This window comes from Nakamurella flava, assembly GCF_005298075.1.
Lineage (GTDB): Bacteria > Actinomycetota > Actinomycetes > Mycobacteriales > Nakamurellaceae > Nakamurella > Nakamurella flava.
Map to the genome: position 1 here is coordinate 2300929 of NZ_SZZH01000001.1, position 56248 is coordinate 2357176.

At 73.1% G+C, this 56248-nt stretch carries 58 protein-coding genes and 1 riboswitch (2 of these 59 running past the window's edge); of the genes, 25 read left to right on the forward strand and 33 right to left on the reverse strand.

What is annotated here, in order from left to right; all coding sequences use genetic code 11:
* Positions 1 to 580, forward strand: partial view of an Ltp family lipoprotein gene (locus FDO65_RS10380; protein ID WP_137449222.1) — the 3' portion only. The gene continues 53 nt to the left of window position 1, outside the view; 580 of the gene's 633 nt are visible here — the last part of the coding sequence; the start codon falls outside the window, past its left edge; the stop codon is at positions 578 to 580.
* Between the two features lie 22 nt (positions 581 to 602).
* On the opposite strand, the gene FDO65_RS10385 is transcribed toward FDO65_RS10380, so the two are convergent.
* The 9 genes from FDO65_RS10385 to pdxH form a co-directional block, all read right to left on the reverse strand.
* Positions 603 to 1049, reverse strand: coding sequence for a hypothetical protein (locus FDO65_RS10385; protein WP_137449223.1), 447 nt, complete (start codon positions 1047 to 1049; stop codon positions 603 to 605).
* A complete protein-coding gene (locus FDO65_RS10390; protein ID WP_137449224.1) occupies positions 1046 to 2050 on the reverse strand; it encodes an SDR family oxidoreductase in 1005 nt (334 codons plus the stop codon). The genes FDO65_RS10385 and FDO65_RS10390 overlap by 4 nt, the downstream gene beginning before the upstream one ends.
* The gene (locus FDO65_RS10395; protein ID WP_205849886.1) at positions 2047 to 3927 is read right to left on the reverse strand and encodes a glycoside hydrolase family 15 protein; all 1881 of its coding nucleotides are present in this window, start codon (positions 3925 to 3927) and stop codon (positions 2047 to 2049) included. Before FDO65_RS10395 ends, FDO65_RS10390 begins: the two co-directional genes overlap by 4 nt.
* 778 nt (positions 3928 to 4705) lie before the next feature.
* A complete protein-coding gene (locus FDO65_RS10400; protein ID WP_137449225.1) occupies positions 4706 to 5314 on the reverse strand; it encodes a TetR/AcrR family transcriptional regulator in 609 nt (202 codons plus the stop codon).
* Positions 5315 to 5398: 84 nt separating this feature from the next.
* Positions 5399 to 6331 (reverse strand): aldose 1-epimerase family protein, encoded by a 933-nt coding sequence (locus FDO65_RS10405; RefSeq protein WP_137449226.1) that lies wholly within the window; start codon positions 6329 to 6331, stop codon positions 5399 to 5401.
* Positions 6328 to 6921, reverse strand: a complete 594-nt coding sequence (locus FDO65_RS10410; RefSeq protein ID WP_137449227.1) for a hypothetical protein — start codon at positions 6919 to 6921, stop codon at positions 6328 to 6330. The genes FDO65_RS10405 and FDO65_RS10410 overlap by 4 nt, the downstream gene beginning before the upstream one ends.
* Positions 6922 to 6964: 43 nt before the next feature.
* Positions 6965 to 7369: a hypothetical protein gene (locus FDO65_RS10415; protein ID WP_137449228.1), complete on the reverse strand. Its 405-nt coding sequence runs from the start codon at positions 7367 to 7369 to the stop codon at positions 6965 to 6967.
* A gap of 346 nt (positions 7370 to 7715) precedes the next feature.
* The gene (locus FDO65_RS10420) at positions 7716 to 9077 is read right to left on the reverse strand and encodes an MFS transporter (RefSeq protein WP_240757526.1); all 1362 of its coding nucleotides are present in this window, start codon (positions 9075 to 9077) and stop codon (positions 7716 to 7718) included.
* 18 nt (positions 9078 to 9095) lie between these two features.
* Positions 9096 to 9818: a pyridoxamine 5'-phosphate oxidase gene (gene pdxH / locus FDO65_RS10425; RefSeq protein WP_240757527.1), complete on the reverse strand. Its 723-nt coding sequence runs from the start codon at positions 9816 to 9818 to the stop codon at positions 9096 to 9098.
* Positions 9819 to 10183: 365 nt separating this feature from the next.
* Here pdxH and FDO65_RS10430 point away from each other — a divergent pair, with 365 nt between their 5' ends.
* Both FDO65_RS10430 and serC read left to right on the forward strand, forming a co-directional pair.
* Positions 10184 to 11320 (forward strand): citrate synthase 2, encoded by a 1137-nt coding sequence (locus FDO65_RS10430; RefSeq protein WP_137449229.1) that lies wholly within the window; start codon positions 10184 to 10186, stop codon positions 11318 to 11320.
* 105 nt (positions 11321 to 11425) lie between these two features.
* Complete coding sequence (gene serC, locus FDO65_RS10435; RefSeq protein WP_137449230.1) at positions 11426 to 12562, forward strand: phosphoserine transaminase; 1137 nt, start codon at positions 11426 to 11428, stop codon at positions 12560 to 12562.
* A 70-nt stretch (positions 12563 to 12632) separates the two neighbouring features.
* Here the strand turns inward: serC and FDO65_RS10440 are convergent, their stop codons facing one another.
* Positions 12633 to 13076, reverse strand: coding sequence for a winged helix-turn-helix transcriptional regulator (locus tag FDO65_RS10440; protein ID WP_205849887.1), 444 nt, complete (start codon positions 13074 to 13076; stop codon positions 12633 to 12635).
* Positions 13077 to 13177: 101 nt separating this feature from the next.
* Between FDO65_RS10440 and FDO65_RS10445 the strand changes: the two genes are divergently transcribed.
* Positions 13178 to 14044 carry an SDR family oxidoreductase gene (locus FDO65_RS10445; protein ID WP_137449231.1) on the forward strand — a complete coding sequence of 289 codons (867 nt, stop codon included), beginning with the start codon at positions 13178 to 13180 and terminating at the stop codon, positions 14042 to 14044.
* 125 nt (positions 14045 to 14169) lie between these two features.
* The gene (gene sepH, locus FDO65_RS10450; RefSeq protein WP_205849888.1) at positions 14170 to 15105 is read left to right on the forward strand and encodes a septation protein SepH; all 936 of its coding nucleotides are present in this window, start codon (positions 14170 to 14172) and stop codon (positions 15103 to 15105) included.
* A gap of 66 nt (positions 15106 to 15171) precedes the next feature.
* Here sepH and FDO65_RS10455 read toward each other — a convergent pair whose 3' ends face one another.
* Positions 15172 to 16629 (reverse strand): glycosyltransferase 87 family protein, encoded by a 1458-nt coding sequence (locus FDO65_RS10455; protein ID WP_137449233.1) that lies wholly within the window; start codon positions 16627 to 16629, stop codon positions 15172 to 15174.
* 78 nt (positions 16630 to 16707) lie between these two features.
* On the reverse strand, positions 16708 to 17391 hold the full coding sequence (thiE, locus tag FDO65_RS10460; RefSeq protein ID WP_137449732.1) for a thiamine phosphate synthase: 684 nt from the start codon (positions 17389 to 17391) through the stop codon (positions 16708 to 16710).
* Positions 17392 to 17460: 69 nt separating this feature from the next.
* A riboswitch (TPP riboswitch) is annotated at positions 17461 to 17568 on the forward strand.
* Between thiE and thiO the strand changes: the two genes are divergently transcribed.
* From thiO to thiG, 3 genes are all read left to right on the forward strand, one after another.
* Positions 17563 to 18687 carry a glycine oxidase ThiO gene (thiO, locus tag FDO65_RS10465; RefSeq protein ID WP_137449234.1) on the forward strand — a complete coding sequence of 375 codons (1125 nt, stop codon included), beginning with the start codon at positions 17563 to 17565 and terminating at the stop codon, positions 18685 to 18687. It overlaps the preceding riboswitch by 6 nt.
* Positions 18684 to 18905 (forward strand): sulfur carrier protein ThiS, encoded by a 222-nt coding sequence (thiS, locus tag FDO65_RS10470; RefSeq protein ID WP_137449235.1) that lies wholly within the window; start codon positions 18684 to 18686, stop codon positions 18903 to 18905. Before thiO ends, thiS begins: the two co-directional genes overlap by 4 nt.
* Positions 18906 to 18939: 34 nt before the next feature.
* Positions 18940 to 19707, forward strand: a complete 768-nt coding sequence (thiG, locus tag FDO65_RS10475; RefSeq protein ID WP_137449734.1) for a thiazole synthase — start codon at positions 18940 to 18942, stop codon at positions 19705 to 19707.
* Between the two features lie 114 nt (positions 19708 to 19821).
* Here the strand turns inward: thiG and FDO65_RS22785 are convergent, their stop codons facing one another.
* From FDO65_RS22785 to FDO65_RS10495, 4 genes are all read right to left on the reverse strand, one after another.
* A complete protein-coding gene (locus tag FDO65_RS22785; protein WP_240757529.1) occupies positions 19822 to 20316 on the reverse strand; it encodes a DUF2537 domain-containing protein in 495 nt (164 codons plus the stop codon).
* 65 nt (positions 20317 to 20381) lie between these two features.
* Complete coding sequence (locus tag FDO65_RS10485) at positions 20382 to 21251, reverse strand: TrmH family RNA methyltransferase (protein WP_240757530.1); 870 nt, start codon at positions 21249 to 21251, stop codon at positions 20382 to 20384.
* Positions 21248 to 21769, reverse strand: a complete 522-nt coding sequence (locus tag FDO65_RS10490; protein WP_137449236.1) for a MarR family winged helix-turn-helix transcriptional regulator — start codon at positions 21767 to 21769, stop codon at positions 21248 to 21250. Before FDO65_RS10490 ends, FDO65_RS10485 begins: the two co-directional genes overlap by 4 nt.
* Before the next feature lie 87 nt (positions 21770 to 21856).
* Positions 21857 to 22279, reverse strand: coding sequence for a MarR family winged helix-turn-helix transcriptional regulator (locus FDO65_RS10495; RefSeq protein ID WP_137449237.1), 423 nt, complete (start codon positions 22277 to 22279; stop codon positions 21857 to 21859).
* Positions 22280 to 22375: 96 nt separating this feature from the next.
* Between FDO65_RS10495 and FDO65_RS22140 the strand changes: the two genes are divergently transcribed.
* Positions 22376 to 22675, forward strand: a complete 300-nt coding sequence (locus FDO65_RS22140) for a DUF2530 domain-containing protein (protein ID WP_166442112.1) — start codon at positions 22376 to 22378, stop codon at positions 22673 to 22675.
* Between the two features lie 11 nt (positions 22676 to 22686).
* Here FDO65_RS22140 and FDO65_RS10505 read toward each other — a convergent pair whose 3' ends face one another.
* Both FDO65_RS10505 and FDO65_RS10510 read right to left on the reverse strand, forming a co-directional pair.
* Entirely contained in the window at positions 22687 to 25824 is a 3138-nt protein-coding gene (locus FDO65_RS10505) for a sacsin N-terminal ATP-binding-like domain-containing protein (RefSeq protein ID WP_137449239.1), read from the reverse strand.
* A complete protein-coding gene (locus FDO65_RS10510; RefSeq protein WP_240757531.1) occupies positions 25821 to 27119 on the reverse strand; it encodes a DUF3027 domain-containing protein in 1299 nt (432 codons plus the stop codon). The genes FDO65_RS10505 and FDO65_RS10510 overlap by 4 nt, the downstream gene beginning before the upstream one ends.
* A 488-nt stretch (positions 27120 to 27607) precedes the next feature.
* On the opposite strand from FDO65_RS10510, the gene FDO65_RS10515 reads away from it, so the two are divergent.
* A complete protein-coding gene (locus FDO65_RS10515) occupies positions 27608 to 29614 on the forward strand; it encodes an MFS transporter (protein WP_205849889.1) in 2007 nt (668 codons plus the stop codon).
* Positions 29611 to 30183: a DUF2771 family protein gene (locus FDO65_RS10520; RefSeq protein WP_137449240.1), complete on the forward strand. Its 573-nt coding sequence runs from the start codon at positions 29611 to 29613 to the stop codon at positions 30181 to 30183. The genes FDO65_RS10515 and FDO65_RS10520 overlap by 4 nt, the downstream gene beginning before the upstream one ends.
* A 42-nt stretch (positions 30184 to 30225) precedes the next feature.
* Here the strand turns inward: FDO65_RS10520 and FDO65_RS23310 are convergent, their stop codons facing one another.
* On the reverse strand, positions 30226 to 30615 hold the full coding sequence (locus FDO65_RS23310) for a cold-shock protein (protein WP_137449241.1): 390 nt from the start codon (positions 30613 to 30615) through the stop codon (positions 30226 to 30228).
* Between the two features lie 256 nt (positions 30616 to 30871).
* On the opposite strand from FDO65_RS23310, the gene FDO65_RS10530 reads away from it, so the two are divergent.
* Positions 30872 to 31183, forward strand: coding sequence for a hypothetical protein (locus FDO65_RS10530; protein ID WP_137449242.1), 312 nt, complete (start codon positions 30872 to 30874; stop codon positions 31181 to 31183).
* Positions 31184 to 31199: 16 nt separating this feature from the next.
* Here FDO65_RS10530 and FDO65_RS10535 read toward each other — a convergent pair whose 3' ends face one another.
* From FDO65_RS10535 to FDO65_RS10545, 3 genes are read right to left on the reverse strand one after another with little or no spacing between them, the layout of a single operon-like run.
* Complete coding sequence (locus FDO65_RS10535) at positions 31200 to 31862, reverse strand: MOSC domain-containing protein (protein ID WP_205849890.1); 663 nt, start codon at positions 31860 to 31862, stop codon at positions 31200 to 31202.
* 50 nt (positions 31863 to 31912) lie between these two features.
* Positions 31913 to 32764: an RCC1 domain-containing protein gene (locus tag FDO65_RS10540; protein WP_137449243.1), complete on the reverse strand. Its 852-nt coding sequence runs from the start codon at positions 32762 to 32764 to the stop codon at positions 31913 to 31915.
* Between the two features lie 19 nt (positions 32765 to 32783).
* Positions 32784 to 33404, reverse strand: coding sequence for an HAD family hydrolase (locus FDO65_RS10545; RefSeq protein ID WP_137449244.1), 621 nt, complete (start codon positions 33402 to 33404; stop codon positions 32784 to 32786).
* Between the two features lie 163 nt (positions 33405 to 33567).
* Between FDO65_RS10545 and FDO65_RS10550 the strand changes: the two genes are divergently transcribed.
* Positions 33568 to 34146: a VanZ family protein gene (locus FDO65_RS10550; RefSeq protein ID WP_137449245.1), complete on the forward strand. Its 579-nt coding sequence runs from the start codon at positions 33568 to 33570 to the stop codon at positions 34144 to 34146.
* A gap of 4 nt (positions 34147 to 34150) precedes the next feature.
* Here the strand turns inward: FDO65_RS10550 and FDO65_RS10555 are convergent, their stop codons facing one another.
* A complete protein-coding gene (locus FDO65_RS10555; protein WP_137449743.1) occupies positions 34151 to 34960 on the reverse strand; it encodes an HAD-IIA family hydrolase in 810 nt (269 codons plus the stop codon).
* Positions 34961 to 35191: 231 nt separating this feature from the next.
* On the opposite strand from FDO65_RS10555, the gene FDO65_RS10560 reads away from it, so the two are divergent.
* Positions 35192 to 36178 (forward strand): LLM class F420-dependent oxidoreductase, encoded by a 987-nt coding sequence (locus FDO65_RS10560; RefSeq protein WP_137449246.1) that lies wholly within the window; start codon positions 35192 to 35194, stop codon positions 36176 to 36178.
* A 177-nt stretch (positions 36179 to 36355) separates the two neighbouring features.
* Positions 36356 to 36877, forward strand: a complete 522-nt coding sequence (locus tag FDO65_RS10565) for a DUF1269 domain-containing protein (protein ID WP_137449247.1) — start codon at positions 36356 to 36358, stop codon at positions 36875 to 36877.
* A gap of 89 nt (positions 36878 to 36966) precedes the next feature.
* Here FDO65_RS10565 and FDO65_RS10570 read toward each other — a convergent pair whose 3' ends face one another.
* The gene (locus tag FDO65_RS10570; protein WP_137449248.1) at positions 36967 to 38109 is read right to left on the reverse strand and encodes an XdhC family protein; all 1143 of its coding nucleotides are present in this window, start codon (positions 38107 to 38109) and stop codon (positions 36967 to 36969) included.
* A 182-nt stretch (positions 38110 to 38291) separates the two neighbouring features.
* On the opposite strand from FDO65_RS10570, the gene moaA reads away from it, so the two are divergent.
* The 4 genes from moaA (at position 38292) to FDO65_RS10590 (ending at position 42182) form a co-directional block, all read left to right on the forward strand.
* Complete coding sequence (gene moaA, locus FDO65_RS10575) at positions 38292 to 39362, forward strand: GTP 3',8-cyclase MoaA (RefSeq protein ID WP_137449249.1); 1071 nt, start codon at positions 38292 to 38294, stop codon at positions 39360 to 39362.
* A gap of 4 nt (positions 39363 to 39366) precedes the next feature.
* Positions 39367 to 39663, forward strand: a complete 297-nt coding sequence (locus FDO65_RS10580; protein ID WP_137449250.1) for a MoaD/ThiS family protein — start codon at positions 39367 to 39369, stop codon at positions 39661 to 39663.
* Positions 39664 to 39848: 185 nt separating this feature from the next.
* The gene (locus FDO65_RS22510; RefSeq protein WP_137449251.1) at positions 39849 to 41384 is read left to right on the forward strand and encodes a hypothetical protein; all 1536 of its coding nucleotides are present in this window, start codon (positions 39849 to 39851) and stop codon (positions 41382 to 41384) included.
* A gap of 195 nt (positions 41385 to 41579) precedes the next feature.
* A complete protein-coding gene (locus FDO65_RS10590) occupies positions 41580 to 42182 on the forward strand; it encodes a hypothetical protein (protein ID WP_137449252.1) in 603 nt (200 codons plus the stop codon).
* 84 nt (positions 42183 to 42266) lie between these two features.
* On the opposite strand, the gene FDO65_RS10595 is transcribed toward FDO65_RS10590, so the two are convergent.
* The 9 genes from FDO65_RS10595 to FDO65_RS22150 form a co-directional block, all read right to left on the reverse strand.
* Positions 42267 to 44480, reverse strand: coding sequence for an ABC transporter transmembrane domain-containing protein (locus tag FDO65_RS10595; RefSeq protein WP_137449253.1), 2214 nt, complete (start codon positions 44478 to 44480; stop codon positions 42267 to 42269).
* 136 nt (positions 44481 to 44616) lie between these two features.
* Entirely contained in the window at positions 44617 to 45456 is an 840-nt protein-coding gene (locus tag FDO65_RS10600) for a tryptophan-rich sensory protein (protein ID WP_205849892.1), read from the reverse strand.
* 68 nt (positions 45457 to 45524) lie between these two features.
* The gene (locus FDO65_RS10605) at positions 45525 to 45848 is read right to left on the reverse strand and encodes a GNAT family N-acetyltransferase (protein ID WP_205849893.1); all 324 of its coding nucleotides are present in this window, start codon (positions 45846 to 45848) and stop codon (positions 45525 to 45527) included.
* Complete coding sequence (locus FDO65_RS10610; RefSeq protein ID WP_137449254.1) at positions 45845 to 46270, reverse strand: molybdenum cofactor biosynthesis protein MoaE; 426 nt, start codon at positions 46268 to 46270, stop codon at positions 45845 to 45847. Before FDO65_RS10610 ends, FDO65_RS10605 begins: the two co-directional genes overlap by 4 nt.
* The gene (locus tag FDO65_RS10615; RefSeq protein WP_137449255.1) at positions 46270 to 46794 is read right to left on the reverse strand and encodes a MogA/MoaB family molybdenum cofactor biosynthesis protein; all 525 of its coding nucleotides are present in this window, start codon (positions 46792 to 46794) and stop codon (positions 46270 to 46272) included. Before FDO65_RS10615 ends, FDO65_RS10610 begins: the two co-directional genes overlap by 1 nt.
* Positions 46791 to 47282 (reverse strand): cyclic pyranopterin monophosphate synthase MoaC, encoded by a 492-nt coding sequence (gene moaC, locus FDO65_RS10620; protein WP_137449256.1) that lies wholly within the window; start codon positions 47280 to 47282, stop codon positions 46791 to 46793. Before moaC ends, FDO65_RS10615 begins: the two co-directional genes overlap by 4 nt.
* On the reverse strand, positions 47279 to 48724 hold the full coding sequence (locus FDO65_RS10625) for an NAD-dependent malic enzyme (RefSeq protein ID WP_137449257.1): 1446 nt from the start codon (positions 48722 to 48724) through the stop codon (positions 47279 to 47281). Before FDO65_RS10625 ends, moaC begins: the two co-directional genes overlap by 4 nt.
* A 50-nt stretch (positions 48725 to 48774) precedes the next feature.
* A complete protein-coding gene (locus FDO65_RS10630) occupies positions 48775 to 49332 on the reverse strand; it encodes a nucleotidyltransferase family protein (RefSeq protein ID WP_137449258.1) in 558 nt (185 codons plus the stop codon).
* Positions 49333 to 49363: 31 nt separating this feature from the next.
* Positions 49364 to 49540 carry a hypothetical protein gene (locus FDO65_RS22150; protein WP_205849894.1) on the reverse strand — a complete coding sequence of 59 codons (177 nt, stop codon included), beginning with the start codon at positions 49538 to 49540 and terminating at the stop codon, positions 49364 to 49366.
* 168 nt (positions 49541 to 49708) lie between these two features.
* On the opposite strand from FDO65_RS22150, the gene FDO65_RS10635 reads away from it, so the two are divergent.
* From FDO65_RS10635 to FDO65_RS10660, 6 genes are all read left to right on the forward strand, one after another.
* A complete protein-coding gene (locus FDO65_RS10635; RefSeq protein WP_137449259.1) occupies positions 49709 to 51991 on the forward strand; it encodes a helicase-associated domain-containing protein in 2283 nt (760 codons plus the stop codon).
* Between the two features lie 100 nt (positions 51992 to 52091).
* Entirely contained in the window at positions 52092 to 53063 is a 972-nt protein-coding gene (galE, locus tag FDO65_RS10640; protein ID WP_137449260.1) for a UDP-glucose 4-epimerase GalE, read from the forward strand.
* 262 nt (positions 53064 to 53325) lie between these two features.
* Positions 53326 to 54084 carry a GntR family transcriptional regulator gene (locus FDO65_RS10645; protein ID WP_137449261.1) on the forward strand — a complete coding sequence of 253 codons (759 nt, stop codon included), beginning with the start codon at positions 53326 to 53328 and terminating at the stop codon, positions 54082 to 54084.
* Between the two features lies 1 nt (position 54085).
* Positions 54086 to 55033 (forward strand): ABC transporter permease, encoded by a 948-nt coding sequence (locus FDO65_RS10650; protein ID WP_137449262.1) that lies wholly within the window; start codon positions 54086 to 54088, stop codon positions 55031 to 55033.
* A gap of 109 nt (positions 55034 to 55142) precedes the next feature.
* Positions 55143 to 56039 (forward strand): ABC transporter permease, encoded by an 897-nt coding sequence (locus FDO65_RS10655; protein WP_205849895.1) that lies wholly within the window; start codon positions 55143 to 55145, stop codon positions 56037 to 56039.
* Positions 56036 to 56248, forward strand: the 5' portion of a protein-coding gene (locus tag FDO65_RS10660) for an ABC transporter ATP-binding protein (RefSeq protein ID WP_137449263.1). The gene runs 696 nt beyond the window's last position; 213 of the gene's 909 nt are visible here — the first part of the coding sequence; its start codon is at positions 56036 to 56038; its stop codon lies off the right edge, out of view. Before FDO65_RS10655 ends, FDO65_RS10660 begins: the two co-directional genes overlap by 4 nt.

Consider the following 56248-nt stretch of genomic DNA (forward strand, 5'->3'; position numbering starts at 1 on the left):
GGCCGTGCTGTTGACCGGCTGTTCCGCGCCGACCGGAACCGCCGCGCCGGCCGCGGTCACGGTGACCGCCGATCCGGTGACCGTCACCAAGACGGCCCCCTCGACCGTCAAGGTCACGACGACGACGACCGCCGACGCGTCGACCGTGACGGCCCCGCCGGTGACGGTGACCGAGCAGGCCGCAGCGGCAGCGGCGACCACCGAGCGTGCGTCGACGACCGCCGCTGCCCCGGCCACCCCGGCCGCGGACACCGCCGCCGGGTCGGGCATGTCGGCCTCCCAGCGGTCCGCCGTCCGGTCCGCCCAGAGTTACCTGGAGTACAGCGGCTTCTCGCGGCAGGGCCTGATCGACCAGCTGTCGTCCGAGTACGGCGAGAAGTTCTCGGTCGAGGACGCGACCGCCGCCGTGGACAGCCTGACGGTGGACTGGAACGCGGAGGCAGCGCAGTCGGCCAAGTCCTATTCGGAGTTCACCGCGATGTCCTGCCAGGGGATGATCGACCAGCTGTCCTCCGAACACGGCGAGCAGTTCACCCAGGAGCAGGCCCGGTTCGGCGCCTCGTCGGTGGGGCTGTGCTGAGGCCGAACCACCGCTGACCCGGTCAGCTGCCGGCGGCCAGCTGCAGTCGACGTCCGCCCGGGACGTACCGAAGGACCTTTCGGGCCAACGCGTCCCGACGACGATCGTGTCGTGGCGACTGAGCATCGGGACGTCGGAGGGCCCGGTACCCGGCCAGGGCCCAGGTCAAGGCGAGCCCGGCGTCCAGCAGGCCGCCCCGGACGCGGCTGTGGTCGACCGCGGCCAGCCCGACCGCGGAGGCCCCGTGCGCCGTGTCGACCCACACCCCCATGGCCAGCACCTCCGGACTGGGGTCGACGCCGGACAGCACCGCCTGCGTCAGATGCCGCGCCCCCAGCACCCGGGCGACGACCAGACTCCTGCGATCGACCCGCACGCCGTGGAAGTTCCGCAGCACCGGTCCCGGTGCGACCAACAGGGCCAGACCCCAACCGGCGCGGGCGATCTCGATCGGCCGCACGGTCCTCATCGCGGCCGCCGCTGCAGGGTCGTCGCAGCCAGGGCGACGGCCGCGGCCACCCCGACGCCGAGGCCCGCCCGTCGATGCCGGGCCGCGAACGACACCGGGTCCCGAGTGGCCGCCTTTTCCGAGAACGCCCCGTGCGCGCCGCGATCGGTCTGCTCGTCGCGCGGTTCGAAGACGTTCGACCCCCAGCGGGGCGTGTCCTGATCGGTCTGCTGGGACTTCACGCCGGTCCGGCCCAGGTACCAGTCGACGAACGCCGGAGCCACCCGGTTGCCGAGAACGGTGTAGGCGGTGGCGATCCCGACCCACATGTTGCGGCGCGGGTGTTCGGCCGAGAAGCGGATGGCCCGGGCACAGACCTCCGGTTGCACGATGGGCGGCACCGGCATGGGGTGGCGGGGCATCTTGTTGAGATTCCAGTCGAACTGCGTGGTGTTGACCCCGGGAAGCGTCACCAACCCGATGCTCACGTGGCTACCGGTGGCCCGGAGCTCGGTGATGATCGACTCGGTCAGTCCCTTGATGGCGTGCTTGGCCCCGCAGTAGGCCGACTGCAGGGGGATCGACCGGTAGGCCATCGCGCTGGACACGTTGACGATGGCGCCCCGGTCCCGCTCCCGCATGTACCGCAAAGCGGCCCGGGTCCCGTTGACCTGCCCGTAGTAGGTCACCTCGGTCATCCGCTCGAACTCCTGCGGCGTGGTGTCCCAGAAGTACGACAACGACCCGGCGAACGCGACATTGACCCAGACATCGATCGGCCCGAGGTCCCGCTCGACCCGATCGGCGGCCTCCTCCACCGCCTCCCGGTCGGCCACGTCGACGTACAGGGCCAGGCCTCGTCGGCCGGCCCGCTGCACCTCGGATACCGCCGCGTCGACGCCGGCATGACCCCGGGCGAGCACGGCGACGTCGTACCCGGCGGCGGCGAACTCGCGGACGGTGGCCCGGCCGATGCCGGCCGACCCGCCGGTGACGACGGCGATGCGACGCTGGTCCATCATGCGGATTCCTTCTGTTCGGCGTCGCGCAGGGTGGCGGCGGCGTTGATGAGAGCCAGGTGGCTCAGCGCCTGCGGCAGGTTGCCGGTCAGCGCGAAGGTGCCGGGGGTGCTCATCTCGGCGAGCAAGCCCAGCGGATTGGCGATCCGGTCGAGATCGTCCATCCGGCAACGGGCTTCGGTCAGACGGCCGACGATCGCCAGAGCGCCGACGAGCCAGTACGCACAGGCCACGAACGTCTGCTCCTCGGCGTGGACCCCGCTGTAGCGATAGACCAGCGGACCGACCCCCAGTTCGGCCACGATCGCGTCGATGGTCGAACTCATCCGGGCACCGGTGTCGAACCCGTACCCGGCGGCCAGCAGGACGGACGCGTCGAGCTCGTCGGTGCCGGCGTAGAAGGTGTACGCCTGTTTGCGCTCGGACCAGCAGTGCTCGTCGACCCAGGCGTGGATCCGATCAGCCGCCGCCCGCCACCGGTGCGCCGGGCCGGCCAGATGGCCGTCGGCGGCCAGCCGCGCGGCGGCGTCCAACGCCCGCCAGCAGTTCATCTTCGACGATGTGTAGGGCCGGTTCTGCTGCAACTCCCAGATACCGGCGTCGTCGTGCCGCCAGACGTCGGCGCACCGGTCGGCCAGGTCGGCCAGCTGGCGGGCCGAGGTCACGTCGAGCACGTGTCCGTCGGCCACCCACTTGGCGACGGTGCCGAAGAGTTCGCCGTAGATACCGAGCTGGACCTGCGAGATGGCGTCGTTGCCGATCATCACCGGTCGGCTGTCACGGTAACCGGGAACCGCTGCGTGACTGCTGGTCTCGAGCAGATCGCCGTCGAGCGTGTACATCACGTGGATGTCCGGACCGTGCCGGCGGATGGTGCGTAGCAGCCAGGAGACCGCCGCGTGCACCTCCTCCTCGAAGCCGCACACCGACAGGGCGTCGACCGTCAGGACGGTGTCACGGATCCAGCAGTACCGGTAATCCCAGTTCTTGGGGCCGCCGACCATCTCCGGCAGCGAGGTGGTGGCCGCCGCGGCGATGGCGCCGGTCTCGGACATCAGCAGCAGCTTGAGGGCCAGCGCGCTGCGCACGACCTGTTCCCGGCGGGGGGCGTCCCAGCAGACCTGGTCGCTCCACTGCCGCCACCGTGACACCGACAGATCGATGCGGGCGTCGATGGCATCGACACCGGTCAGGAACAGCGGGCGGTCGGCCGACGCGACCACGCCGATGACGCACCGCTCGCCCGCACCGACGACGAAGTGCGCCCGCACCGACAGCGACTGGACATCGAGCTCCACCCCGTCCGGCGCGCGCACCGCCAGAGTGGTGTCCCCCGCGTGCAGCAGCGCCCCGCGGGAGTCGTCCTCGGTCCAGGGTCCCCATCGGCCCAGTCCGGTCCCGGGCGCGACGTGCAGCGCGAAGCGCACGCTTCCGGTCACCCCCGTCACGCGGCGGGCCAGTTCACTCCAGGGCAGGGCGCCGGCGTTGCCGACGTTCAGCGAGTCGACGACCGTCGCCGTCCCGTCGACGGTGCGGTAGGTGGTCTCCAGGACGTTGGTCCCCGGGAGGTAGCGACGGACGACCTCGGCCCGGGGATCGACGGGACGCAGCGAGCAGCGGCCGCCGTCGACCGGGTCCAGGAGCGCCGAGAACACCGGCGGGGCGTCGAGACGGGGAACGGCCCACCAGTCGACACCGCCGTCGAGAGCGATGACCGCGACACCACAGCCGTTGCCGACGACACCGTAGTCGTCCAGATCGACGAACCCGTCGACGTCCCGAACTGCGATCGACTGCGGCGACGACCGCGTCCCATCTCGTTCCGAGGCGGCCGGTCCCGTGCCGAGAAGGTCGCGGGTCGATGCTGGGCTGGCGTTCACGGGGCTACGGTTCCCGGCGGTGCGCGCACCGACCACCATGATGCGTGGGAAAGTCGTGAGCAAAGCTCACGACCTCGCGATCGCCAGGAGCACATGCTTTCTCGGGTCGCGAAGTGGGTGGAGGTCACCACCGCCGCCGCTGCCGCTGGGGTGGTTCCGCCGACCGTTCGCCGCCGTCGGGGTGGAAGGCGAACGGCCGGCGGAGGTCGGTCAGGCCGGCGCCGCCGGCCAGCTCCGCGTCTCGCCCATGGCGCGGCAGCGGGCGGCTCGCCGGGGCGTCGAGGGCGCAGGGTGAACGAGCCCGGGTGGGGCCTGCCGGCGGCGACGGCTCCGGTCGACACCGCACTCGGCCGCCACCCCCGTGACACCAACCTATTGCGTCGCCACCGTCATGACCGCGCCCCCACTACCGCGGCCAGCCCCGCCAATACCGCTCGACGCATCCCCCGGCCCCACCCGGAACCAACCCCCCGGCCCCCGTCTGTTCGCCCCGCCACCGGCGTGAAGCCGGCAACCGGCACGGGCAGGGCGCGTCCCCCGGCCGCGAGCGACCCGGCCACCCCGCCTCCCGCGACTCGTGCCACCACGGCGTCCCCGTTTCCCGAACCGCACTCACCGCTCGACGGCGACGGAAGTCTCCGGCCGCCGCAACTGTGACACGGTGTCAAACTACCAGTCAAGAGCATTCCCCCACATCGAGCGGACACTGTGGAGCGGGGTGCGGTGAAGGCTTCGGAACTCGCCGACCACACTGCAGGCGGCCGATCGACGGCGGGGGTCAGCGGCCGTCGTAGAGGGTGCGCACCCACACGGTGGTCAGCGTGGCAGCGACCGCGTCGGGGTCCGGGAACGGGGCCCGGCCGAACGACCGGAGCAGGTGGTTCTCCATCATCGCCGTCAGCGCCCGCGACATCTCCGCGGGGTCGTCCACCCGCGTGTGCCCCTGGGCGACATCCCGTTCGATCGCGACGGTCGTCTCCTCGACGATCCCCGTCGACAGTCGCTCCCAGGCGGCGGCGACCTCCGGATCCGACACCGCGGCATCCCGGACCGCCTGTAGGAGGCGTCCATGCCGCTGGAAGACCCCCACCAGCTGCCGCAGACTCCGGCCGTGCTCGGCCGACGGGTCGGCCCCGCCCATCACCATCCAGTCGTCCGCCACGTGGGTCAGGTCGGCGGCGATGCCGCCGAACAGGGTCAGCAGCAACTCCTGGCGATCGGCGAAGTGCTGGTAGAAGACCGTCCGTGACACACCCGCCGACGCGGCGATCTGCTCGATGGTGACCTCTGGCCACGCTCCCTGTTCCAATAGGCCGTTCGCTCCGTCGAGGAGCCGCTGCCGCACCGCCTGCAGCCGCTGCGCCCGCAACTCCCGGTCCACTGCCATGACCCCATCATCACCGAAACCGATCGGCCGACCTCACCGCATCGAGCCGGGCACCTCGAACCGGGCGGACTCCGACGCCCGGGGTCAGAACCCGACCGGCCGCAGACCCCAACTCCCAGTCCAGCTCTCGCCCGGCTCGACGATCAGCAGGTCCACCTTGGAAGCCAGTGCGTTCGCCGGGCTGGTCATCGGCTCGAGCGCCACCGCGTGCCGCCGCTGCTCCGCCGGGCCGCTACCCGGGAAGTCGGCCGGCGTGTAGACCATCAGCCACCGGAAGACGTCGTCCGCCCACAACCGCAGGCCCGTGCCGTCGGGGGCGTCGAGCGCATGCTCGACCCGGCCGTCCCGCGCGGCGAAGTCGGTGAACGCGAGGTTGAAGTCCAGCTCGCCGACCCGCCGGCCGTCCCGCAGATCCCATCCGCCGTCGATGACCGGCTGCACCGGTTCGGGGAGCAACCGGTCGTTGGTCGGCGCGCACGCCTGCGCGGAGACCGTCAGCGTCAGGTCGGCTGCGGGGACGTCCCCGACCCGCAGGTAGGGGTGCGCCCCGACACCGAACGGCGCGGGCGCGTCGCCGACGTTGGCGATCTGGTGGGTCACGGTCAGCCCGTCCGGGCCGAGGGAGTAGGTGACGCTGGTGTCCAGGGTGAACGGGTATCCGTGCTGCGGGTAGACGCTGGCCGCCAGGGTGACCGCACTGTCGGTCTGCGTCACCAGCTCGTAGGGGGTGTTGCGCAGCAGACCGTGGGTGGCGTGCCCGTTGCCCGGGTCGGTCAGGTCGAGCTGCTGGGTCTTCCCGCCGTGCTTCCACCGGCCGCCGTCGACCCGGTTCGGCCACGGGACCAGCACCATCCCGCACCCCATCGGGGCGACGAGATCGTCCGGCCAGGTCTCGGTGAAGTGGACGCCGTCCACGCTGAACTCGCGGAGCACCGCGGCCACCGCCCCGACCCGCACCCGGGCCCCGCCGTGGCTGATCTCGAACTGCCGGCCGCTGACCGGTCGCGGGGACGTCATCGCATTCCTCGTTCCTTCGTCGGGGCGTCGGCGAATCGGGACAGCGCACGACCGAACTGCAGCAGCCGCTGCATCTGAGCCAGGCCCCCGTCGTTCACCGACTTGGAGAACCGGTAGGTCTCGACGTACTGGACGGTGCGGGTCTCGGTGGCCTCGGACAGCTCGGTGAGCGAACGCTCCGGAGTCTGGGTCGCCAGGTAGAGCATGACGCTGTACATCGTGCGGGTGCCGTCCGCCTCGACCCGGAACCGGTGCCGCAGCCCCTGGTCGACGATGGCCGACAACGGCACCGTCCGCAGCGACGAGGAGAAGGTGCGTTCCCCGGTGCCGGTCGGGTCGGTGTCCTCGCTCCACTCGTCCTCGCCGTGCCAGAGCACCAGTCGGCGACCGTCGGTGACGGCGACCTCCTGCCAGAGCGATTCGCCCCAGGGCTGGGTCGACTCGACCCGCTCGCAGGTGAACGCCCGCACGTCGTCGGGGTCGACCACCCCGGCGAGGGCGTCCAGGGCGGCGTCCGCGTCGCGCAGGTAGGCCCGCAACGCGTCCGCCAACCGCGGATAGGGCGCCCAGTCGTGCGATTCGCTGGTCATCGGTTCCTTTCGGGGCGGCGGCGGAACGGGGGTTGCGCCGAGATCAGAAGCGCGCCGACTGCACCCCGACCGCGTGATCCTGACACCAGAGGGTGGTGTCCCGGGACGAGGCCAGGGCCAGCGCGATGATCGGCAGGACGGAATGCACCAACGGCATGGACAGGAACTCGGGAGCGAACTGCGAGCGGATCAGCCAGTACAGCGAGATCGCCAGCGACAGCCCGTCACCCCACAGCAGGAGCGTGCGGCGACCGCCCAGCAGCTGGATGCCACCCGACAGGCACAAGGCCCCGACGACGATGGTGACGACGGCGACGACGAGGAACTCGGCGGCCCCGTCGAAACCCGGGTTGCCGAACGAGTCGGTCATGCCCGCCACCCAGCTGACCCCGGTCAGCAGCAGGATGCCCATGAACAACACCCAGGACCCGTGGACGATGCTGAGCACCCCAGCGGCGGTCGCCCCGCCGGGGCGTCGCGGCCCGGCCGGCCCCATCGGACCCCAGCCGGGATAGCCGACCGGGCCCGGATGACCTGGGGGCAAGTAAGGACCCTGGGCCGGGTAGCCGGCCGGAGGCGGCACCGCATATCCCGACGGACCAGTCCAGGGCCCCGGGACCTGACCGGTCGAGCCCCAGCCGCCGTCGGCCGGTCCCGGCCGAGCGCCGCCGGGCGCCCCCCACGGCGGTTCCGGCGGTTCGTACGGTCCCTGCGTCATGCCTGTCCCCCTCGGTCACCAGGTGCGCCCCACGGGGTGCCGAACAGCGCCGATTCTGCCACCGGCCGGACGGCCCTCAGGCGTCGCCCACCGGGCGCCGACCGGCGTCGTACCGCCACAGCGACCGCCCCAGGAACGCGGCGAGCACCGTCAGGACCACGGTCGCCATACCACCGCCGACGGTGGCGATCGTGGTCGAGGTGGCCTCGGCGACCACGCCGTGGACGAAGTCGGCCACCCGTGGGCCGCCGGCCACCACCACGGTGAACACGCCCTGCAGTCGGCCGCGCATCTCGTCGGTCGCCGCCACCTGCAGGATCGTCGACCGGTAGACCGCGCTGACCAGGTCGGACCAGCCGCCGATGGCCAGGGCGATGACGGCGAGCCACAGCGGCGAGCTCAAGCCGAAGACGATCATCGCGAAGCCCCACACGATGATGGCCGCGATGATGGCCACGCCCTGCCGGCGGACCCGGGAGATCCAGCCGCCGGTCAGCCCGCCGAGCAGCGACCCGATGGCCAGGGACGCGTTCAGCACACCCAGGGCCACACCCCCGCCGGGCGGCCCACCGAACGTCTCCTCGGCCATCTGCGGGAACAGCGCCCGGGGCATGCCGCAGACCATGGCGATGATGTCGACGACGAACGTCATCAGCAGCAGCGGCTGCCAGCGCAGGTACTTCAGTCCCTCGCTGACCTTGGCCCGGCCGCGCCGCTCGCCCAGCGGCGGCACCGGGGGCAGGCGGAACACCGCGTACAGGATGGCGACCATCGTGATCGCGTCGAGGAAATACAACCACGGCAGCCCGACGAGCGGAATCAGCAGGCCGCCGAGCAGCGGACCGACGATGACGCCGGTGGAGAACACCGTCATGTTCAGGGCGTTGGCCGACGGCACCATGGCCGCCGGCACGATGCGCGGCAGGATGGCGCTGCGGGTCGGCTGGTTGACCGCGAAGAACGCCTGCTGCAGGGCGAGCAGGGCCATCACGATCCACACCGACTCGCCGGACCCGCCGCCCAGCGCCGCCACCCACAGGCCGATGCTGGTCACCGCGATACCGACCGAGGTGATCATCAGCAGCTTGCGGCGGTCGTAGGTGTCGGCGATGGCCCCACCGAGCAGGCCGAACACCACGAGCGGCACCAGGGCGACCAGCGAGGCGATCCCGACCCAGGCCGAGCTGCCGGTGAGGTCGAAGATCTGCTGCTGCACCGCCACCGCGGTCAGCTGAGCCCCGACCACCGTGCACACCTGACCGAGGAACAGCCGCCGGTAGGCCGGGATGGCCAGCGGACGGACGTCGGGCGCGATGCGCCGCAGACCGGTAACCCGCTTCTCCGGCGGGTCGACGGATCGGGCCGGACCGGACTTTCCGGGTGGGGCGACCACCTCCGGTTCGGATGCCTCGCCCGCGGCGGGGTCGGGGGACGTCACGTCAGCGGATCGGGCATGTCAGGGCGCCAGCCGCTCCACGACCCACGAGCCGTCGTCGGTGCGGCGAAACCGCAGCCGGTCGTGCAACCGGCCGATGCGGCCCTGCCAGAACTCGACCGTCTCCGGCTCGACCCGCCAGCCGCCCCAGAACGGCGGCAACGGGACCTCGGGCAGCGGCCCGTCGGGGCGTTCGTCCCGGTCCAGGGGGAAGAAGCGTTCCTCGACCTGACGCTGCAGTTCCTCAAGCTCGGCCCGCCCCGACAGCACCCGGGACTGAGGGCTGGCCCAGGCGCCGACCTTGGAGCCCTGCGGGCGGCTGTTCCAGTAGGCCAGGGTCTCGTCGTCCGACACCCGGACCACCGGGCCGCGGACGTGCACCTGTCGCTGCAACCCGTGCCAGGGAAAGGTGATGGACGCCCGCGGGTTGGCCGCCAGATCGCGACTCTTGTCCGATTCGAGGTTGGTGTAGAAGACGACGCCCCGCTCGTCGATGCCCTTGCAGAGCACCGTCCGGGTGGCGACCACGCCGTCGGGGGACGCGGTGCCCACGATCATCGCGTTGGGCTCGGGCAGCTCGGCGGCGATCGTGTCGTCGAGCCAGCGGTGGAACTGGGTGACCCAGTCGGCGGCCAGGTCGGCCTCGTCCAGCCCGCCGCGGGCGTAGCTCTCCCGCATGGCGGCCAGGTCGTGGTCGGGCCGGTCGCGCTCGTCAGCCGGCTCGGACGCTCGGTGCTGGGCCACGTTCTCTCCTGATCTGCCCCCGGCGGCGACCTCACTGGACGAGGTCACGGACCGCCGGGCTGTCGACGGACCGGTTCCCCCCGGCGGGCGGTGTACCTCCGGCACCGTACGCCGAGCGTCCGACAGCCCACCGATCGACCGCCGACGGCCGCCCGGCACCGGGAACGCGCCGCCACCGGGGCCGGGTTGCGTCGGTGTGACCGAACCCACGACGCCCGTTCGGGCAGCACCTCTGGTCACCGCCGGACCGCCCAGCGCACAGTGGATCCGCTCCGCCTCCGCGCCCGTCCGGCCCGTTCCGGCGCCGGAGCGGACAGGTTCCGCTCGCATCCGCCTCGAATCACTGCCGCTTCCGTGGAGGAACGATGACCCAAGCCCCCGCCGCACCTGCCGCCCCCGCCGCCGCGCCGTTCGTCCCCGGCCTGGAGGGCGTCGTCGCGTTCCACACCGAGATCGCCGAACCGGACCGCAACGGCGGCGCGCTGCGCTATCGCGGCGTCGACGTCGGCGACCTGGCCGGCCGGGTGCCCTACGACGACGTGTGGGCCCTGCTGGTGGACGGCGAGTTCGGGGCGCAACTGCCGGTGGACACCGGGCTTCCGGTCGTCCGCACCGGGGACGTCCGGGTCGATCTGCAGTCCTCGCTGCCCGCCCTGGCCACCGAACGCCACTTCGGTCCGCTGCTGGACATCAGCGACGAGCAGGCCCGTGACCACCTGGCCCAGACCACGTCGGCGGCGCTGAGCTACGTGGCCCGTTCGGCGCGGGGCGACCAGCACGAAGTGCCCGAGTCGCTGGTCGCCGCCGGCCGGACCACCGTCGAGCGGTTCATGACGGCCTGGCTGGGTGAGCCCACCCCCGAGCAGATCCGGGCCATCGACGCCTACTGGGTGTCGGCCGCCGAACACGGGCTGAACGCCTCGACCTTCACCGCCCGGGTCATCGCCTCGACCGGCGCCGACGTGCCCGCCAGCATCGCCGGCGCCGTGGGCGCCATGTCCGGCCCGCTGCACGGCGGCGCCCCGGCCCGGGTGCTGCCGATGATCGAGCAGGTCGAACGGGACGGCGACCCGCACGGCCTGGTCAGCGGCATCCTCGACCGCAAGGAACGCCTGATGGGCTTCGGGCACCGGGTCTACCGGGCCGAGGATCCGCGGGCCCGCGTGCTGCGCCGTACGTGCCGGGAACTCGGCGCCACCCGTTACGAGGCCGCAGCGGCGCTGGAGCAGGCGGCGCTGGAGATCCTCCGCGAACGTCGCCCGGACCGGGCGATCGAGACGAACGTCGAGTTCTGGGCCGCGGTCATCCTCGATTTCGCCGGCGTTCCGGCGCCGATGATGCCGGCGATGTTCACCTGCGCCCGGATGGCCGGCTGGAGCGCCCACATCCTGGAGCAGAAGCGGCTCGGCCGGCTGGTGAGGCCGTCGGCCGTCTACGACGGACCGGCGCCCCGTCCGGTGAGCGCCGTCGCCGGGTACCGGACGCTGGCCTCCGCCAACTGAACCGCGCTCGGCGGCCGCTGCGCGGCGGCCGTCGAGCGCGGTCCGCGGTGCCCACCGGATACGGCAGGATGGGAACGCCTCGTTCCCGACAGGAAGATCGCTGTCATGACCGACACCGCCACCGCTCCGCTCACGCTGCCCGCCGACCTGCTCCCCCGGGACGGTCGTTTCGGCTGTGGGCCGTCCAAGGTCCGTCCGGAGGCACTGGCCGCGCTGGCCGCCTCCGGGTCGTCGGTGATGGGCACCTCGCACCGCCAGAAGCCGGTCAAGACGCTGGTCCACCGCGTGCGCGAGGGCCTGGGGCAGCTGTTCTCCCTTCCCGAGGGCTACGAGGTCATCCTGGGTAACGGCGGCACCACCGCGTTCTGGGACGCCGCCGCCCTGGGGCTGGTGCGGGAACGCTCGCAGCACCTCACCTTCGGCGAGTTCTCGTCCAAGTTCGCGACGGTCACCAAGGGCGCACCGTTCCTGGCCGACCCGCAGGTGATCAGCGCACCCGTCGGTGACGCCCCGGAGGCGGTGGCCGCGGCCGACGTCGACGTCTACGCCTGGGCGCACAACGAGACCTCCACCGGGGTGGCCGTTCCCGTGCGGCGACCGGCCGGCGCCACCGACGACCAGCTGGTGCTGATCGACGCGACTTCCGGCGCCGGCGGTCTGCCGGTCGACATCGCCCAGAGCGACGTCTACTACTTCGCCCCGCAGAAGGTGTTCGCGGCCGACGGCGGTCTGTGGATCGCGCTCGCCTCCCCCGCGGCGCTGGAACGCATCGGGGAGATCGCGGCGACCGACCGGTGGATCCCGGAGTTCCTGTCGCTGTCCGTCGCCCTGGACAACAGCGTCAAGGACCAGACGCTGAACACCCCCGCGGTGGCCACCCTGTTCCTGCTGGCCGATCAGATCGACTGGCTGAACGATCACGGCGGTCTCGACTGGGCGACCGGCCGGACGGCCGAGTCGTCGTCCCGGCTGTACTCCTGGGCCGAGGCCAGCAGTTTCGCGTCGCCCTTCGTGGCCCGTCCGGAGCTGCGCTCGCAGGTGGTCGGGACCATCGATTTCGCCGACACGGTCGACGCGTCCGCGGTCGCGAAGACGTTGCGCGCCAACGGCGTCGTCGACACCGAGCCGTACCGCAAGCTGGGCCGCAACCAGCTGCGGATCGGCATGTTCCCGGCGATCGACCCGGACGACGTGTCCGCCCTGACCGCCTGCATCGACCACGTCGTCGAGCGGCTGGGCTGAGCGGCCGCCGGTCGGGTTCCCGGGTCGCTCCGGCGATGCCGTGCGGGCCCGACCGGTGTCAGGCCCGCTTTCAGCTCGCGTCGGCCCGCCGGGCGGTCGCCACCGTGTCCTGCCCGACCCACCGCACGAGCGGCTCGACGACCGCGGCCGCTTGCCGGCCCCGGTCGGTCAGCGAGTAGTCCACCCGCGGGGGCACGGTCCCGGCCGATGCCCGGTGCACCAGACCCTCGGACTCGAGCGCCCGCAACGTCTGGGCCAGCATCTTCTCGCTGATGCCGTCGATGAACCGGTGCAACTCCCCCCAGCGCATCGACCGCTCGGACAACGCCAGCACCACCAGGACGCCCCATCGGCTGGTGATCGTGTCCAGCAGGCGACGGCTCGGGCAGCCGACGCCGAACAGGGCGTCCCGACCGTCGTCCGCGGAGCCGCCGGTGGCACCCTCGGGGCCGAGCACGTCGGCGGCCATCCGAGCCCACACGGTCGGTGCGGTGGTCGTGTCGGTGACGGGCATCACCCCAACTTACCAAAAGGTGGGTACTGCCGATCGGGAAGTAGTCGTCGCTCTGCTCGGTTGAGCAGCACAGTCCACCGCATCCGCGAGAAGGAGAACCCATGACGATCGTCCTCACCGGCGCCACCGGCCAGCTCGGCCGCCTCACCCTCGATGAACTGCTGACCCGCGGCGTCGCCGCCGCCGACATCCTGGCGACCGGCCGGTCGGCCGAGAAGCTCGCCGAGCTGAAGCCGCTGGGGGTGCGGACGGCGCAGCTGGACTACAGCGACCCGGCGAGCCTGGACGCCGCCTTCGCCGGCGCGGACGTCCTGCTGTTCGTCTCGGGCAGCGAGGTCGGCCAGCGGGTCCCCCAGCACACGGCCGTCATCGACGCCGCCGTCCGGGCGGGCGTCGGGCACGTCGTCTACACCAGCGCCCCGCACGCCGACTCGACCTCGCTGATCCTGGCCCCCGAACACGCGGTCACCGAGAAGGCGCTGGCCGATTCGGGTCTGTCGGTGACGGTACTGCGGAACAACTGGTACCACGAGAACTACGGCCAGGCCCTGGCCCAGGCGTCGCAGACCGGGGTGTACCTGGCCAGCACGGGCACCGGACGGGTGGCCAGCGCCGCCCGCGCCGACTACGCCGCCGCCCTCGCCGCGGTCGCCACCCAGCCGCAGGTCCGGGGTCGGGTGTACGAGCTGTCCGGGGACGTGGCCTGGGACGGCGACGATTTCGCGGCCGCGGCCACGCAGGCCCTGGGCCGCCCGGTCGTCTACCGGTCGGTCTCCAGCGACGAGCACGCCAAGATCCTGACCACCGCCGGTCTGCCGGAACAGTTGATCGGCTTCCTGGTGGCCCTGGACGCCAACATCGCCGCCGGCGACCTCGCCGACGCCACCGACGACCTGCGCACCCTGATCGGCCGGCCCACCACGCCGCTGGTCGACGGGCTGCGCGCGCTGGCCACGCAGATCGCCTGACCGTGACCCATGGTCGGACGGCCGGCACCGCGCCGGTCGTCCGACCGACCGGCGCGCCTGGATCGGGGCCCGCCACGATCGGGATAGCGTGGCGCGTCAAGGGTGTGACGATCGGGAGGTACGCCATGCGCACGCTGCGGGTCCTGGGCCTGGCCGAGGACGGCGAGAGCCTGGTGTTCGCGGACCAGGAGTCCGGCGAACTGTTCACCGCCGTCGCCGACGAACGTCTGCGGGCCGCCGCCCGCGGCGACGCCACCCGGTTGCAGCAGCTGGACCAGGTCGACGTCGAGCTCGAACCCACCCTCCGTCCCCGCGAGATCCAGTCGCGGCTGCGGGCCGGCGAGTCCCTGGCCGACGTGGCCCGTGCAGCCAACACCGGCGTGGGCCGGATCGAGCGGTACGCCTACCCGGTCCTGCTGGAGCGATCGACGACCGCCGACCGGGCCCGCCGTGCCCACCCGCTGATCGACGGGACCCCGACCAAGAAGTCGCTCGAGGAACTGGTCACCGCGACCCTGTCGGCCCGCGGCCAGCTCAGCGGACTGCGGTGGGACGCCTACCGCGACGTCTCCGGCTGGATCCTGCACCTGCGGTGGCAGGCCGGACGCAGCGAGAACCACGCCCGCTGGTCGATCCACTCCGGGCCGCGCACCGACACGCTGCGCCCGCGTGACGAGGCCGCCCGCGAACTGATCGACCCGACCCCGCGCCCGCTGCGCACCATCACCGACGGCGCCCCCACGGTCGTCGAGGTCCGGTCGACCACCGTGACCGTCGAGCAGGTCGAGCCGGTCACCGTGACCCCGGCGGTGCCGCCCGCCCCGCCGGTCCCGGCCGCGCCGGCCGCGGTCACCGCACCCGCGAACGAACCGACCACCCCGGCCGCCGACACCGCCGCCGGATCGGACGATTTCCCCGCAGCCGGCGCGGAGACCACGGACGGTTCCGCCGTGGCCCGTACGGGCACCGAACCGTCGCCGACCCGGGCCCGCCGGGGGCAGCGGCCGACGATGCCCGGCTGGGAAGATCTGCTGCTGGGCGGATCCTCACCCCGTCGCTGAGGTCTCCTCAGGGACGGCCGGTACCGTCCCGCCGCTCCTTGTCCCATCAGGTGCGCGAGCCGCACCTCACCGCCCCCACACAGGGGTGCCCGCGGAGCGTTCGGCGGCGCCCGTGTCGGCCCGGGTGTCCGCCGGAGCGTCGGGACGTGGGTCCGGCGTCGTCGACCGCCCGGACCGGCTCCGCACCGGCCGGACCCAACGGTCATTTCCCCGCAGGACGTCGACCGCGACCCAGGTCGTGACGAGGGCGGCCACGAGGTCCATCGCGGCCGCGACCCCCAACGGCACCGGCGTGGTCCGCCAGAGGAACGGGGCGTAGCTGGCCAGCGACGCAGCCGACACCAGCACCGCGACCGGCCAGGACCGACGGATGTAGAACGCCATCACGATGGTGGCCACGTCGGCGAGATACAGGTACCGCTCGTGCATCTCGGGCAGGACGAACGGGATGGCCAGGACGAGCAGCGTGGTCAGCACCACCAGCTCGGTGGCGCCCAGTCGACGCCGCCGGGACCAGGTGAAGACGGCGGCCGCGGTGCCGATGACGGCCCCCAGGGCCAGCCCCAGGAACTTCCAGACGACCGGGGCCCCGGAGCCGAGCCACTGGTAGAACGTCGGCGCGTTCTGCGTGTAGCTGCTGGCGGCGCCACCCCCGGACGGGCGGGCGCCGCCGCCGAAGCCGGCCCCCCCGCTGCGGGTGCCATTCCCGGCGGGACCGACCGGCGCCGTTCCGGAGACCCCCGTTCCCCCCGGCATCCGGTCACCGGTCGCCGGTCCGAAGCCGGCCGCCCCCGTTCGCCCCGCTCCACCGGTCGCCGTGCCCCCGGTGCTGACCTGGTTCGGGTAGACCGCGAGCAGACTGCTCCAGTCCCGTCCGGCGACGGCGGCGGGGACCAGACAGAGGGCGAACACCGCGGGTGACACCAGCAGCGCCGCCAGGCGGTGCCGGTTGGCCACGATCGCGATCACCAGCACGGGCAGGAAGAAGACCGCCTGCAACTTGAAGGCGAACGCCAGCCCGAAGAACACGCAGGCCCAGACCGGCCGGCGGCGGATGAGGAACCACAGGCTGCCGAGACAGAAGGCGGCGTAGATGGAGTCGCACTGCCCCCACCACGAGCTGTTCACGACCACGGTCGGCGCGAGCAGCACCACTGCGAACGCCGTCACCCACACGGCGGGACGGCGGAAACGCTCCCGCACGACGAGGGCGGCGAACCCGGCGAGCACCACGTCGAAGACGATGGAGATCAGCTTGACGCCAACGAGTTTCGGGATGGGCAGGTAGGTCATAGCCGCGAGCAGGTACAGGTAGGGCGGGTTGTAGTTGGCCACCTCGGTGCCCACCGCCGCGAAACCCCCGCCCTGGGCGAGGGTGTCGTACCACGGGCTGAGAAAGGCGGTGTAGTCCTGGCTGACCCGGTCGACGAACAACGCGCGGACACCGATCGCCACCCCCGCGACCACGAGCAGGCAACCGGCGATCAGCCACCGCCGGAGCAGCGGACGCGAGGAGAGCAGCATGACGGCCAGCCTCGGCCGCCCGGCTGTGTCCGCACTGAGAGCGGGCTGGCCAGGGGCTGTTCCGCCGGCCGACGGCCGTCAGGCCGGAGAGATCGCCGCCCGGATCCGCGCGGCGGCGGCCGCCGGGTCGTCGGTCCCGGTGATGGCGCGCACGACGACCACTCGATCGGCCCCGGCCTCCCGCACCTCGGACACCCGGGGCTCGTCGATGCCACCGATGGCGAACCACGGGACGTCGCCGGCAGTGCGGGCCGCGAAGCGGACCAGATCCAGGCCGGGCGCCGTCCGACCCGGTTTGGTCGGGGTCGGCCAGCAGGGGCCGGTGCAGAAGTAGTCGATGTCCCCGGCGGTCGCCGCCCGCACCGCCGCGGCGGCCTGCTCCTCGTCGTGGGTGGACAACCCGAGGAGGACGTCGTCACCGACGAGGGCCCGCGCCGTCGCCACCGGCAGGTCGTCCTGTCCGACGTGCAGCACGTCGGCCCCGGCGGCGACGGCGATGTCGGCCCGGTCGTTGACCGCGACCAGCGCCCCGTGCCGCCGGGCCGCCGCGGTGAGCACGGCCAGCGCGGCCAGCTCGTGGGCGGCCTCCAACGGCCCGAACTCCCGCTCTCCGGCCGAGCCCTTGTCGCGGAGCTGGACGATGTCGACACCCCCGCGGAGAGCGGCGTCGACGAACTCGGCGAGATCTCCGCGCTCCCGTCGCGCGTCGGTGCACAGGTAGAGGCGGGCGTCCCGCAGGCGCTCGCGCCGGGCGGCGCGCAGGCCGGGGTCGGCGGCGGTTCGGGAAGCGAAGGTCGAGTGGCGCACGCAGCGAGGCTACGGCTAGCGTGCAGTGGTCAGCACGGGAGTCCCGAATGCGGGTCTGAGAGTGGGCAGCCAGCCCTGACCGTCACACCTGATCCGGATCATGCCGGCGAAGGGAGCCTCGAGCTCATGCAGCACCCCCCTGGTCCTCCCGCCCCGGTCGGCGACGGCGCACCGCTGTCCGTCGTCGGCGGCGGGGTCATCGGTCTGTCGATCGCCCGTCGCGCCGCGCTGGACGGGTGGACGGTGACCGTGCACCGCGCCCCGGAGCGAGGCGCCTCGTGGGTGGCCGGCGGCATGCTCGCCCCCCACAGTGAGGCGTGGCCCGGCGAGGACGCCCAGCTCGACATCGGGCTGCGCTCGTTGCGGCTGTGGCAGGCCACCGGTCCCGGCAGCTACCTGGACGGGCTGCCCGCCGACGTCGTCACCACCCGGTCGTCGCTGGTCGTCGCCGTCGACCGGGCCGACGCGGCCGATCTGCGCACCGTGGCCGGACACCTGGCCGCGCAGGGACATCCGGTCGAACTCGTCACCGACGCCCGCCGGCTGGAACCCACGCTGGCGTCGGGGATCCGGCACGGCTTCGTCGCCGGTGACGAGTGGGCGGTCGACAACCGCGCGCTCGTACAGGCTCTGGAGTCCGAGTGCACCAGACTCGGTGTGCGGTGGGCGGACCCGCTGCCCGATGCCGACGCCTTCGCCGCCGTGCCGGGTCATCGCGTCCTGGCCGCCGGGATCGACAGCCCCCGGTTCTGGCCCGGTCTGCCCGTCCGTCCGGTCAAGGGCGAGATCCTCCGCCTGCGGCGTCGCCCCGGTGTCCTCCCGCCGCCCACCCGCACGGTGCGCGCCCGGGTCCACGGCCGATCCGTGTACCTGGTGCCCCGCGCCGACGGCGTCGTGGTCGGCGCCACCCAGTACGAGCACGGCCGGGACATCAGCCCGACCGTCACCGGGGTCCGCGAACTCCTCGACGACGCCTGCGCCGTCGTGCCGTCGCTCGGGGAGTACGAACTCGCCGAGATCGCGGCCGGGCTGCGACCGGGCACGCCCGACAACCTGCCGATCGTCGAGCGGCTGGACGATCGCACCGTCGTCGCCACCGGACACGGCCGCAACGGGTTCCTGCTGACGCCGTGGACGGTCGAGCGGGTGGCCGGTCTGTTGGCCGACTCCCGGCAGGACCCGGCGGCCGCGATGTCCGCCATCAGCACCGACCCGAACCGGGTCGCCTCCACCGTGGGAGCCACCACATGAGACTTCTCGTCAACGACCGCGAGGTCGATTTCCCGGCTGAGACCCCGGATACCGCAACGGGTCCCACTGTGACGGCGCTGCTGGCCGGTCTGGGCTACCCGGAGCAGGGCATCGCCGTGGCCGTGGACGCGGCCGTCGTGCCCCGGTCGCAGTGGGCGAGCGCCGAGCTCCGCCCCGGCGTCCGCGTCGACGTGGTGACGGCGGTGCAGGGTGGCTGACACCTTCGCCGCCGCCGCGGTGGCCGACCGGCCGGTGCCGACCGTCGTCCGCGACGAGCTGGTCATCGCCGACCGCACCTTCGGGTCCCGGCTGATCCTGGGCACCGGGGGCGCGGCCAACCTGGCGGTGCTCGAGGAGGCGCTGGTGGCGTCCGGGACGGAGCTGACCACCGTCGCCCTCCGCCGGGTCGACGCCGGGGGCGGCACCGGAGTGCTGGACGTCCTGCGACGCCTGGGGATCACCGCGTTGCCGAACACCGCCGGGTGCCGCGGCGCGGCCGAGGCGGTCTTCACCGCTGCGCTGGCCCGCGAGGCGCTGGAGACGAACTGGGTCAAACTCGAGGTCATCGCGGACGAGCGCACGCTGCTCCCGGACGCCATCGAGCTGGTCGCCGCGGCCGAGCAACTTGTGGACGACGGGTTCGTGGTGCTGCCCTACACGACCGACGACCCGGTGCTGGCCCGGCGGCTGGAGGACGTGGGCTGCGCCGCCGTCATGCCGCTGGGCTCGCCCATCGGTTCCGGGCTGGGCATCGCCAACCCGCACGCCATCGAGATGATCGTCGCGCAGGCCGGGGTCCCGGTGATCCTGGACGCCGGTATCGGCACCGCCAGCGACGCCGCCCTGGCCATGGAACTGGGGTGCTCGGCGGTGCTGCTGGCCAGCGCGGTCACCCGGGCCGCCGACCCGCCGACGATGGCCGCAGCCATGGCGGCCGCGGTCCGGGCCGGGGCGCTGGCCCGGCAGGCGGGTCGCATCCCCCGGCGGTTCTGGGCCGAGGCCTCGTCCCCCGCCCTGTAGGTCCGGGCTCCTGGACGACGCCGGGGAAGGTGGTCGACGCTGGTCATCCGCCGATCCGACCCTGGGGAGGACCGGAACCGCGAGAATGCTCGGCGTCAGCGGATGTCGCCGGCGTCAGCCGACCATGCCGATGGCGGTGATCCAGCCCGCCACCACCCCGACGGCGGCGCCCAGACCGATCCAGCGCAGCACCGGGAGTTCGCGGGACAACCAGATCGCCGGTACCAGGCCGGCGGCGACCAACAGGTTGACCAGTACGGCGACGACGGGGTTGCCGGACAGCCCGTCGGACAGCACGACGATGGCGATGCCGACGACGAGCATCGCGAACGCGGCGACCGCGAGACCCGGCGCCCAGGGAGTGGGCTCCCGACCGTCCCGCCATTCCTCGACCCACGCCCAATCGCGGTGATCGCCGGGTGTGTCGTCGGCCGTTCCGTCGTCGTCCTCGTCGGTGGGGCCCTCGGCGTCCGGGATGACGGTGGCGTCGGCGCGGCGCGGGAACGGCACCACGGTGCCGGACCGGGCCGGTGACTCGTCCGCCGCCGACCCGCCGAACGCCGCAGTGGCCGGACCCTCAGGCGGCAGCGGGGGTGGGGTGATCGACACGAGCACAGTGTGCCCGATCACCGTCCGTGTCGGGTCGTACACGTTGCGCCGGAGGGTCGAACGGGTCAGGCCCGGTCGGCCAGGGTCGCGAACGCCACCGCCCCGGCGGTCGCGACGTTGATGGAGTCAACCCCCCGGGCCATCGGGATCCGCACCCGCACGTCGGCCGCCGCGAGCGCGGCGTCGGTCAGGCCCGGGCCCTCCGACCCCAGCAGCACGGCGACCCGGGCGGCGTCGGCCAGACCGGCGGTCCGCAGGGTGTGCTCACCCGCCGGGGTCAACGCGACCGTGCGAAAACCGGCTCCCCGCAACCGATCGAACGCGGTGTCGGGCCAGCCATCCAGCGGGGCGAAGGGCACGAACAGCACCGTGCCCATCGACACCCGCACGCTGCGCCGGTAGAGCGGGTCCGCACAGCCCTCCCCGAGCAGGACCGCGTCGACGCCGAGCGCGGCCACGTTGCGGAACAGTGCCCCGAGGTTCTCGTGATCCCCCACCCCTTCCAGGACGGCCACCGTGCGGGCAGACCGCAGCAGATCGTCGGCGGCCGGGAACGCCGCCCGATCCGCGGTGGCCAGGACGCCCCGGTTCAGGTGGAAGCCAACCGCCTGCGCCATCACCTCGGCCGACGCCACGTAGGCCGGGACGGCCGGGCCGGCGGCCGGTGACCATGGGGTGGTGGTGGCGGCGAGGTCGGGCAGCAATTCCTCGATACGCCGGCGGATGCCGAGCAGGGCCCGCACCGGATACCGGGAGGCGAGCAGGCGTCGGACGACGACGACCCCCTCGGCGATCACCAGCCCGCGTCCCCCGGGCCGGTCCGGACGGCGGTCGGCCCGGGACAGGTCACGGAAGTCGTCCAGGCGCGGGTCATCCGGGTCGTCGATCTCGACGACGTCCACGGTCGGGCCGACGGTGGACGGTGCTGGCGTCACCGGCGGTCCGGCCCCGGGGCGCCGGTCGACGCCCGGCGCACCTTCTGCCCGATCCGGTCCAGGACGGCCAGTTCGGTCGGGTCCAGCAAGTCGATCAGGGTGGACCGGACGGTCGCGACATGCGCCGGGGCCAGGCCGGCCAACGCGTCGACCCCCGTCTCGGTCAGCGCGGCGTAGAAACCCCGCTGGTCCTCGCCGCTGCGCTCCCGGCGCACCCACCCGCGGGCGACCAGCCGGTCGATGGACCGGCTGATCGCACTCCGGGTGGAGACCGTCCGGTCGGCCACCAGCCCCATCCGCAACCGCCCCTCCGGCGCTTCGGAGAGGCAGACCAGCACCTCGTAGTCGGACAGGGCGAGTCCACCGGCGACCTGCAGTTGCCGGTCCAGGACCGGCACCACGAGCCGGTACGTCTCCAGCCACGCCCGCCACGCCGACTGCTCGGTGGGCGACAGCCATCGGGGCGACTCCGCAGTCGCCGCATCGTCGACCGGCGCACCGATCACGTCACTGCTCATGGCGGCCTCCTTCCCCTGTCAGCCGACGGTTCCCCACTGAAGGCGGAGTCGACCGTCCGATCGCGGCCGAGCGACGTCCACCCGAGATCACCGGGCGGCCAGGTCCTCCAGCAGCAGCGCCGCCCGGTGCAGCACGTCGCGGTCCTCGTCGGACAGGGTGGTCAACAGCTCGGCCAGCCACCGTTCCCGTTCCTGCACGTAGGTGCGCATGCGCTCGTCGCCGAGCGGTGTCATGTGGACGAGCACCTGCCGGCCGTCGTTCGGGTTGCCCTCCCGCGTGATCAGATCCATCTGCTCCAACGCGGTCAGCACCCGCGTGATCGACGGCGGGCGGACCTGCTCGCGTTGGGCGAGGTCACCGGCGGACAACGGGCCATCCCGCCAGACGATCGCCAACGCCGACAGCTGGGTGAGGGTCAAGCCATTGGTGGGGCCCTGCTGGCGCAGTCGACGGGTCAGACGGTGCACTGCCAGCCGCAGCTCTCCGGCCAGGTCGGCAGGGTCGGACATGCCGCGACTGTATCCCATCTCATCGATACGACCCTGGCCCGCGACTGGCTGGCCGGACCCGCCGGAAACGGTCCGACCAGCGGATACGCTCTTACCGTGAGTGCCACACCCGCTCCGGACCAGCCGCCCACGCCGCCGCCCGTGCGGATCGGGGTCTGGCACATCGCCGCACCGGGCGGCCTCATCTGCGTGGTGGTCTCGATCGTCCTGCTGTTCTTCATCCCGCAGCTGCGGGACGCGGACGCACTGATCTGGCTGTGGTCGTTCCTGGCCGCCGCCGGCTGGAGCCTGGTCGGCCTGTCCATCTACGGCTGGCAGCGACGGGCCGCCCGCCGGGGGGCCCGGGGCGTCTCCCGCAGCGCCTTGGACGAGGTCATCGGACGCGGCCCGGCCTGACCCATCAGGGCTCAGTCCAGCGCGGCTTCCAGCACGGCCAGGGTGGAGTCCTGCGCCGCGGCGACGGCCAGCTGGCGGTCCGGCCACCGCCCGGCCCGCCACGCGATCGCCCGGCCGGCCGCCTCGGCCGACCCGTCGCACCACAGCCGTCCCGATCCCGGCTCGACCCACCAGCGGACGGCGACCGCCGGCGCACCGTCGACCGCGACCCGCAGGTCCGAAAACAGCAGCACCTCCCGGCTGACGTCCAGTCCGGCGCCCAGGGCGGCCGCCGCCCGGGTCAGCCGCGCCCGGGCCGCCTCCACCCACGCCGCGTCCGTCGGCGCCGCCCCGGTCTGCACCTGCGCTCCGTATTCCTGCGTCGCGCACGGCAGGTCCCACGCCTCCGCGGTGCGGCGCGGGTCGACACCCCCGGGAATGACCGTGTCCGCCGCCAGCACCTGGGCCCACCAGGGCGCATCCAGCACCACGGCGTCGTCGGCGTCGACCACCGTCCCGGCCAGCGTGCGGACCCCGTCGGGCATACGCAGTCCGTCGCCGGTGTCGAACAAATCCCGCTGCAGGGCGACGAGGATGCGGTCGACCAGCACGTCGGTCACCGGCCGCACCAGCACCGGCGCGACGACCCGCCGCGCATCGGTGAACCGGTCGAGTAGTTCCTGCGGGTCCTCCGCGGCGTCGGCGAGCCCCGTCCGCACCCCGCAGGCCCGGGCGAACTCGGCGTCCAAGGCCAGCGGCAGCACGTCGTACAGGCCTTCCAGATCGTGGGCCGCGGGCAACCGGAACGACCGCAGCGGCGCCCCCTGCAGGACGGCGAACTCCCCCAGCCACCACCCCGGGTAGGACGGCCCGTCGGGTCCCGGACGCACGGCGCCCCGGGCCGCCGGATCGGCGGCCAGCAGGGCCAGCGCCCGGGGCCACCGGTCCTCGTCCACCAGGTCCAGATCCAGGACCGCGGTGATCGCCGACGGCGGCCCGGGGTGCCGGTCGAGCCATTCGTCGAGGTCGGGCAGGCTCAGATCGTCGGTAACCGGATCGGTCACCTCGACCACCGCGAAGCCGTCCCGCACGCCCACCGCGGTCAGCACCGTCGCCGGGTAGCGGTCGGACCAGTCGGGATGCACCGGAACCAGATCGTCCGGACGCACCACAGAGGCCAACGGCGAGCCGGGGACGTGCAGTTCGTCGGCCCGGGCCCAGTCGTCGTCGGCATCGGTCAGGACCAGCCGACCGACCAGCGGGGCGGGCACGTCGGCCCCGGCGACCACCAGATCCAGCACGGCCCGGGTGAGCGCCGGACGCGGGCCGCCCCCGGCTTCCAGGTCGTCCACCAGATCGTCGCTCGACTCCGGATCGGCGGCGAGCTCGTCGACGGCCGCGGCCACCGCCGGGTCAGCCAGCACCGCCGACGGGGTCGCCGCCCGGGCGCCCAGTCGTTCCAGCAGCGGGGCCGACGCCTCGGGGTCGACGATGCGCAGGCCCGGCACGACCGCGACGAGCCGGCGCACCGCGGCTCGCTCCTGCACGCCGGCGTCGGCGGGAAGCAGCAGCAGGCCCCGTGGCCCGATGGCCCGGCGAGACGGCCGGCCCGCCGCACCCAGCAGCGGAACCGGGAGATCGGCCAGCGCCTCCCCGTCCGGACGATCGCCGGCGGCGAGCTCCCGGTACACCTCACCCCAGAACGCGGGCGGCCGGTCGATCCCGGCCAGGGCGCCGCTGGCCGCCGACAGGTCCGTCGTCCGCACCCCGAGCGCGCGGAGCACCGGCAGCGCGGCGACCGGCGGCGGAGCCAGCAGACCCGGCAGGGCCTGGCCGAGCAGCTCGGCCGCCCGGGGGGTGATCCCGGGCAGCAGGCAGGCCCGGTCGGCCGTCACCTCGTCGCCCGTGGCGGTGAGCAGCAGCGGCGCGGCCGCCGCGGCGGCGACGATGCCCTCCCGGAGGCGGCCGTCGATGGGCCCGACCGGGAACCCGGCCGTCGGCAGCAGCCGCCAGCGGTCGCCCGGCTCGGTGGCGGCCAGCAGCTCGACGTACCCGTCGACGGCCGCGCTCAGCAGGTGGTCGGTCAGCGCCCCGGGCGCCAACCGCCGCCGGGTGTCGTCGACCGGGAAGGTGCCGATCAGGCCGGCCGGCAACGACAGTGGCTCGTCTGTCGGGGTGGGGGCGCCGACGGTGTCGGCGACCCACGGGTCGCCCGCAGTGGTGGGACCGTTCGATCCGCGGGCCGTCGGAAAGGTGCCCAGATCGTCATATCGGTCGGCGGTCTCATGCTCCGGCAGGGGCTGGATCCAGCGCACCCACCACCGCCGGCGGGCCCGCTCCTCCACCGGGCGATCGGCCAGCAGTTCGGGATCGGCGACACCGGTGCGCTCGACCACCCGGAACCGTCGCGCGGCCGCGCCGTCGGTGAGCAGGGTGACGGTGCCGTCGTCCTCCCGTCGCCGATGGGAGGTGACCCCGTCGATGGTGATCTCGTCCAACTCGGCCAGCGCCCAGAACAGGTCGTCGACCGTGCGAGGGTCGGCGACGAGCCGTTCGACATCGGCCCGCGCCGCCGGCCGCAGCGGCAGCCGCACCTCGGTGGTGAACCCGTCCGGCGGGGGTTCGACCCCGCTGACCGACCACGGCAGCCGGAGCACCGGGACGGTGCCCGAGCGTCGGCTGACCTCCCCGTCCAGGGTCGCGTTCTGGAGATCGGCCACTGCGGCGGCGGTGCGCGCCCCGTCGAAGACCACGGTTCCGGATCTCGACACCACCGCCGCCCGGTCGGCGACCGATAGCACAGCGGTGAAGCCGACCCCGAAATGCCCCACGGTGACGGCGGTGTCGCGCTTGCCCGAGGCGCGGAGCGAGGCCAGCCCGGCCACCGCCGCCGGGGTCAGGCCGATGCCGTTGTCGGCCACCCGCAGTTCCGGGGCCGCGTCCGTGCCGGCGACGAAGGCGACCCGGACGCGGGCCGGCACTCCGGCCTCGACGGCGGCGTCGACCGCATTGGCGACCAGTTCGACCAGGACCCGACCCGCGTAGCCGCCCAACGCCAACGACTCCTCGGCGTTGGCATCCTCACGGAAGCGCGCCGGCGAGCGCGCCCAGCTGTCCAGGACGGCGGACCGGAGGGCCTCCGTCCCGAACGGGTCGGCCGGATCGGTCACCCGTCGGCCGGGTCGGCCAGCGGGTCCTGCTCGGTCCCGGCGTCACGGGAGTCATCGACCGACGGTGCCACGTCCTGCGGCACGGCGTCCGTCGCCGACGGCGACGGCGACGGGGCGGCCGGTTCCGGCAGCACGATCTCGGCCTCGGGTCCGGCCACCGCACCGGCCGAGGTCACCACCTCGGGCTCCACGGCCACCGGGCCGTCGACATGGGATTCGTCCTGGGCCGAGGCCGACAACCCGTCCACGACATCCGACTCGGCCGTGACCAGCTCGACATCCGGGAGCTCGTCGCCCGTCTCGGCCACGGCCGGGACGAGATCGATCAGCCTGGCGTCGGATGCGGGCGCCGCACCGTCGGTCTCGGCCGTGGCGACCGGCTCGTCCACGGACGGCGCATCCGTCGGCTCCGGGTCGACGACACCGGCGGCCGCCCGTTCTTCGGCCGACGGCCGCGGGTACACGTCGAGAGTCACCTCGTCCAGGGCGGTCTCGCCGATCACCACGGCCGGGGGCGGGGGCGGCACCTCGGAATGGGCGCCGCACCCGAACGCGACGTCGACGACCCGGGCGTCGGCCGGCGACCACTCGTTGGCACAGACGCCGAAGGCGCCGCCCAGGCTGCCGGCCAACGGGGCGAAGAATCCACAGGTGCCACAGTGGGCCGGCGCCGCCTTGGCCGTCGGGCTGGTGGGACCGAACGGACCGTCGTGCCACCGTTCGGCCGCGTCGTCCCGTCCCTCGCGGCTGAGCACGCGTTCCCGGCCGAGCCCGACCTCGGTGGCCAGCTCCTCGATCGCCGGGTCATCGGACTGGACGTACCCGGGGACGAGCCGGACGTCGTCCTCGGCGGCCGGCAGCAGATCGGACGGGCCGAGGTCACCGGGCCTTAAGCGCTGGTCCCACGGCAGCCAGACCGGCGCGATCAACGCGTCGGGGCCGGGCAGCAGCACGACCTCGCTGACGGTCGGGTCCGCGTCCGGCAGGACGGCCAGCGTCACCGACCATTGCCACCCGCGATAACCGGCCGCCAACGCCGCGAAGCGGACGGTGCGGGCCACTGGATCTTCGGCGAGCGTGTCGAGGTGCTCGCCGATGGAGTCCTCGTCACCGGCCTCGGTCACCGCGGCCGCGCGGGCGAGGTCGACGACTTCGGCCGGAACCTCGGTCGGGGTCGCCTCGGTGGCCTGCACGACCGGCTCGACGGCGTCGGCGTTCTGGGTGGCCGAAGGGACCGGGGCGGCCTGCTCGGCGTCCTCCGTACGGTCGGCGGCGTACGACATCACACCGGTCATGATGCCTCACCGGCACCCGTCGACGGAGCGACGCAGGAGCCCGGGCAGCACCGGAAGGTCGGGACCACGCGCGGAGCGACGCAGGAGCCCGGGCGTGGGACCGGCCGTCGGCCGAGCGAAGCGAGGCCGCCAGGCAGCACCGGAAGGTCGGGACCACGCGCCGAGCGACGCAGGAGCCCGGGCGTGGGACCGGCCGTCGACCGAGCGCAGCGAGGCCGCCAGACAGCACAGGAAGGCCGGGACCACGCGCCGAGCGACGCAGGAGCCCGGGCGTGGGACCGGCCGTGCGGCAGGATGGACGGGTGCAGCCCCCGAGCGGACCGCCCGCCGATCCCGGCCCGGGCTGGCCCGACCGCGGTGACGGTCGGTCCCCGTCCGGGTACGAGCCGGATCGGTGGCCGTCGGCGACGAATCCGCCACCGGGCCAGGCGCCCGCGCGGCCCGGCCCGGTCGGACGTGACGCCGGGGGACGGTGGGATCCGCGGGCCGTGGGCCCTCCGCCGCCCTGGTCGGCGGCGGCCGGCCCTTCGGGCCCGGCCGATCCGTACGGGGTCGACCAGAACGCCCGCACCGATCAGTACCGGCGGCCGTCTCCCGCCGAACGCACCCGGTACCTGCCGGCCCCGGACGGCCGGAGCCCGGCTGCGCCGTACCCGGGTGCCCAGCCGGTGGGGCCGCCGGAGTCCGACCGGACCCGCGGCAGCCATCTGCCGCCGTACAACGGACCGACCCTGCCGTCGGCACCCGGTTCCCCGGGCGCCTCGACCGATCCGGCCGCGACGACCCGGGTGCCGGGCGGCCGCCGCGCATCCGGTCCCCGCAAACTGACGGTGACCCGGGTGGCCGCGTTCCGCAGCCGGGAGCTCACCACCCGCGGAGTGCAGCTCTTCCAGCGCGCCGCCGCCGCGGACGGCGCCGACCGCTCCGGCCTGCAGGCCCTGACCTACGCGACGATGGGCAACTACGCGGTCGACGCCGCCCTCGCCGTCGCCCTGGCCAACACCCTGTTCTTCGCGGCCGCGTCCGCCGAGTCGTCCGGCAAGGTGCTGCTGTACCTGCTGATCACGGTGGCCCCGTTCGCGGTGATCGCCCCGTTGATCGGGCCGGCCCTGGACCGGTTGCAGCACGGTCGGCGGATCGCCCTGGCCGCGTCGAGCTTCGCCCGGGCCGTCCTGGCGTTGATCATGGCGTTCAACTTCGACTCGTGGGTGCTCTACCCGTGCGCACTGGGCGAGCTGGTGCTGTCCAAGTCGTTCAGCGTGCTGAAGTCGTCGATCACCCCGCGGGTGCTGCCGCCGGACATCACCCTGGTGAAGACGAACTCCCGGCTGACCGTGTTCGGCCTGTTGGCCGGGGGTGCGGCCGGGGCGGTGGCCGGCGCCCTGGCCTGGGCGTTCGGCTCCACGGGGGCACTGGTGTTCACCGCGGCCGCCGCCGGCGTCGGCGGGTGGCTGTGCCTGCGAATCCCGGCCTGGGTCGAGTCCACCGCCGGTGAGGTCCCCGTCGCGGGCATGGTCACCAACCGTCGCGGCCGCGCGTTCACCCGCCCCATCGTGACGACGCTGTGGGCCAACGGCGCCATCCGGGTGGAGACCGGTTTCCTGGCGTTGTTCATGGCCTTCGTCATCAAGAGCGAGTACGGCGGTTCCAGCGGGTTCGTGCAGCTCCTGCTGCTGGGTGTCGTCGGCGTGGCGGCCGGAGCCGGCGGGTTCGTCGGCAACGGGTTGGGCGCCCGGCTGCCGCTGTCGCACCCGGAGATGATCTCGTTCTGGTCGCTGGCGGCCACCCTGTCCGCCTGCGTTGTCGCCCTCCTCGCCCCGGGGCTGCTCACCGCGGCCATCGTCGGCCTGGTCGGGGCGACCGCCTCGGCCCTGGCCAAGGTCTGCCTCGACTCGGTCATCCAGGACGAGCTCCCGGAGGCCAGCCGCGCGTCGGCCTTCGGGCGCAGCGAGACCGCGCTGCAGCTGTCCTGGGTGTTCGGCGGCGTCGTCGGCCTGCTGATCGGCGGCGTCTGGTCGTTCGGCCACGACTCCGTCTACACCATCGGATTCGCGGTGATCAGCGTGCTGCTGGCCGTCGGCGTGGCCCAGAGCTGGCTCGTCCGCCGGGGCGGCACCCTCTTCGGCTGGTTGCCGACCGAACGCCTGCGTCGCGGCCTACGCCGCACCCCGGCGACCGCCCAGCCGGACGCGCCGACCACCCCCCGGTCCACCGACCCGGCGACCCGGACCGACCCCCGCTGGGGCGCATCCGCCGCCCCGACCTGGACGCCCCCGACCGCCGACCGCCCGGGCGCGCAGCACGCCTCCGGCTCGACCTCGGACTGGGCCACGTCCTGGGCGGCCGGTGGTGCGACCGACTGGTCCAGCCCACCCCCGGCCTCCGAGTGGTCGAGCCCGCCGGGATGGACACCGCCCGCCAGCACGGCCCCACCGCCGAACGATGTGCCCACCCGTAAGCCCCGTCGCCGTCCCCGGACCCAGAGGAAGTCGTGACCGTCACCGATCACCCCCGCACCGCCCCGTCCCCCCGACGAAGCGTCCGCTGGACCGCCCTCGGACTCGTGCCGCTACTGGGGTTGATCGCCGCCTGCCAGGCGCCCCGCCCGGACGTCACCTTCTACGGCAACGGCACGGCCGTCGACACCGAGCCGACCACCTGGTGCCCGGTCGACGCGGACAAGCTCGAGATCGGCACCTGTGAGGAGACCGGCCTGACCGAGCTCCCCCAGCTCGCCCTGCAACCCGGACAGCCCGTCCAGGTCAACGTGCCCACGGCCATCGCCCGGCAGCCCTGGCAGATCGTCTTCCGCTACACCACCCCCGACGGCGAGGTGGGCGAAGGCCGGACCGCGGTCTTCTCCGATCACACGCTCGCCTACACACTGCGACCGCCGCAGCCCGATGACCTGTTCATCCGGGTCCGGGTGGAGTCGGGCATCCTGCCCACCGCCAACGACGAGTTCACCGCCACCCAGGTGTGGGAGCTGCTGATCCGACCGCAGGCTCCGTCCGACCAGACGAGCCCCGACTTCGACACGGAGAACACGAAGGGCACCGCCTGAGCCTGCGGGCTCGGGCGGTGCCCCCGGTTCACCTCCGGCCGGTCAGGCGTCGAGCTCGTCCGCGACGGCCCGCAGCACCTGCGCGATCCGACCGCCCATGGCCCGGTCGGGGTACCGACCCCGACGCAGATCCGGCAGCGCCTTGGACTCGAGCAGCTTGATCATGTCGTCGACCAGTCCGTGCAACTCCTCGGCCGGCCGGCGGGTGGTGGCGACCACCGACGGCGGGGCCTCCAGCACCGTCACCCGCAGGGCCTGGGGGCCGCGACGGCCGTCGGCCACGTCGAAGTCGATCTTCTGCCCGGGCTTGAGCGTGGCCACCCCGGACGGCAACGCCGAGGAGCGGACATGGACGTCGGCCCCGCCGCCCTCCTGGGCGATGAAACCGAACCCCTTGTCCGCGTCGTACCACTTCACCTTGCCGCTGGGCACCCGAACTCACCTTGTCTCTAGCTTGTTGCTCGATGCTGACGTCGGACCCTGTGGCGGGCCGGACGTCGCCTCTCGCGCGGACTGCCCGGATGTGCAGGCGCGAGGTCCGGTGGTGGCGGGCCGACGGCCCACCACCCGGACGAACCAGGGTACTGCGCCGCCTGACCCGGACCTCGCCCGCGGCCGGCCGCCCGGGGGGCATACCGATAGCCCGAGGTCGGCCGGTCCGGTGTCGGGCGGCGCCTATGGTGGACAGGTGCCCGACGCAGCTTCCGAACGCTCAGCCGAGCAGACCACCGACCGCGTCGCCGTGCCCGCGGCCGGCCCCCAGCGGGTTCCGGTCGCTCGGCGCGCCGCGCCCACGCCGCTCATCCGCATCGGGCTGGTGCTCTTCCTGATCGGCCTGCTCGCCGTCGCGGTGATCATGGTGCTGTTCTTCTCCGGCGTGCGGGACCTGCCGTTGTGGGCCAACCTCATCGCCGGTCTCGCCCCGGTCGGTTTCGGGGTCGTGCTGGTCGGCATCTTCCGGGACGCCCGCCGCTCGTCGCGGTCCCGTCCGGCCCTCTGACGGGACCGGCCGGCGGTCAGCCCGCCTTGGCCAGTACGCCGCGGAGCTCCTCGGACAGGTGCGGTTCGGCTGTGGCCAGGTGCGGGATCAGCTCCCGTTCGGTCGTCATCGCCCGGAACGCCATCGCCACGGTCACGTCGTGGTCGGGTCGGTGCACGACCGTGATGGCGTCCCCGGCCCGGACCTGACCGGCGGCGGCCACCCGCAGGTACGCGCCCGGCCGGCCGGCCGCGGTGTACGTCTTGACCCAGCCGCGGACGCCCAGCCACACCTGGAACGTCCGGCAGGGGATGCGGGGGCCGGTGACGACCAGTTCGGCGCCGTCGCCGACCCGCCACCACTCGCCGAGCAACGCCTCGTTGACGTCGATGCCGGCGGTGGTCAGGTTCTCGCCGAACATGCCGGGGGTCAGCTCCCGGTCCAGATGCCGGGACCAGTGGTCGAGGTCCTCCTGGCCGACGGCGTAGACGGCCTGCTCGTCACCACCGTGGTGCCGGCTGTCGCCGATGAAGTCGCCGACCAATCCGCTGCCCAGCCCACCGCGCCGCGGTCCCGGCGGCCGGATGCCCACCGCGCCGACCTGCGGTTCCTTACCGATGCCGCTGGTGTCCGGGTAGTTGCGTCCGACGTCGAGGGGGCGGGAGCGCCCGATGTTCACCGACACGATGCTGGCCGTCACGCGGGCCAGAATACTGAGCGCACCGGCCCGGTCCGCGGGCGTCCCGCCGATCATCCGGCCGGGGCCAGCCGCCAGGACTGCGTGTCGCATCGACCGTCGTCCCGATTCCCGGTGGCGAGCACGGTGCCGTCCCGGCACAGCCCGAGCGTGTGGGCCGACCCGGCCGCCACCGCCACAACGTCCCGCCAGGACGCGACATCGCACTGGCCGTCCGCGTCGTCCCCGGTGGCCAGCACCCGCCCGGCCGCCGTCACCGCCACCGTGTGGCCACTGCCGGCGGAGACGCCGACCACGTCCCGCCACCGGTCGATCTCGTCAGCCCCCTGGATTCGGGCGCCGGCGACGAGGACCCGTCCGTCACCGGTCAGGCCGACGGTGTGCAGGTAGCCGGCGGCGACCGCACGCACGTCGCGCCACCCACCGACCGCGCACTGGCCCCACCGGTCGTTCCCGACGGCGACGACGCGGCCGTCCGCCTGCAGCCCGACGGTGTGCCAGTCGCCCGCGGTCACGGCGACCAGCCCGGTCCAGTGGGACACGTCCGCGGCGCCCTCGGCCCGCCGGCCGGCGGCCCGGGCGCGGCCATCGGCCAGGACGGCGACGGTGCGCCGCCAGCCGGCGGCGACGGCGACCACGTCCGTCCAGTCCCCCACGTCGCATTGCCCGTCGTCGTTCCACCCGGTGGCCAGCAGCCGGCCGTCCGCGCGGAGCGCTACGGTGTGGGAGCGCCCGGTGTTGCGGGCGGTGTGGACGTTGCCGGCCGCCACGGCGACGACGTCGGCCCAGTCGGCGACCCGGCACTCCTGCGCCCCGGGGCGTCCGGTCGCGACCACCCGACCGTCGGCCAGCAGGCCCACCGAATGACGGCGCCCGGCGGCGATGCGGGGCAGGAACTCCTTCACTGGACGATGATGCGCGAGGTCAGTGCACGGTGGCGTACAGATACGTCTGCAGCCACGCCGGGAAGCCGGTCAGATCCGGCAGGACGACGTCCGCGCCGGCGGCGGACAGGTCCTCGGCGCTGATCGGTCCAGTGGCCACGCCGACCGACAGCGCGTCCGCGGCCCGGGCGGCGGCGACGTCACCGAGGTGGTCGCCGACGTAGATCTCGGCCCCGTGATCACGCAGGGCACCGGCCTTCGCCGTGCTCCACAGATCCCCGACGACGGCGTCGACCCGCAGACCGAGATGGTCCAGGTGCGCGACCGCGTTGGGGGCGAACTTCGCCGTGACGACCACCACCCGGCCACCACTGTCCGTGACCGCTTCCAAGGCCTCCCGGGCACCGGGCAGGGCCACCGTCCGGGGGATGGTGAACTGCGGCGTCAACTCACGGTAGCGGGCCACCAGACGGGCGATGGTGGCGTCGTCCAGGCCGTAGCGAGCGAACTCCGTCTGCAGCGGCGGGCCCAGGCGAGTGGCGAAAGCCCGGCCGTCCAGCGGGATCCCCGTCTCGCGGGCCAGGACGTCGAAGATCTCGATCATGCCCGCGCGGGGGTCGATCAAGGTCATGTCGAGGTCGAAGCCGACGGTGAAGAGCACTCGGAGAGGGTAAAGCCGGCTCGTCATCCGAACGGTGTCCGTGGCGGCTCCGAGGCCCGACGGTGACACACCTGTTACTCGCCGTGCGCCGACTGATGCCCGATGGGCGGAACGTCCCGAACAGTGGACGAGGTCGGCCCGCCGCGATTCCTACGATGGCCGGGTGGCGTCGCAACCGGTCCCTGGTGCATCCGCGGCCGGTCGACCCTCGACCGCCGCGACAGAGCGGACCCTCCGGCGGATCTCCGTCGGGGTGCTGCTGGCGTTCCTGGTGATCGTCGCCCTCATCACGTTGACCCCGGGGCCTCCCGATCCGGACGGCCAACGCGAGCTCGTCCGCTGGCTCGCGCAGGCGCACCGTGGCGGCCTGCCGCTGTGGATCTCCTACGACCTCATCGAGTTCAGCGCGAACATCGTGATGTTCCTGCCGCTCGGTCTGTTCGGCGCGCTCGCTCTGCCGTCCGGACGGCGGTGGCTGGCGATGCCCATCGGAATGCTGCTGTCCGTGGGGATCGAGTCGGCGCAGGCCGCGGGCCTGCCGGGACGCTTCGCCTCGGTCTCGGACGTGATCGCCAACTCCTCGGGCGCGATCGTCGGTTACCTGCTGGCGTGCCTCGTGCTGTGGTTGCTCCGCCGGCCCCGGCGGCGGACACCCGCAACGGCCCCGTTCGCACCGGGCCGGCCGCCCGACCCGGTCGACGACAGCAGGCGGACCGGGCCGGGAACCGTGGACCAGGACTGACGGGTCAGTCGGCGGCGATGGGCTCGAAGGTGCCGGTGCCCTCGGCGGTGGCGGGCCCGGTACCGAACGGGTCCTCGGTGTGGCCGACCAGGTCGGCGATGGAGTTGATGATGCGGTTCGGCCGGAACGGGTAGGCCTCGACCGTCGCGGGGTTCGAGATCCCCGACATCACCAGGATGGTCGACAGCCCGGACTCCAGACCGGCGATGACATCGGTGTCCATACGGTCACCGATCATCACCGTCGAGCTCGAGTGCGCGCCGATGTTGCGCAGGGCCCGGCGCATCATCAACGGGTTGGGCTTGCCGACGAAGTACGGCTTGCGGCCGGTCGCCTTCTCGATGAGCGCGGCCACCGCGCCGGCCGCGGGCAGGATCCCGGCCCGGCTCGGACCCGTCGGGTCCGGGTTGGTGACGACGAACCGGGCGCCGCGCTCGACGAGGCGGATGGCCGTGGTCATCGCCTCGAAGGAGTACGTCCGGGTCTCCCCCAGCACCACGTAATCGGGATCGCGGTCGGTGAGGATGTAGCCGGCCTCGTGCAGCGCGGTGGTCAGCCCGACGTCGCCGATGACGTAGGCACTGCCGTTGGGCCGTTGGCTGTCGAGGAACTGGGCCGTGGCCATCGCCGAGGTGAAGATCCGTTCCTCGGGGATGTCCAGGCCGGTGGCCAGCAGCCGGGCGCGGAGGTCACGCCGGGTGAAGATCGGGTTGTTCGTCAGGACGGTGTAGTTGGTGCCGCGTTCGGTGAGCTCGGCGATGAACTCGTCGGCCCCGGGGATCATGTGTTCCTCGTGGACCAGCACGCCGTCCATGTCACACAGGTACGACCAGGGACGGGTCGGAGTCGGCGGGGTGGCAGGGGGGACGGAAATGTTCACCCGCCCATGATTGCCGCTCGGCGTCCCGTGCGCTCGAAGGGGCCCGGTTGTTCACCGGGACGCCATCGCGGGCGGTCCGGCGGAGGTCGGGCGGTGACCCGGCCGTCGGCTGGGCACACTCGTCGGTGGACCGATCCCGCGGTCCCGGCGAAGGAGGAACCAGACGTGGAGTTCGGACTCTTCATCCCCCAGGGCTGGCGCATGGACCTGACGGACATCGCCCCGGCCGAGCAGTGGGCCACGATGTCGCGACTGGCCCAGCGGGCCGATGCCGGTCCGTGGGCGTCGATCTGGGTGTACGACCACTTCCACACCGTGCCGGCCCCGTCCGACGAGGCCACGCACGAGGCGTGGACGCTGATGGCCGCCTTCGCGGCCAGCACGTCCCGGGTGCGGCTCGGCCAGATGTGCACCTGCATGGCCTACCGGAACCCCGCGTACCTGGCCAAGGTCGCGGCGACGGTCGACATCGTCTCCGGCGGGCGGACCGAGATGGGCATCGGCGCCGGCTGGTACGAGCACGAATGGCGCGCCTACGGCTACGGCTTCCCGCCCGCCCGGGAGCGGTTGCGGGCCCTGGACGAGGGTGTGCAGATCATGCGGCAGGCCTGGTCGACCGGGACGGCCACGCTGGACGGGAAGATCTACCAGGTCGACGGGGCGATCGTCCGGCCGCGGCCGCTGCAGGAAGGCGGCATCCCGCTGTGGATCGCCGGCGGCGGCGAGAAGGTCACGCTGAAGATCGCGGCGAAGTACGCGCAGTACACGAACTTCGACGGCACCCAGGAGGGCTTCGCGGCCAAGTCGGCGATCCTGGCCGACCACTGCCGCGAGGTGGGCACCGATTTCGGGGCGATCACCCGCTCGGCCAACTACAACATCGCGATCGGCGAGACCGAGAAGGACGTCGCGGATCGCCTGGCCTGGTTCAACGACAAGATCACCCGGCTCTGCGGACCCGAGCGGGCCGCCCGCGAGATGGCCGCCTTCGAGAACCTGCCCGGCGTCGGGACCCCCGAGCAGATCGTCGAGAAGCTGCGCGCCCTCGGCGCGCAGGGGATGACGTACGCGATCACCTACTTCCCGGAGCTGGCCTACGACACGTCCGGGCTGGAGCTGTTCGAGCGGGAGGTCGTCCCGGCGCTCGCCTGAGGACGGCCGGGTGATCGTGGGGCCATTGCCGAGTCGGTCGGCGTGATAGGGCCGATCGGCCTTGTCGAGGCGGCCGGACGGGGGCCACGATCGGTGATGAACCCGCGCCCGCACACCGATGTCCGGCCGGCCCCGGCCACGATGAGTGGACCACCGTCTCATTCCGGGAGGAACAGCATGTCCGAGCTCATCGTCATCGGTTACGACGACAAGGAGAAGGCCACCGCCGCCTACAACGAGGTCCTGGCTCTGCAGAACGACTTCGTCGTGGAACTGCGTGGCCTGGCCATCGTCGACGTGGACGCCGAAGGCAAGAGCCACGTCGAGACCCCCCAGAAGATCGTCGGCGCCAGCGCCGCCTCGGGGGCCCTGTGGGGCATGCTGCTCGGCCTGCTCTTCCTGGTCCCGTTTTTCGGCGCGGCGATCGGCGGCCTGATGGGCGGGCTGTTCGGCAAGCTCGGCAAGTCGGGTATCGACGACGCCTTCCGCGGCCAGGTGCAGTCGATGCTCAAGCCGGGTAACGCCGCCGTCGTGGTGATGGCCGCCAAGATCACCGAGGACAAGTTCGCCGACCGGATGGGCCCCTACGGCGGCACCGTCCTGAAGACGTCGCTGTCCGACGAGGACGAGAAGGAACTGGCTCACGAGCTGTCGGGCGCCAACGCCGCGACCCCGCCGGCGGCCGGCGCCTCCGCCTGAGCGTCGTCCCGCACGAGGGCCCGGCCGACCATCCGTCGGCCGGGCCCTCGTGCGTCTCGGCCTCTCCCGCCGGTCCGCCCCGCCGCTGGTCAGCCCACCGGATGCTCCGGGCGGTGGATGTCGCCGGCGGTGGTGACCAGGGGGTGCCCACCGCCACCCCATCGACGGGCCACGATCTCGGCGGCGATCGACACGGCCGTCTCCTCCGGGGTGCGCGCCCCCAGGTCGAGCCCGATCGGCGAGGCCAGCCGGGCCACTTCGGTGTCGGTCAGGCCGGCCGCGCGGAGCTGCTCGGCGCGTTCCTGCGCGGTGCGCCGGGAACCCATCGCCCCGACGTACGCCACGTCCAGCCGTAGCGCGTCGACGAGCACGGGAACGTCGAACTTGGGGTCGTGGGTCAGCACGCAGATCACCGTTCGCGGGTCGATCGCACCGGCCTCGACCTGCTGCCGCAGGTACCGGTGCGGCCAGTCGGTGACCACCTCGTGCGCGTCCGGGAACCGGGCGGCGGTGCTGAACACGGGCCGGGCGTCGCAGACGGTCACCCGGTAGCCGAGGAAAACCCCGAGCCGGGCGACGGCGGCGGCGAAGTCGATGGCCCCGAAGACCAGCATGCGTGGCGGCGGCGCGTAGCTGTGGACGAACACCGACAGGCCCTCGCCGCGGCGCTGGCCGTCGGGACCGTAGGTCAGCAGACCGGTCCGGCCGCCGGCGAGCATGCCGCGGGCATCGTCCCGGACGGCGTCGTCGATCCGGTCGCTGCCCAGACCGCCGATCGCACCACCGGCGGGGTCGGGCTCGGGTCCCACCAGCAGGTGCCGGCCCACCTGGTCGGGCCGCCCGGCGACGACGGTGGCCAGCGCGACGGGACGCTCGGCCCGCACCGCATCGATCAGCGCGCCCAGTTCGGGGAAGGTGGCCCGGGAGACCGGCTCGACGAAGACGTCGAGGATGCCGCCGCAGGTCAGCCCGACCGAGAACGCGTCGTCGTCGCTCACGCCGTAGCGCTGCAGGGTGGGCGCCGCCCCGTCCCGGACGGTGGTGGCGAGCTCGTACACCGCCCCCTCGACGCAGCCGCCGGACACCGAACCGACGGCCTCGCCACCCGGACCGACCAGCATGGCCGCGCCCGGCGGCTGGGGGGCCGACCGGAACGTCCGCACCACGGTGGCCATGGCGACCGTGCGTTCGGCCGCCCACCACTCGTGCACCGCGGTCACCGTCTCCCGCATCCGCACCTCCTCCTCACCCGGCCGCCTCCGCCGTCGTCAGGCTAGGCCGGGCCCGGGCGCTGGCGCTGGGGGCGGCTGCTTGTGCCGTTGTCCGCGCCGTCACTTCCGGCGAGCACAACCGCTCCACCCATCGGAACCTCCATCCGTTCCGGGGCCCGGCATCGGACCGTTAACCTGGGTCGATGACCGGTATCGGACTGGGGATTCCCGTCGCCCGCCGTGGCGGCGCGGTGACCGCGCTCCCGGACGAGCGCGGCGACACCCCGTTCCTCGTGGACCGGTACGGACGACGGGCCCGCGATCTGCGGGTCTCGCTCACCGACAAGTGCAACCTGCGGTGCACGTACTGCATGCCGGCCGAGGGCCTGGACTGGCTGCCGGGCAGCGAGCTGCTCACCGACGACGAACTGGTGCGGCTGATCGGGGTGGCGGTCTGCGACCTCGGCATCGAGGAGATCCGTTTCACCGGCGGCGAGCCGCTGCTGCGCCGGGGTCTGGAGGCCCTGATCGCGCGGGTGGCCGAGCTGGAGCCCCGGCCGGAGATGTCGCTGACGACGAACGGCATCGGCCTGCACCGCCGCGCCGAGGCCCTCGCCGCGGCCGGTCTCGACCGGGTCAACGTCTCGCTGGACACGCTCGACCGGGAGACCTTCCGGACGCTGACGCGCCGGGATCGGCTGGCCGACGTCCTGGCCGGACTGCGCGGCGCGGCGGCGGCCGGTCTGCAGCCGGTCAAGATCAACGCGGTGCTGATGCGCGGCGTCAACGATCACGAGGCCGTCGACCTGCTGCGGTTCAGTCTCGACCACGGCTACGCCCTGCGCTTCATCGAACAGATGCCGCTCGACGCCGGTCACACCTGGTCCCGGCAGCGCATGGTGACCGCCGACGAGATCTTCGACCAGCTCAGCCAGCACTTCGCGCTCACCCCACACCCGGGTCAACGGGCCGGCGCCCCCGCCGAGCTGTTCGAGGTCGACGGCGGGCCGGCCACCGTCGGCATCATCGCCTCGGTCACCCGGCCCTTCTGCGGGGACTGCGACCGCACCCGCCTGACCGCCGACGGACAGATCCGCAACTGCCTGTTCTCCGGGACTGAGAGCGACCTGCGGGGTCGTATGCGGGCCGGTGCGGACGACGACGAGCTGGCCCGGATCTGGCGGGGAGCGACCTGGGCCAAGCGCCCGGGACACGACATCGACGACCCGGGGTTCCTGCAACCGGTCCGGCCGATGAGCGCGATCGGGGGCTGACACCATGACCGAGGCAACGACCACCGTGCCATCGGATGGGGCTGCGGCAGTGACCCGGGTGGAGGTGCGCCTGTTCGCCGCGGCCCGGGCCGCGGCCCAGACCTCCGCCACGACGATCGAGGTGCCGGGGGACGCGACCGTCGCGCACGTCCTGGATGCGGCGACTGCTCGGCATCCCGGATTGGCGGCCGTCCTGCCCCGGTGCAGCTACCTGCTGGACCAGGTCGCGGTGCACGGCCGGGAGACACCGATCGGGTCGGCCACCACGCTCGACGTGCTGCCGCCGTTCGCCGGCGGCTGATCCCCGGGGCGCCGCCCAGGATTCGGCACCCCGCGCACGGGAAATTGCGCAGGTCAGCAGCACACGGCCGGTCAGGCGTGTCTGTCACCGATGTATCCGGGCCGGGCGATAGCGTCTCGAACTGGTTGCTGCCCGTCACGGCCCGGCGGGAGCGGCCGTTGACCAGCACAGACCAGGAGGACTCCATGTCCCATCCGTCTTCCGGCTCGGACTCGCCGGAATCGACGAACGATCGGCCCACCGGCGCAGCGGACGCGTCGTCCGGCTCGTCCGCCGGCGCGCCCGGTTCGTCGTTCACCACGTCGGACCAGCAGGGCGCCCCGTCCGGCTGGGACACCCCGTCCGATGACGCGGCGGCAACCCGCACCTACCAGGCGCCGTCTCCCGGTGACTCCGGTTCCTACGGACCCCCCGCCGGCTACACCCCTTCGTCGTCGCAGCCGACCCAGTACGGTCCTCCACCCGGATCGAGCCCGTACGGCGCCCCGCAGGGTGGGCAGTACGGCGCCCCGCAGGGTGGGCAGTACGGGTCTGCGCAGTACGGCGCTCCGCAGGGCAATCAGCCGTCCCAGTACGGTGCGCCACAGACTGACCAGGACCCGCAGTACGGCGCTCCGCAGAGCGGGCAGGCGCCCCAGTACGGCGCTCCGCAGAGCGGGCAGGCGCCCCAGTACGGCGCCCCCCAGGGCGACCAGGCACCGCAGTACGGGGCCCCGCAGAGCGGGCAGGCGCCCCAGTACGGCGCCCCCCAGGGCGGCGACCAGGCACCGCAGTACGGTGCCCCGCAGAGCGGACAGACCACCCAGTACGGCGCCCCCCAGACCGGGCAGTACGGCGCGCCGTCGTCCGACCAGGGCCAGTACGGCGCTCCACAGTCGGGCGGGCAGTACGGCCAGTACGGAGCCCCGCAGGGCGGCCAGTACGGCGCGCCCCCACAGGGCGGTCAGTACGGCCAGTACGGAGCCCCGCAGGGCGGCCAGTACGGCGCACCCCCACAGGGCGGGCAGTACGGCCAGTACGGAGCCCCGCAGGGCGGCCTATACGGCGCACCCCCACAGGGCGGGCAGTACGGCCAGTACGGTGCGCCCCAGCAGGGCCAGTACGGCGCTCCGCAGCCGGGCTACGGTCCGCCCGCCGGCTACGGCGCCCCCGGACAGATGCCGTCCTACGGCGCACCCGGCCAAGCCCCCCAGCCGCAGTACGGTGCCCCCGGTTATGCCCCGCAGGGGCAGTACCCCACCCCGCCGCGAGCCGCCAGCTTCGACCCGTCGAAGGTCACGATCGCGGGCTGGGGTGTGCTGGGCGCCGCCGCCCTGACGCTGATCGTCAGCTTCTTCCCGTTCTGGTCGGCGAGCTTCGGCTTCATCTCGGTGTCGCTGAACGCGTGGAACCTGTGGTGGTGGTTGCCCATCCTGCTTGCGGTCGCGGTCGGGGTCATCTATCTCCTGCAGCAGATCGGCATCGTCCGGCCGGGCCAGGTGCGACCGGACTGGCTGGTCTACGGGGCAGCCGCGTCGTTCGTCCTGACGGTCATCGTGCTGATCCAGACGTTCCTCAATCGCGGCGCGTCCTACGGGTTCGATTCGGCGACCGCCTCCGCCGGCCCGAGCCTGGGCGTCTGGTTGGCCCTGCTGACCACGGCGGCGCTGACCTACTTCACCGCGCTCACCGCGCAGAGCGCCGGCGCCAAGCTGCCCATCAAGGTCCCCGGACCCCGATGAGCTGACCGGCACGCAGCACGATGGCCTCGACCCGATCCGGGTCGGGGCCATCGTCGTTCCCAGCCCTGGTTCGCCGTCGATGGCGGTTGCCCACAGCGGACACCGAAGGCAGGGCACCGCCTCGGGCCGACCGCTAGCCTTCGGGCGCCGGAACAACGGCAGCCTGAGTTGGCCCGAGCGGAAAGAGACGCACCCGTGACCTACCCCTCCGACCCGCAGAACCCCCACTGGGCGGTCCCGAATCAGCAGTGGGGTCCGGCCCCGCAGCCGGGGTTCCCTCCGGCTCAGCCCGGTTGGGGCGGGCCGGTGATGCCGCCCGGACCGGCCGCCCCGACCGGGTGGATGAGCGGCCAGGCACCGGCCCCGCGCACCCCGTCGAACGCCGGGATGGTCGCGGTCGCGCTGACCTACCTGACGGGCGTGTTGAGCGCCGGCTTCGCGACCGTCGCCTGCATCGCGCTGGTCTTCACCCAGGCTCTCGCGCGGGAATTCGACGGGTTGTCCTCTGGCTTCTCGACCTCGAGCCGGGGCCTGGGCGAGACCGGCACGAACCTCGCGCTGAGCACCGTCCTGTTCCTCGTGGTGGCCGCGCTCTGCTTCATCGGTGCCGTCCGTCTGTCGACGGTGGGTTCGAGCGGGTGGGCCTACGCCGGCGTCATCACCTGCCTGGTCCTGATGCTTCTCGGATCGATCGGCTCGAACGGCGGCGGTTGGCTCCTGCTGCTGGTGCTGGCCCCGCTGGGCGCCCTGGTCGCTCTGCTGGTCGCCCGTCAGGCCACCACCAACCCCGCCCGCTGACCGCGGCCGGATCACCCTCAGTCCCCGCAACGCCGCAGGGCCCCGATCCGCATGCGGATCGGGGCCCTGCGGTCACTCGGCAGGTCAGCGGCCGAAGACGTCCTTGGCGGTGTCCTTGACCTTCTCGCCGGTCTGCTTGGCGTTGGCCGAAGCCTGGTCAGCCTGGCCCTCGGCCTGCAGGTCGTGGTTGTCGGTGGCCTTGCCAGCGGCCTCCTTGGCCTTCCCGACGACGTTCTCGGCCGCGTTCGAGATCTTGTCTCCGATACCCATGGCGTTCCTCCCGTGGTGGTGGGCCGGGGCCGGCGGCTCCCGGAATGATCCGTACCTGCTGCCGGTACCCAGTGACGACGAATCCGACACGGTCCATTCCCGATCGGGCGCCCGCCCCTCGAACTGGGTGCGGTACAGCTCGGCGTACAGACCGCCCTGGGCGATGAGCTCGTCGTGGGTGCCGCGCTGCACGATGCGGCCCTCGTCGACCACCAGGATCTGGTCGGCGCTGCGGATCGTGGACAGCCGGTGGGCGATGACCAGCGAGGTCCGGCCGGTCAGGGCGGCGGCGAGCGCCTGCTGCACGGCCGCCTCGGATTCGCTGTCCAGGTGGGCGGTCGCCTCGTCGAGGATCACGACGGACGGCGCCTTGAGCAGCAGCCGGGCGATCGCCAACCGCTGCTTCTCCCCGCCGGACAGCCGGTGGCCCCGATCGCCGACGAGGGTGTCCAGGCCGCTGGGCATGGTCTGCACGAGGTCCCAGATGTGCGCGGCCCGCAGCGCCGCGATCAGGTCGTCGTCGGTGGCCTCCGGGCGGGCGTAGAGCAGGTTGTTGCGGATCGAGTCGTGGAACAGGTGGGCGTCCTGGGCGACCACCCCGACGGCGTCGCGTACGGACTGGATCGTGGCGTCGCGCAGGTCGATCCCGGCGATGCGGACCGCACCGGATTCCGGGTCGTAGATGCGGGGCACCAACTGCGAGATGGTGGTCTTACCGGCCCCGGACGGTCCGACCAGCGCGACGAGCTGGCCGGGGCGGGCGTGGAAGCTGACTCCGTGCAGCACCGGGTGGGCGGGCGCATGGTCCACCCCGTCGCCGGGACCGGAGCCGCCGTCACCGCGGCCCTGCAGCGAATCCAGGGACACCTCGTCCGCGGCCGGGTAGGCGAAGTGCACGTCGGAGAATTCGACGTCGGGCGCCCCGTCGGCCGGGCCACCGACGGGCAACGGCCGGGCTCCGGGGCGGTCGGTGATGAGCGGCGGGAGGTCGAGGATCTCGAAGACCCGCTCGAAGGACACCAGCGCGCTCATGATGTCGACGCGCACGTTGGACAGCGCGGTGAGCGGCCCGTAGAGCCGGGCCAGCAGCAGGGCGAGCGCGACCACGGCGCCCGGTTCCAGGGAGCCGCCCAGGGCCAGTGCACCGCCCAGGCCGTAGGTCAGGGCGGTGGCCAGCGCGGCCACCAGGGAGAGGGCGACGAGGAACACCTGCCCGTACATGGCGGTGGTGACGCCGATGTCGCGGACCCGCCCGGCGCGGTCGGCGAAGGCCGCGGCCTCCCGTTCGGGGCGGCCGAACAGCTGGACCAGCAGGGCTCCGGAGACGTTGAACCGTTCCACGGTGGTGGTGCTCATGGCCGAGCTGAGGTCGTACCGCTCCCGGGTGAGGGCCTGCAGTCGGCGCCCGACGCGACGGGCCGGGAGGACGAAGACCGGTAGCAGCAGCAGCGAGATGAGGGTGATCTGCCAGGACAGGGTGAACATGACGGCGGCGGTGAGGACGAGGGCGATCACGTTGGTGACGACCCCGGACAGCGTCGAGGTGAACGCCTGCTGGGCTCCGATGATGTCGCTGGTGAAGCGGCTGTTCAGCGCCCCGGTCTGGGTGCGGGTGAAAAACGCCAGCGACATCCGTTGCACGTGCTCGAACACGGTGGTGCGCAGGTCGAAGATCAGCCCTTCACCGATGCGGGCCGAGTACCACCGTTCCCCCAGCGACAGTGCGGCGTCCAGGACGGCCAGGCCGGCGATGATCGCGACGACGACGGCCAGGGTGCGACCGGTGCCGCCGGAGGTGATGACGTTGACGACCTCGCCGGCCAGCAGCGGGGTGGCCACCCCGATCCCGGCCGAGAGCACGGTCATCAGCAGGAACGCGGTGAGTTCCCGTCGGTAGGGGCGGGCGAAGGCAAGTACCCGACGCACCGTTCCCGGGGCCAGCCGGTGCCGGACGACCCCGCTGTCCTGCCGGGCCATCCGCCAGGCGGACATCCCGCCACCGGGCGCGCCCATGCGGGCTCCGGACATCGTGATCCTCCCGTCCGGGCCCGACGACGACGGGACCCGACAGCGGCCAACGCGGCCCGCTTGCTTCAGCTTCCCCCGGCGGGCCCCTCTGCGCCCTGGGCGTAACCCGAACCGGGTCCTCGGCCCGTGAGCGGCCTCAGTGGGCCGAGCGTGGCCAGCCCGCGGCGGCCGCCCGGGCGGCGATGGTGAGCACCACGATGACGACGGCGACGATGAGCGCGGCGATGGCGGTGGTCAGCGATTCGGGTGCGCCGGAGAGCCGCCCGACGGCGATCCAGGCGACGCCCCAGGCCATGGCGGCGCCGATGGCGAGGTTGCCGCGGCTGGCGCGGAGCAGCAGGAACGCGATCAGCGCGGCGACCACCAGCACCGCGGCGGCGATGACCTCACCGGCGAAGCCCTCGACGCGAATGCCCTCGGCGACCAGGAACGCGGTCACGTTGGCGCAGACGGCCACGCTCACCCAGCCGACGTACAGGCCGAGGGTGCCGTCGACGACGATCGTCTCGAGCAGGCCCGAGGAGGGGGTGCGGGCGAGCTCGCGGATGATCAGGCCGAGGACCAGGACTAGGGCGGCGATGACGACGACGCTCAGCCAGAGCGGCGCGAAGCTGACGACCAGCAGCCACCCGGCGTTGAGCAGCATGGAGGCGGCGACGAGCCAGCCGATGCGGCGCTGCCGTTCGGCCGCCCGCTGCGACGGCAGCCACTGGAACAGGGTGTAGGCGGCCAGCCCCAGGTAGATCACGGACCAGATGGAGAACGCGGGGCCGGCCGGGGCCAGCAGGGTGGCGTCGGCGGACAACGCCCCGCCGGCGGTCTGGTTGACGGCCTGGCCCCCGAAGACGCCGACCCCGAGCAGGGTGCCGAGGACGCACAGCACCTCGCTCACCGTCACGGTGATCAGACGGGCGCGGTCGCGGGGTTCCAGCGCGGCGGAGCGGGTGGCGGCGGGGGTGGGGGTGTTGACGGCCATGCCTTCTGGGTTACCCCCTCAGCATGCTGACTAATCTACCGTGACCGGACCGACACCCTGCGGCGCGATCACAGACCGAACCGTTCCCGCCGGTCCTCCGGCACCAGCCGGACCAGATCGGGGTGCCGCTGCACGTACTTCAGGACGAACGGACAGAACGGCAGGATCTGCTGGCCCCGCTCGTCGACGGCGGCCAGGGCCCGGCCGACGAGGGTGCCGCCGAGACCGCGCCCGCCGTAGGCCGGGTCGATCTCGGTGTGCGGGAAGGACAGCAGCCCGTCACCCCGGTCCTGGTACTCGGTGAACCCGGCCAGTGCCCCGTCGACCAGGATCTCGAAGCGGGAGCGCTCCGTCGCGTCGACGACCTCGATGTCCGATGCGGGGGCGCTCACGCCGAGTTCACCCACTCGTCGGTGCCGTCGGCGAAGACCTGACGCTTCCAGATCGGGATGCGGGCCTTGACCTCGTCGACCAGGTCACCGCAGGCGGCGAACGCCTCGCCCCGGTGTTCGGCGGACACCGCGGCGGCCAGCGCCACGTCCCCGATCCGCAGTGCTCCCGTCCGGTGCGAGACGGCGACCGCGACGACGCCGTCCCGGGCGGCGATCTCCCGGGCCACCTCGAGCAGCAGGGCGGCGGCGGTCTCGTGGGCCTCGTACTCCAGGGCGACGACCGCGCGGCCCCCGTCGTGGTCGCGGATCATGCCGTTGAAGGTCACCGCGGCGCCGCTGCGCGCGTGCTCCACGGCGACCAGGTGGGCCGACATGCTGATCGGGTCACCGGTCACCCGGGCCAGGGTCACACGTCCGGCCATCAGGCATCCTCCGAGCGGTCCGTCGCGGGGCCGCTGCCCCCCGAGCTGGGGTGGTCGCCGCCGCGGAGCTGGTCCAGGGCATGCGCGAGCACCGTATCCAGGACGGCAAGTCCGTCGCGAACTCCGCCGGTCGAACCGGGCAGGTTCACCACGAGGGTGCGGCCGGCGACGCCCACCAGGCCCCGGGAGAGCACCGCGGTCGAGACCCCGGCCTGCGCGCCGGCCCGGCGGATGGCCTCGGCCAGCCCGGGGATCTCGTAGTCGAGGATCGCGGCCGTGGCCTGCGGGGTGGCGTCGGTCGGCGAGATGCCGGTGCCGCCGGAGGTGATCACCAGGTCGGACCCCAGCGCCCCGTTGATGGCCCACCCGATGCTGCGGTCGGCGACCACCACCGGTTCCGGGACGTCGAACCCGCGGTCGAGCAGCCACTGGCGGATCACCGGGCCGGTGCGGTCGGCGTAGATCCCGCCGGCCGCCCGGGTCGAGGCGATGACGACCACGGCGGTCCGGCCCGCCGCGGTCACCGGTCCCCCGGCCGGGTCCAGCTGCCGGTCTTGCCGCCGTCCTTGCGGTCCACCCGGATCGCGTCGAGGACGGCGGCCGGGTCAACGGCCTTGATCATGTCGTGCAGGGTGAGCCCGGCGACGGCGACGGCGGTCAGGGCCTCCATCTCGACGCCGGTGCGGTCGGTGGTCCGCACCGTGGCGGTGATCGCGACCTCCGTCTCCTGCAGTGTCAGGTCGAGGGTGACCCCGGAGACGGCGATCGGATGGCAGAGCGGGATCAGGTCGGGAGTCCGCTTCACGCCCATGATCCCGGCGATGCGGGCGGTGGCCAGCGCGTCGCCCTTGGGCAGACCGTCCCGGCGCAGCAGGCCGACCACCTCGGCCGTCGTGCGGACCACCCCGGTGGCGACCGCGGTGCGGGAGGTCGGCTGCTTGTCGGAGACGTCCACCATCCGGGCGGCCCCGTGGGCGTCGGTGTGGCTCAGCTCGCTGTTCGTCGCGCTCATACCGTCTCCCCCACGGCCGCGGTCTGCGTCCGTTCGTCCACCGGGTCACCGGCGACGCCCTGCCGGGTGGCCGCGCCGGCCACCGCGGCTGCGACGGCCTTGGCCACCCGGTCGTCGAACACGCTGGGCACGATGAACGAGGCGTTGAGCTGCTCCGGCGACACCACGTTGGCGATGGCGTCGGCGGCGGCCAGCAGCATGGCGTCGGTGATGTCCCGGGCCTGCGCGTCCAGCAGTCCGCGGAAGACCCCGGGGAACGCGAGCACGTTGTTGATCTGGTTGGGGAAGTCCGAGCGTCCGGTGGCGACGACGGCGGCGTGGGCCTGTGCGGCCAGCGGGTCGATCTCCGGGTCCGGGTTGGCGAGCGCGAAGACGATGGCGTCGTCGGCCATGGTGGCTACGTCCTCGGCCTTCAGGATGTTGGGCGCGGAGACGCCGATGAACACGTCCGCCCCGCGAACGGCCTGCGCGAGGGTGCCGGTCACCGCCGCCTTGTTGGTCGCGGCGGCGACCTCGGCGAGGTTGCGGTCCATGCCCGGGCGGTCCCGGTGGACGCAGCCCTCGATGTCCACGGCGATGATGTCGGCGGGGTTCTGGTGCAGCAGCAACCGGATGATGGCGTTGCCGGCGGCGCCCACCCCGGACACGACGATGCGGCAGTCCGAGATGTCCTTGCCGACCACCCGCAGCGCGTTGCGCAGGGCCCCGGAGACGACGATGGCGGTGCCGTGCTGGTCGTCGTGGAACACGGGGATGTCCAGCAGGTCCCGCAGCCGGGATTCGATTTCGAAACACCGTGGGGCGGCGATGTCCTCGAGGTTGATGCCGCCGTACACGGGGGCGATCAGTTGCACCGTGCGGATGATCTCCTCGGTGTCGGTGGTGTCCAGGCACACCGGCCAGGCGTCGACCCCGGCGAACTTCTTGAACAGCGCCGCCTTGCCCTCCATCACCGGGAGGGCGGCGGCCGGGCCGAGATTGCCCAGGCCCAGCACGGCGGTGCCGTCGGTGACGACGGCGACGGTGTTCCGCTTGATGGTGAGACTGCGTGCGTCGTCGGGGTTCTCGGCGATGGCCTGACAGACCCGGGCGACCCCGGGGGTGTAGGCGCGGGAGAGGTCGTCACGGTTGCGCAGCGGCACCTTGGACGCGATCTCGATCTTGCCGCCGAGGTGAACCAGGAAGGTGCGGTCGGAGACCTTGCGGACGTGCACGTCGGGGAGGGCGTCGACGGCGGCCCGGATCTCGTCGGCGTGCGGGCCGGACTGGGCGTTGGCCGAGAGGTCGACCACCATCCGCTGGGCCGTCGACTCGACGACGTCGAACGCGGTGATGACGCCGCCGGCCCGGCCGACCGCGGTGGTGAGGTCGCCGGCGGCACCGGCCGAGGGGGGCGCCTGGATCCGCATGGTGATCGAGTAACCGGGTCCGGGTATCGCCATCGCGCTGCTCCTTCGCGGGCGGTGGCCCGCGGCTCGGGGGTGAGGCCGGGTCAGCGTATGCCCGCCGGGCGGTCCACATCCGCGCCCCCGGCCAGGTCCCCGCACTCGATGGACCGGACGGGGTGCCGGCGTAGGTAGCCGTTCGCGCCGGTGTCGCCGACGGCGGCGGCCGCCGCTCCGGCCCAGTGGTCGCGGCCGAGGACGACGGGATGCCCGGGACGCCCGAGGAAGGTGGCCCGGGCCAGCAGCGCCGACGGGTCGGCCGCGTCGGCGACGACGTCGAGCACCCGGCGGACGACCGGACGACCCACGTCGGGCAGGTCGACCAGCAGCACGAGGACAGCGGTGGTGTCCGGGTCGTCGGCCGCCGCGGCCAGTCCGGCGCGCAGACTCGATCCGAGACCGGTGCGGTGGTCGGGGTTGTCGACCGCGACGACGCCGTCCGGCAGCAGCGCGGTCACCTCGTCGCCGGCCGCACCCACGACGACGAGGCGCCGGGGCAGCCCCTCGACGGCCGCCAGGGCCCGCAGGACCCACGGGCCGTCGCCGGTGTCGACCAGCGCCTTGGGCGTGCCGTAGCGCCGGCCCGACCCCGCCGCCAGGATCAGCCCGGCGACCGGGACCGGCTCGGGAACGGGACTACCGGTTGATGACGGTCGTCGGGTGCTCGTAGGGCACCGACGGCAGCGGGAACTCGATGTCGCCGTACGGGGACAGCGCGCCCTGGACGTGGGTGTGGAGCTCGGTCACGACGTGCTCGCCCTCGGCCGCCTCGGGCCACGTCGGGTCGACCCCTTTGCTTCGCTTGCCGGCCACGAGGCCCTCCCTGATGACGTGTCAACGCCGCCGGTCGGCGGTCCGCCCCCAGTGTCCCGCACCGGGCCGCGTCCGCGCACCCGGCCGTGCCCCGTGTGTGTCGATCGTCCCGTGCTTCCCGGTCGCAGCCGGTCGGGCGGTGGGGCCCCATTCACTACCGTGGTCGGAATGGTCTCGACCCTGGACTGGCTGCGCGCCCGCACCGACGAGGAGATCGTCGGCCTGCTGCGTTCCCGGCCCGACCTGGCGGTGCCGGCGCCCACCGACCTCGCCGTCCTGGCCGGTCGACTCAACACCAGTCCGTCGGTGTGGCGGGCGATGGAGGGCCTGGACGCGTTCGCGGTGCTGGTGCTCACCGCTCTGACCGTGGCCGAGGCCCACAGCCGGGCGGTGCCTCCCGAGCGGGTCGTCGCACTGCTCGGCAGTGGCGTCGACGCCGACGACGTGTCCCCGGTGCTGGTGCAGTTGGAGTCGCTGGCCCTGGTCCGACGGACCGACGACGGCGAGCTGCTGCTCCCGCCGGCGGTGGCCGCGGCGCTGGGCCCGCACCCGGCCGGCCTGGGCGCCCCGGGCTCGGTGACCCCGGCCGAGGCGGCCGAACGGCTGGCCCAGCTGTCCGCCGCCGATCGGGCGGTGCTGGACAAGCTCAACGCGGGGACGCCGCGCGGCAGTATGGGCCGTTCGTCCAGTCCGGTCGCCCGGGCCGTGAAGGATCTCGTGCAGACCGGCCTGCTCCGGCGGGTGGATCCCGACACGGTGGAACTACCGCGGGAGGTGGGACTGGCCCTGCGCGGTGATCACCCGCTGGGTCCGGTGCGGACGGTGGCACCGTCCGCCGGCGTCGTCGACCGCGGTGTGGCCACCGTCGACGGGACCGGTGGCGGCCAGGCGCTGGCGGCCCTGGACCGCTGGCACCGGCTGCTGGAGGCGGTGGGGGCCAATCCGGCCCCGCAGCTGAAATCCGGTGGGATGGGCGTGCGGGACCTGCGGCGCATCGCACGGACGGTCGGGGTCGAGGAGGACGTCGCCGCCCTCGACATCGAGGTGTTGGCCGCGGCCGGGTTGCTGGGGACGTCCGATCCGCGGGTACCGGCCCGGGCGGCCCGTGGCGCCGCGAGCTGGGGGGCGCCGTCCTGGACGCCGACCTCGCTGGTCGACGCGCTGTGGGCCGGCCCGGAGGAGAACGCCTGGGCCCTGCTCGCCCTGACCTGGCTCGATCTGCGCCGCAATCCGGGGCGGATCGGGGCCCGCGACGTGTCCGGCAAGGTCATCACCCCGTTGGCCGCCGAAGTGGCGTGGACCCGCGGCCCGGCCGAACGCCGGTCGGTCCTGCGGGAGCTCGCCGCCCTGCCCGCCGGCTCGGGCATGGGTGAGGCGGCCCTGGCCGACCTGCTCGGGTGGCGCTCACCGTTGCGCCCGGCCGAGCACCGGGCCGCGGTGCTGTCCTCGACGCTGCGGGAGGCCACGTCCATCGGGATCGTGGCGTTCGACGCGCTCACCACGGCCGGTCGGGCCCTGCTGGACGCGGACACCGAGACCGCCGCGCGGGCCCTGACCGCCGCTCTGCCCGCGCCGGTCGAGCAGTTCCTCGTGCAGGCCGACCTGACGGTGGTGGCCCCCGGTCGGCTCACCCCGGAATTGGCCGGCCGGCTGGCCGAGAGCGCCGACGTCGAGTCGGCCGGCAGTGCCACCGTCTTCCGGGTGACCCCGGAATCGCTGCGGCGGGCGCTGGATCGCGGGGTGACCGCCGCCGACCTGCACCAGCTGTTCACCACGTATTCGGCCACACCGGTCCCCCAGGCCCTGACCTACCTCGTCGACGACGTGGCCCGCCGGTACGGGGTGCTGCGGGTGGGCGCGGCCGCGACGTACCTGCGCAGCGACGACCCGGCCCTCATCGACCAGGCCATCGCGGCGACCGCCGCGTTGGCGGTGCCCTTGCGGCGGCTCGCCCCGACGGTGGCGATCAGCACCGCCGCCGGCGAGGAACTGCTGACCGCACTGCGGGGTGCGGGACTCGACCCGGCAGCCGAGGATGCCGCCGGCACGGTGGTCGACATCCGACCCCGACCGCACCGGGTCACGGCCGAGGCCACCCCGCACCGGGGCTGGACCGAACCGCCGGTGGTCCCGGCCCAGCAGCTGGCCGACCTGGTCGGTCGGATGCGTAGCGCCGACCGGGCCGCCGCCCGAGGTGACCGGCCGACCGACCGCGGTCCGGCCGAGACGGTCGCCCTGCTGGCGTCGGCCATCGAGGAGCGGGGGGCGGTGTGGATCGGGTACGCCGAGTCGGACGGCACCACCACCCGTCGACGGGTGGAACCGGTCAACCTGTTCGACGGCTCCCTGGTCGCCTTCGACGTGCTCCGCAGCAAGGTGCGGGTGTTCGCGCTGCACCGCGTCGTCACGGTCGACCGGATCCCGGCCGCGGAGCAGACCCCGTCCGCATGACCCCGGCCCGATGCTGGGCCGGCGCTCAGGAGCCCCCTCTACGCTGCTGACGGCCGGCGCGACGCCGCCGGTCCGTCGAGATCCGGCACGGAGGGCAGTGATGAGGACCGTCGTCATCGGTGGGGCCGGGTACATCGGTTCGGTGGTCGCCAACCTGCTGTTGAACGAGGGCCACGAGGTCCTCGTGGTGGACGACTGTTCCACCGGGCACGCCGACGCGGTCCCCCCGTCGGCGGATTTCGTGCAGGCCGACATCGCCGATGCCGCCGACTTCCTCGCCGGTCGCGACATCGACGCCGTGCTGCACTTCGCCGCCAAGTCACTGGTCGGCGAGTCCGTGCAGCACCCGTCGCTGTACTGGCGCACCAACGTCGTCGGCACCCGCGCCCTGCTCGACGCGATCACCGCGAACGGGATCCCCCGGCTCGTCTTCTCCTCCAGCGCGGCGACCTACGGCGAACCGGAATCGGTGCCGATCACCGAGGACGCGCCCACCCGGCCCGGAAACCCGTACGGGGCCAGCAAACTGGCCGTCGACCTGATGATCTCCGGAGAGTGCGGGGCCACCGATCTGGCCGCGGTGTCGCTGCGGTACTTCAACGTGGCCGGGGCCTCGTTCGGCGCGGGCGAGCGGCACGCCGTGGAGACCCACCTCATCCCCAACGCGTTGGGCGCGGTGGACGGCACGCGTCCGCCGCTGACCGTCTTCGGCGAGGACTGGCCCACCCAGGACGGCACCCCGGTACGGGACTACGTGCACGTGGCCGATCTGGCCCGGGCCCACGTGCTCGCGCTGACCGCGGCCGAACCCGGCGAACATCTCATCTGCAATCTCGGTAACGGCTCCGGCTACAGCGTCAGGGACGTGCTGGCCACCGTGGAGCAGGTCACCGGTCGCCCGGTGCCGTACACCGTCGGCCCCCGCCGGGCCGGCGACCCCGCCCAACTGGTGGCCTCGGCCGAGCGCGCGGCCGAGCGGCTGGGCTGGCGGGCCGAGCGCACGCTGACCGAAATGGTCGCCGACGCCTGGGCTTTCCATCAGTCGCGGGCCGGGGTCGACACCGTCGACTGACTCGTCGGGAAATGCAGCGGCCATCCGCCGTTCGCATGACGCACAATCGGCGCCCTTTTCCATACCGATGTCCGGATAGCCGAGCTCCTTTTCCCGCACAATGGCGGCGACTTCCGGCGGATCAGGCGGATCTCACGGCGGCATCGACACCCATTCGGGTCTTTGCGCAGCTCACAGGCCCGCGACTAACCCCGGTTCCGGCGTAACTGGAGCGTTACTGCGGCGCGGTTGTCCAGACATGGCCGGACCTCACTGTTTTCCCATGAACCTCTCCAGGACGGATCCTCGCACCGATCGCCGGTTGGCGGCGGCGCGCCGGGTCCGTGACCTGCTGCGGTCCGCGATCGTCGACGAGGAGATCGGGACCGGCCCCCTGCCCAGCGAAGCCGAACTGATGCTGGCGTACTCGGCCAGTCGGCAGGTCATCCGGGACGCGCTGGGCATGTTGCGTACGGAGGGTCTGGTCACCCGCACCCAGGGGACCGGCACCTCGGCGGTCATCTCCAAGGTGCGGCACGCCTTCGACCATCTCCACGGTCCCTCCCGCCGTCAGGTGGTCGCGCATCGCATCCTCAGCATGACCGAAGAACCGGCTCCGCCGCGGGTGGCGGCCAAACTCCGGTTCCCCGCCGGCGCGGCGTGCGGAATCGTCGAATACATCACGCTTTTCGACGACTCGCCCTACTACGTCTGCACGTCCTACACCCCCACCGCTCTGCTGCCTGTCCTGGCCCGGGCCGAACGGGTCACCGAGTGGTACTCGCTCTACGAGGACGCCGGGATCGAACTCGGCGTCACCGACCAGGCCGTCGAGGCCACCATCGCCGACCCGCACCACGCCCGCCTGCTGGCGGTGGCCCCCGGCGACCCGCTGATGCTCTTCGAACGACTGATCCGGGACCACACCGGCGTGCCCCTGGAGTACGGCTTCGCCCGCGTGCGCGGCGATCGCGTCGTGCTCCGAGCCCAACTCCCGCGGCGGCGTGCCCGCCGGCCGCGCGACGCCGAAAGCGAGAACTGACGTGCTCTCCTACACGGGCAAACGACTGCTGCTGGCGATACCGACCCTGGTCGGAGTCTCCATCGTCATCTTCCTGACCATCAAGATCATTCCGGGCGACCCGGTCTCGGCGCTGCTCGGCCCGACCGGGACCCCCGAGGCCAAGGCCGCGCTCGAGCAGCGGCTCGGCCTGGACCAGTCCTGGCCGGTGCAGTACTGGTCGTGGCTGACGTCCGCCTTCGCCGGGGACCTGGGCGACAGCCTGGCCCGCCGGCAGGCGGTGGCCCCCATCGTGCTCGACGCGCTGGCGAACACGCTGATCCTGACCCTGTCCGCGGCCATCGTCTCGCTGATCCTGGGCGTCGCGATCGGTGCGCTGACCGCCCTGCGCGACGGCAGGCCCAGCGCGAGGATCGGCAACGCCTTCGCCCTGTTCTCGATCTCGGTCCCGCAGTACTCGGTGGGTCTGCTGCTGATCATCTGGCTCGCGGCCGGGGCCGGACTCTTCCCGGTCAGCGGCATGTACACCCCACGCGGCGGCGGCGACTTCGCCGACCTGCTTTGGCATCTCGTACTGCCGACCATCACCGCGGCCCTGGTGCCGGCCGGCATCATCGCCCGGATGTTCCGCAGCTCGGTCCGCGACGTGATGAGCATGGACTTCATCGAGGCCCTCACCGCCCGCGGATACAGCCGGCGACGCGTCATGCGGCACGCCTTCCACAACACCGTGCCGTCCCTGCTCACCGTGGTCGGCCTGCAGATCGGTTACCTGCTGGGCGGTGTCATCTTCGTCGAGGCGGTGTTCGCCTGGCCCGGCATCGGACTGCTGGTCTATCAGTCGATCAGCCAGCGGGACCTGCCGGTCATCCAGGCCGGGGTGCTGGTCTCGGCCCTGGCCTTCGTGTTGCTCAACCTCCTGGTCGACGTCGTCCAGGGCCTGCTCGATCCCCGGGTCCGCACCGCCTGAGCGCCCACCCGGCCGTCCACCCCGGCGCCGCAACCGGTGCGCGCCGACCCCCGCGGCTCGACGCTGCCCCGAAGTCTACGTCCCGCAACAGTTCTCGACAGGAGTCCCCGTGACCACCACCGTGGTTTCCACCGCCGGCGCGGTCGACGCGTCGGCCCCGCCCCCGAAGGCGCCGGCCGTCCGCCGTCGGCGCCGGAGGATGCCGGTCAGTTCCTGGATCGCGCTCGGCGTCATCGGCTTCCTGGTCCTGACGGCCGTCGTCGGGCCGTGGTTCGTCTCCGACCCCAACGTCGGCGAGACCTCGGACCGGCTGCAGCCCGCGTTCAGTCCCGGCCACCTGCTCGGCACCGACGGCCAGGGACGCGACGTGCTGGCCCGTCTCGTCGTCGGTACCCGGTTGTCGCTGCTGGCCGGTCTGGTGCCGGTGCTGTTCGCCGCGGTGATCGGGTCCGCCCTGGGCATCGCCGCCGGCCTGGTCCGGCCCTGGGCCCACAAGACGATCATGCGGACGCTGGACGTCTTCTACGCCTTCCCCGCCGTCCTGCTGGCCATCGCGATCGCGGCCGCGCTGGGTTCGGGGATCTCCAACGCGATCATCGCGCTGGCCGTCATCCTGGTCCCGCCGGTGGCGCGGGTCGCCGAGACGGAGACCCGACGCCTGGTGGGCCTGGACTACATGGAGGCGGCCCGGGCGTCGGGCGCAGGCCCGGTGGCCATCGCCGTCCGTCAGGTGTTGCCCAATGTCGCTCCGCCGGTGGTCGTCTACTGCACCTCGCTGATCGGCCTGTCCATCGTCTACGCGGCCGGTCTGTCGTTCCTCGGACTGGGGGTTTCGCCGCCGACCGCCGAGTGGGGCCTGATGGTCAGCGACCACACGCAGTACATCTACAACGCGCCGATCCTCGCCGCCATCCCGGCGGTGGCCATCCTCATCGCCTCGGTCGCCTTTAACGTCCTCGGCGACGGCCTGCGCGATCTTCTCGACGTCCGGGGGAGCTCCCGATGAACATGCCCGCCGTCGCCCCCCTGCAGGTGTCGCACCTGGAGACCTCCTTCCGCCGGGGCAAGCAGGTCACCCCGATCGTCCGGGACGTGTCCTTCACGCTGGAACGGGGCAGGACGCTGATGCTGCTCGGCGAGTCCGGGTCCGGGAAGTCGGTCACCGCCCGCTCCATCCTCCGCCTGTACGGCCCGTCGGCGGTCATCACCGGCTCG

What these genes read in the sequence shown, in the direction of transcription:
- FDO65_RS10445 (WP_137449231.1), top strand. Translation starts at nt 13,178, where the DNA reads ATGACGATCGTCCTCACCGGCGCCACCGGCCAGCTCGGCCGCCTCACC.
- FDO65_RS10410 (WP_137449227.1), bottom strand. Translation starts at nt 6,921, where the DNA reads ATGACCAGCGAATCGCACGACTGGGCGCCCTATCCGCGGTTGGCGGAC.
- FDO65_RS10510 (WP_240757531.1), bottom strand. Translation starts at nt 27,119, where the DNA reads ATGACCGGTGTGATGTCGTACGCCGCCGACCGTACGGAGGACGCCGAG.
- FDO65_RS10495 (WP_137449237.1), bottom strand. Translation starts at nt 22,279, where the DNA reads ATGTCCGACCCTGCCGACCTGGCCGGAGAGCTGCGGCTGGCAGTGCAC.
- FDO65_RS10400 (WP_137449225.1), bottom strand. Translation starts at nt 5,314, where the DNA reads ATGGCAGTGGACCGGGAGTTGCGGGCGCAGCGGCTGCAGGCGGTGCGG.
- moaC (WP_137449256.1), bottom strand. Translation starts at nt 47,282, where the DNA reads ATGAGCGCGACGAACAGCGAGCTGAGCCACACCGACGCCCACGGGGCC.
- thiS (WP_137449235.1), top strand. Translation starts at nt 18,684, where the DNA reads ATGAGACTTCTCGTCAACGACCGCGAGGTCGATTTCCCGGCTGAGACC.
- FDO65_RS10390 (WP_137449224.1), bottom strand. Translation starts at nt 2,050, where the DNA reads ATGATGGACCAGCGTCGCATCGCCGTCGTCACCGGCGGGTCGGCCGGC.
- FDO65_RS10635 (WP_137449259.1), top strand. Translation starts at nt 49,709, where the DNA reads ATGGTCTCGACCCTGGACTGGCTGCGCGCCCGCACCGACGAGGAGATC.
- FDO65_RS10570 (WP_137449248.1), bottom strand. Translation starts at nt 38,109, where the DNA reads ATGCGGGAGACGGTGACCGCGGTGCACGAGTGGTGGGCGGCCGAACGC.
- FDO65_RS10385 (WP_137449223.1), bottom strand. Translation starts at nt 1,049, where the DNA reads ATGAGGACCGTGCGGCCGATCGAGATCGCCCGCGCCGGTTGGGGTCTG.
- sepH (WP_205849888.1), top strand. Translation starts at nt 14,170, where the DNA reads ATGCGCACGCTGCGGGTCCTGGGCCTGGCCGAGGACGGCGAGAGCCTG.
- FDO65_RS10565 (WP_137449247.1), top strand. Translation starts at nt 36,356, where the DNA reads ATGTCCGAGCTCATCGTCATCGGTTACGACGACAAGGAGAAGGCCACC.
- FDO65_RS10580 (WP_137449250.1), top strand. Translation starts at nt 39,367, where the DNA reads ATGACCGAGGCAACGACCACCGTGCCATCGGATGGGGCTGCGGCAGTG.
- FDO65_RS10595 (WP_137449253.1), bottom strand. Translation starts at nt 44,480, where the DNA reads ATGTCCGGAGCCCGCATGGGCGCGCCCGGTGGCGGGATGTCCGCCTGG.
- FDO65_RS22510 (WP_137449251.1), top strand. Translation starts at nt 39,849, where the DNA reads ATGTCCCATCCGTCTTCCGGCTCGGACTCGCCGGAATCGACGAACGAT.
- FDO65_RS10645 (WP_137449261.1), top strand. Translation starts at nt 53,326, where the DNA reads ATGAACCTCTCCAGGACGGATCCTCGCACCGATCGCCGGTTGGCGGCG.
- FDO65_RS10600 (WP_205849892.1), bottom strand. Translation starts at nt 45,456, where the DNA reads ATGGCCGTCAACACCCCCACCCCCGCCGCCACCCGCTCCGCCGCGCTG.
- FDO65_RS10625 (WP_137449257.1), bottom strand. Translation starts at nt 48,724, where the DNA reads ATGGCGATACCCGGACCCGGTTACTCGATCACCATGCGGATCCAGGCG.
- FDO65_RS10610 (WP_137449254.1), bottom strand. Translation starts at nt 46,270, where the DNA reads ATGGCCGGACGTGTGACCCTGGCCCGGGTGACCGGTGACCCGATCAGC.
- FDO65_RS10455 (WP_137449233.1), bottom strand. Translation starts at nt 16,629, where the DNA reads ATGCTGCTCTCCTCGCGTCCGCTGCTCCGGCGGTGGCTGATCGCCGGT.
- FDO65_RS10405 (WP_137449226.1), bottom strand. Translation starts at nt 6,331, where the DNA reads ATGACGTCCCCGCGACCGGTCAGCGGCCGGCAGTTCGAGATCAGCCAC.
- FDO65_RS10430 (WP_137449229.1), top strand. Translation starts at nt 10,184, where the DNA reads ATGACCCAAGCCCCCGCCGCACCTGCCGCCCCCGCCGCCGCGCCGTTC.
- galE (WP_137449260.1), top strand. Translation starts at nt 52,092, where the DNA reads ATGAGGACCGTCGTCATCGGTGGGGCCGGGTACATCGGTTCGGTGGTC.
- FDO65_RS10555 (WP_137449743.1), bottom strand. Translation starts at nt 34,960, where the DNA reads ATGGACGGCGTGCTGGTCCACGAGGAACACATGATCCCCGGGGCCGAC.
- FDO65_RS10440 (WP_205849887.1), bottom strand. Translation starts at nt 13,076, where the DNA reads ATGCCCGTCACCGACACGACCACCGCACCGACCGTGTGGGCTCGGATG.
- serC (WP_137449230.1), top strand. Translation starts at nt 11,426, where the DNA reads ATGACCGACACCGCCACCGCTCCGCTCACGCTGCCCGCCGACCTGCTC.
- moaA (WP_137449249.1), top strand. Translation starts at nt 38,292, where the DNA reads ATGACCGGTATCGGACTGGGGATTCCCGTCGCCCGCCGTGGCGGCGCG.
- thiO (WP_137449234.1), top strand. Translation starts at nt 17,563, where the DNA reads ATGCAGCACCCCCCTGGTCCTCCCGCCCCGGTCGGCGACGGCGCACCG.
- FDO65_RS10490 (WP_137449236.1), bottom strand. Translation starts at nt 21,769, where the DNA reads ATGAGCAGTGACGTGATCGGTGCGCCGGTCGACGATGCGGCGACTGCG.